The 56,262-nt window shown below is 71.8% G+C and carries 50 protein-coding genes and 2 pseudogenes (2 of these 52 only partly in view); 18 read left to right on the forward strand and 34 right to left on the reverse strand.

What is annotated here, in order from left to right; translation table 11 throughout:
- The 5 genes from folP to DQ392_RS31050 all read left to right on the forward strand — a co-directional run.
- A protein-coding gene (gene folP / locus DQ392_RS31030; RefSeq protein WP_245982180.1) for a dihydropteroate synthase crosses the window boundary here: on the forward strand, positions 1-601 show its 3' portion. Its footprint begins 335 nt before the window's first position; 601 of the gene's 936 nt are visible here — the last part of the coding sequence; its start codon lies off the left edge, out of view; the stop codon is at positions 599-601.
- On the forward strand, positions 598-1,125 hold the full coding sequence (locus DQ392_RS31035; RefSeq protein WP_114019027.1) for a nuclear transport factor 2 family protein: 528 nt from the start codon (positions 598-600) through the stop codon (positions 1,123-1,125). Before folP ends, DQ392_RS31035 begins: the two co-directional genes overlap by 4 nt.
- Before the next feature lie 192 nt (positions 1,126-1,317).
- Positions 1,318-1,677, forward strand: coding sequence for a dihydroneopterin aldolase (gene folB / locus DQ392_RS31040; protein ID WP_114019087.1), 360 nt, complete (start codon positions 1,318-1,320; stop codon positions 1,675-1,677).
- Positions 1,674-2,270 carry a 2-amino-4-hydroxy-6-hydroxymethyldihydropteridine diphosphokinase gene (gene folK, locus DQ392_RS31045; protein ID WP_114019028.1) on the forward strand — a complete coding sequence of 199 codons (597 nt, stop codon included), beginning with the start codon at positions 1,674-1,676 and terminating at the stop codon, positions 2,268-2,270. Before folB ends, folK begins: the two co-directional genes overlap by 4 nt.
- A 53-nt stretch (positions 2,271-2,323) precedes the next feature.
- The gene (locus DQ392_RS31050) at positions 2,324-2,812 is read left to right on the forward strand and encodes a DUF3180 domain-containing protein (RefSeq protein WP_114019029.1); all 489 of its coding nucleotides are present in this window, start codon (positions 2,324-2,326) and stop codon (positions 2,810-2,812) included.
- A gap of 325 nt (positions 2,813-3,137) precedes the next feature.
- Here DQ392_RS31050 and folE read toward each other — a convergent pair whose 3' ends face one another.
- From folE to dacB, 6 genes are all read right to left on the reverse strand, one after another.
- Positions 3,138-3,743 (reverse strand): GTP cyclohydrolase I FolE, encoded by a 606-nt coding sequence (gene folE, locus DQ392_RS31055; RefSeq protein ID WP_114019030.1) that lies wholly within the window; start codon positions 3,741-3,743, stop codon positions 3,138-3,140.
- A gap of 152 nt (positions 3,744-3,895) precedes the next feature.
- Positions 3,896-5,917, reverse strand: a complete 2,022-nt coding sequence (gene ftsH, locus DQ392_RS31060; protein ID WP_114019031.1) for an ATP-dependent zinc metalloprotease FtsH — start codon at positions 5,915-5,917, stop codon at positions 3,896-3,898.
- Between the two features lie 215 nt (positions 5,918-6,132).
- A complete protein-coding gene (hpt, locus tag DQ392_RS31065; protein ID WP_114019088.1) occupies positions 6,133-6,672 on the reverse strand; it encodes a hypoxanthine phosphoribosyltransferase in 540 nt (179 codons plus the stop codon).
- A 101-nt stretch (positions 6,673-6,773) separates the two neighbouring features.
- Positions 6,774-8,156, reverse strand: a complete 1,383-nt coding sequence (gene tilS / locus DQ392_RS31070) for a tRNA lysidine(34) synthetase TilS (protein ID WP_114019032.1) — start codon at positions 8,154-8,156, stop codon at positions 6,774-6,776.
- A 219-nt stretch (positions 8,157-8,375) separates the two neighbouring features.
- A complete protein-coding gene (locus tag DQ392_RS31075; RefSeq protein WP_114019033.1) occupies positions 8,376-9,518 on the reverse strand; it encodes a zinc-dependent metalloprotease in 1,143 nt (380 codons plus the stop codon).
- A 262-nt stretch (positions 9,519-9,780) separates the two neighbouring features.
- Positions 9,781-11,385: a D-alanyl-D-alanine carboxypeptidase/D-alanyl-D-alanine endopeptidase gene (gene dacB, locus DQ392_RS31080; RefSeq protein ID WP_245982194.1), complete on the reverse strand. Its 1,605-nt coding sequence runs from the start codon at positions 11,383-11,385 to the stop codon at positions 9,781-9,783.
- 133 nt (positions 11,386-11,518) lie between these two features.
- Here dacB and DQ392_RS31085 point away from each other — a divergent pair, with 133 nt between their 5' ends.
- On the forward strand, positions 11,519-12,007 hold the full coding sequence (locus DQ392_RS31085; RefSeq protein ID WP_114019035.1) for an inorganic diphosphatase: 489 nt from the start codon (positions 11,519-11,521) through the stop codon (positions 12,005-12,007).
- 496 nt (positions 12,008-12,503) lie between these two features.
- On the opposite strand, the gene DQ392_RS31090 is transcribed toward DQ392_RS31085, so the two are convergent.
- The 6 genes from DQ392_RS31090 to DQ392_RS31115 form a co-directional block, all read right to left on the reverse strand.
- Positions 12,504-14,153 carry a threonine/serine exporter family protein gene (locus tag DQ392_RS31090; RefSeq protein WP_114019036.1) on the reverse strand — a complete coding sequence of 550 codons (1,650 nt, stop codon included), beginning with the start codon at positions 14,151-14,153 and terminating at the stop codon, positions 12,504-12,506.
- A 308-nt stretch (positions 14,154-14,461) separates the two neighbouring features.
- Positions 14,462-15,220: a MerR family transcriptional regulator gene (locus DQ392_RS31095; RefSeq protein ID WP_114019037.1), complete on the reverse strand. Its 759-nt coding sequence runs from the start codon at positions 15,218-15,220 to the stop codon at positions 14,462-14,464.
- 75 nt (positions 15,221-15,295) lie between these two features.
- Positions 15,296-15,898: a PadR family transcriptional regulator gene (locus DQ392_RS31100; RefSeq protein WP_114019038.1), complete on the reverse strand. Its 603-nt coding sequence runs from the start codon at positions 15,896-15,898 to the stop codon at positions 15,296-15,298.
- A gap of 74 nt (positions 15,899-15,972) precedes the next feature.
- Positions 15,973-16,545: a DinB family protein gene (locus DQ392_RS31105; protein ID WP_114019039.1), complete on the reverse strand. Its 573-nt coding sequence runs from the start codon at positions 16,543-16,545 to the stop codon at positions 15,973-15,975.
- Positions 16,546-16,756: 211 nt separating this feature from the next.
- Positions 16,757-18,214 carry an aldehyde dehydrogenase family protein gene (locus DQ392_RS31110; protein WP_114019040.1) on the reverse strand — a complete coding sequence of 486 codons (1,458 nt, stop codon included), beginning with the start codon at positions 18,212-18,214 and terminating at the stop codon, positions 16,757-16,759.
- Between the two features lie 56 nt (positions 18,215-18,270).
- Positions 18,271-19,110: a helix-turn-helix domain-containing protein gene (locus DQ392_RS31115; RefSeq protein WP_245982184.1), complete on the reverse strand. Its 840-nt coding sequence runs from the start codon at positions 19,108-19,110 to the stop codon at positions 18,271-18,273.
- 340 nt (positions 19,111-19,450) lie between these two features.
- Between DQ392_RS31115 and DQ392_RS31120 the strand changes: the two genes are divergently transcribed.
- On the forward strand, positions 19,451-20,197 hold the full coding sequence (locus DQ392_RS31120; protein ID WP_114019042.1) for an ATP-binding protein: 747 nt from the start codon (positions 19,451-19,453) through the stop codon (positions 20,195-20,197).
- Here the strand turns inward: DQ392_RS31120 and DQ392_RS31125 are convergent.
- On the reverse strand, positions 20,160-20,399 hold the full coding sequence (locus DQ392_RS31125) for a DUF397 domain-containing protein (protein WP_114019043.1): 240 nt from the start codon (positions 20,397-20,399) through the stop codon (positions 20,160-20,162). The genes DQ392_RS31120 and DQ392_RS31125 overlap by 38 nt on opposite strands.
- Before the next feature lie 196 nt (positions 20,400-20,595).
- On the opposite strand from DQ392_RS31125, the gene DQ392_RS31130 reads away from it, so the two are divergent.
- Both DQ392_RS31130 and DQ392_RS31135 read left to right on the forward strand, forming a co-directional pair.
- Entirely contained in the window at positions 20,596-22,620 is a 2,025-nt protein-coding gene (locus DQ392_RS31130; RefSeq protein ID WP_245982186.1) for an ABC transporter ATP-binding protein, read from the forward strand.
- A 144-nt stretch (positions 22,621-22,764) separates the two neighbouring features.
- Positions 22,765-23,949 (forward strand): rod shape-determining protein, encoded by a 1,185-nt coding sequence (locus tag DQ392_RS31135; protein ID WP_114019044.1) that lies wholly within the window; start codon positions 22,765-22,767, stop codon positions 23,947-23,949.
- Positions 23,950-24,046: 97 nt separating this feature from the next.
- Here the strand turns inward: DQ392_RS31135 and DQ392_RS31140 are convergent, their stop codons facing one another.
- A complete protein-coding gene (locus DQ392_RS31140; RefSeq protein WP_114019045.1) occupies positions 24,047-24,517 on the reverse strand; it encodes a Crp/Fnr family transcriptional regulator in 471 nt (156 codons plus the stop codon).
- A gap of 116 nt (positions 24,518-24,633) precedes the next feature.
- On the opposite strand from DQ392_RS31140, the gene DQ392_RS31145 reads away from it, so the two are divergent.
- A complete protein-coding gene (locus DQ392_RS31145; protein ID WP_114019046.1) occupies positions 24,634-24,852 on the forward strand; it encodes a DUF2277 domain-containing protein in 219 nt (72 codons plus the stop codon).
- 36 nt (positions 24,853-24,888) lie between these two features.
- Here DQ392_RS31145 and DQ392_RS31150 read toward each other — a convergent pair whose 3' ends face one another.
- Together DQ392_RS31150 and DQ392_RS31155 are read right to left on the reverse strand one after the other, a co-directional pair.
- Complete coding sequence (locus tag DQ392_RS31150) at positions 24,889-25,491, reverse strand: MarR family winged helix-turn-helix transcriptional regulator (RefSeq protein ID WP_245982197.1); 603 nt, start codon at positions 25,489-25,491, stop codon at positions 24,889-24,891.
- A gap of 159 nt (positions 25,492-25,650) precedes the next feature.
- A pseudogene (locus tag DQ392_RS31155) lies at positions 25,651-26,778 on the reverse strand (LysR family transcriptional regulator).
- Between the two features lie 136 nt (positions 26,779-26,914).
- Here DQ392_RS31155 and DQ392_RS31160 point away from each other — a divergent pair.
- Positions 26,915-28,489 carry an ANTAR domain-containing protein gene (locus DQ392_RS31160; RefSeq protein ID WP_245982188.1) on the forward strand — a complete coding sequence of 525 codons (1,575 nt, stop codon included), beginning with the start codon at positions 26,915-26,917 and terminating at the stop codon, positions 28,487-28,489.
- Positions 28,490-28,590: 101 nt separating this feature from the next.
- Here the strand turns inward: DQ392_RS31160 and DQ392_RS35590 are convergent.
- A pseudogene (locus DQ392_RS35590) lies at positions 28,591-28,821 on the reverse strand (VOC family protein); the annotation flags it as partial.
- A gap of 146 nt (positions 28,822-28,967) precedes the next feature.
- Here DQ392_RS35590 and DQ392_RS31170 point away from each other — a divergent pair.
- Positions 28,968-29,954, forward strand: coding sequence for a formylglycine-generating enzyme family protein (locus DQ392_RS31170; protein WP_114019049.1), 987 nt, complete (start codon positions 28,968-28,970; stop codon positions 29,952-29,954).
- 52 nt (positions 29,955-30,006) lie between these two features.
- On the opposite strand, the gene DQ392_RS31175 is transcribed toward DQ392_RS31170, so the two are convergent.
- From DQ392_RS31175 to DQ392_RS31190, 4 genes are all read right to left on the reverse strand, one after another.
- A complete protein-coding gene (locus DQ392_RS31175; protein WP_114019050.1) occupies positions 30,007-30,261 on the reverse strand; it encodes a hypothetical protein in 255 nt (84 codons plus the stop codon).
- A gap of 145 nt (positions 30,262-30,406) precedes the next feature.
- On the reverse strand, positions 30,407-31,144 hold the full coding sequence (locus tag DQ392_RS31180) for a response regulator (protein WP_114019051.1): 738 nt from the start codon (positions 31,142-31,144) through the stop codon (positions 30,407-30,409).
- Positions 31,141-32,973 carry a sensor histidine kinase gene (locus DQ392_RS31185; RefSeq protein ID WP_114019052.1) on the reverse strand — a complete coding sequence of 611 codons (1,833 nt, stop codon included), beginning with the start codon at positions 32,971-32,973 and terminating at the stop codon, positions 31,141-31,143. Before DQ392_RS31185 ends, DQ392_RS31180 begins: the two co-directional genes overlap by 4 nt.
- Positions 32,974-33,144: 171 nt before the next feature.
- Entirely contained in the window at positions 33,145-34,659 is a 1,515-nt protein-coding gene (locus DQ392_RS31190) for a CitMHS family transporter (RefSeq protein ID WP_114019053.1), read from the reverse strand.
- 354 nt (positions 34,660-35,013) lie between these two features.
- On the opposite strand from DQ392_RS31190, the gene DQ392_RS31195 reads away from it, so the two are divergent.
- The 3 genes from DQ392_RS31195 (at position 35,014) to DQ392_RS31205 (ending at position 37,052) form a co-directional block, all read left to right on the forward strand.
- Positions 35,014-35,682, forward strand: coding sequence for a dienelactone hydrolase family protein (locus DQ392_RS31195; protein ID WP_114019054.1), 669 nt, complete (start codon positions 35,014-35,016; stop codon positions 35,680-35,682).
- 137 nt (positions 35,683-35,819) lie between these two features.
- Positions 35,820-36,470, forward strand: coding sequence for a phosphoribosyltransferase (locus tag DQ392_RS31200; RefSeq protein ID WP_114019055.1), 651 nt, complete (start codon positions 35,820-35,822; stop codon positions 36,468-36,470).
- Between the two features lie 168 nt (positions 36,471-36,638).
- On the forward strand, positions 36,639-37,052 hold the full coding sequence (locus DQ392_RS31205; RefSeq protein WP_114019056.1) for a hypothetical protein: 414 nt from the start codon (positions 36,639-36,641) through the stop codon (positions 37,050-37,052).
- Positions 37,053-37,074: 22 nt separating this feature from the next.
- Here the strand turns inward: DQ392_RS31205 and DQ392_RS31210 are convergent, their stop codons facing one another.
- The 10 genes from DQ392_RS31210 to DQ392_RS31255 all read right to left on the reverse strand — a co-directional run bounded on the left by DQ392_RS31210 (position 37,075) and on the right by DQ392_RS31255 (position 47,338).
- The gene (locus DQ392_RS31210) at positions 37,075-37,494 is read right to left on the reverse strand and encodes an ANTAR domain-containing protein (RefSeq protein WP_245982190.1); all 420 of its coding nucleotides are present in this window, start codon (positions 37,492-37,494) and stop codon (positions 37,075-37,077) included.
- A 335-nt stretch (positions 37,495-37,829) separates the two neighbouring features.
- Complete coding sequence (locus DQ392_RS31215) at positions 37,830-39,203, reverse strand: hypothetical protein (RefSeq protein ID WP_114019058.1); 1,374 nt, start codon at positions 39,201-39,203, stop codon at positions 37,830-37,832.
- A gap of 109 nt (positions 39,204-39,312) precedes the next feature.
- Entirely contained in the window at positions 39,313-40,008 is a 696-nt protein-coding gene (locus DQ392_RS31220; RefSeq protein WP_114019059.1) for a contact-dependent growth inhibition system immunity protein, read from the reverse strand.
- A 9-nt stretch (positions 40,009-40,017) separates the two neighbouring features.
- Entirely contained in the window at positions 40,018-40,317 is a 300-nt protein-coding gene (locus DQ392_RS31225) for an RNase A-like domain-containing protein (protein WP_114019060.1), read from the reverse strand.
- A 44-nt stretch (positions 40,318-40,361) separates the two neighbouring features.
- Positions 40,362-40,931 (reverse strand): hypothetical protein, encoded by a 570-nt coding sequence (locus DQ392_RS31230; protein ID WP_114019061.1) that lies wholly within the window; start codon positions 40,929-40,931, stop codon positions 40,362-40,364.
- 14 nt (positions 40,932-40,945) lie between these two features.
- A complete protein-coding gene (locus DQ392_RS31235) occupies positions 40,946-42,691 on the reverse strand; it encodes an RNase A-like domain-containing protein (RefSeq protein ID WP_114019062.1) in 1,746 nt (581 codons plus the stop codon).
- A complete protein-coding gene (locus tag DQ392_RS31240; protein WP_114019063.1) occupies positions 42,688-42,993 on the reverse strand; it encodes a WXG100 family type VII secretion target in 306 nt (101 codons plus the stop codon). Before DQ392_RS31240 ends, DQ392_RS31235 begins: the two co-directional genes overlap by 4 nt.
- Positions 42,994-43,050: 57 nt before the next feature.
- Positions 43,051-43,434, reverse strand: a complete 384-nt coding sequence (locus DQ392_RS31245) for a WXG100 family type VII secretion target (protein ID WP_181856646.1) — start codon at positions 43,432-43,434, stop codon at positions 43,051-43,053.
- A 359-nt stretch (positions 43,435-43,793) separates the two neighbouring features.
- The gene (locus tag DQ392_RS31250) at positions 43,794-45,506 is read right to left on the reverse strand and encodes an ABC transporter ATP-binding protein (RefSeq protein ID WP_114019065.1); all 1,713 of its coding nucleotides are present in this window, start codon (positions 45,504-45,506) and stop codon (positions 43,794-43,796) included.
- Positions 45,503-47,338 (reverse strand): ABC transporter ATP-binding protein, encoded by a 1,836-nt coding sequence (locus DQ392_RS31255; RefSeq protein WP_114019066.1) that lies wholly within the window; start codon positions 47,336-47,338, stop codon positions 45,503-45,505. Before DQ392_RS31255 ends, DQ392_RS31250 begins: the two co-directional genes overlap by 4 nt.
- 137 nt (positions 47,339-47,475) lie before the next feature.
- Between DQ392_RS31255 and DQ392_RS31260 the strand changes: the two genes are divergently transcribed.
- A complete protein-coding gene (locus DQ392_RS31260; RefSeq protein ID WP_114019067.1) occupies positions 47,476-48,348 on the forward strand; it encodes a helix-turn-helix domain-containing protein in 873 nt (290 codons plus the stop codon).
- Positions 48,349-48,392: 44 nt separating this feature from the next.
- Here the strand turns inward: DQ392_RS31260 and DQ392_RS31265 are convergent, their stop codons facing one another.
- Both DQ392_RS31265 and DQ392_RS31270 read right to left on the reverse strand, forming a co-directional pair.
- Positions 48,393-49,808, reverse strand: coding sequence for an FG-GAP repeat domain-containing protein (locus DQ392_RS31265; RefSeq protein ID WP_114019068.1), 1,416 nt, complete (start codon positions 49,806-49,808; stop codon positions 48,393-48,395).
- A gap of 417 nt (positions 49,809-50,225) precedes the next feature.
- Positions 50,226-50,762: a MarR family winged helix-turn-helix transcriptional regulator gene (locus tag DQ392_RS31270; protein WP_114019069.1), complete on the reverse strand. Its 537-nt coding sequence runs from the start codon at positions 50,760-50,762 to the stop codon at positions 50,226-50,228.
- 274 nt (positions 50,763-51,036) lie between these two features.
- On the opposite strand from DQ392_RS31270, the gene DQ392_RS31275 reads away from it, so the two are divergent.
- Positions 51,037-52,761: a chloride channel protein gene (locus tag DQ392_RS31275; RefSeq protein ID WP_114019090.1), complete on the forward strand. Its 1,725-nt coding sequence runs from the start codon at positions 51,037-51,039 to the stop codon at positions 52,759-52,761.
- Positions 52,762-52,980: 219 nt separating this feature from the next.
- Here DQ392_RS31275 and DQ392_RS31280 read toward each other — a convergent pair whose 3' ends face one another.
- Positions 52,981-53,604, reverse strand: a complete 624-nt coding sequence (locus DQ392_RS31280; protein ID WP_147266601.1) for a hypothetical protein — start codon at positions 53,602-53,604, stop codon at positions 52,981-52,983.
- Between the two features lie 668 nt (positions 53,605-54,272).
- Here DQ392_RS31280 and DQ392_RS31285 point away from each other — a divergent pair.
- Positions 54,273-56,262 carry the 5' portion of an AIPR family protein gene (locus DQ392_RS31285; RefSeq protein WP_114019071.1) on the forward strand. The gene runs 146 nt beyond the window's last position, so 1,990 of the gene's 2,136 nt are visible here — the first part of the coding sequence; its start codon is at positions 54,273-54,275; the stop codon falls past the right edge of the window.

Raw genomic sequence — 56,262 nt, forward strand, 5'->3', positions numbered from 1 at the left:
CGCGGTCCTCGTCAACGACGTCAGCGGCGGTCTCGCCGATCCCGCCATGGTGCCCGTCGTCGCCGAGGCGGGCGTGCCGTTCGTGGTGATGCACTGGCGCGGCCAGAGCATCGACATGAACAACCGCGCCGCCTACACCGACGTGGTCGGCGAGGTCGTCGACGAGCTCGCAGGATCGGTACGCCGCGCCGTGGACGGCGGCATCGACCCGGCCCGTATCCTGCTCGATCCGGGTCTGGGCTTCGCCAAACGCGCCGAGCACGACCTCGCCCTCGTCGCGGCGCTGGCCAGGCTGCGGGCCGAACTGGACCGGCCGCTGCTCGTCGCCGCCTCCAGAAAACGCTTCCTGGGCCGGGTGCTGGCCGACGACAAGGACACGGCGCCGCCGCCCGCCAGGGAACGCGACGCCGCCACGGCCGCCGTCTCGGCGCTGGCCGCGCGCGAGGGGGCGTGGGCGGTACGGGTCCACGAGGTGCGCGCCAGTGCCGACGCCGTGCGCGTCGCGCGCGCCGTCGAGTCGGCCGCCGACGCGCTTGCGGACACCCTGGGACGGCAGGGCAAGGCCCCGGAGGACCCAGGCCCCGCGGAGGCACCGCGGTGACCGGCACCGACGCCGACATCGAGGCGGTCGAGGCCGCCAACACCGCGCTCTACGACGCGATCGAACGAGGCGACCTCGAGGCGCTGTCGGGCATGTGGCTCGGCGAGGGCACCGACGACCCCGCGGACCCGGAAGGCGGCGAGGGCGAAGACGGGGTCCGCGTCGTCCACCCCGGCTGGCCGGTGCTCACCGGGCGCGGCGAGGTACTGCGCTCCTACGCCCTGATCATGGCGAACACCGACTACGTGCAGTTCTTCCTGACGGACACCGAGGTCTCCGTGCTCGGCGACACCGCCCTGGTGAGCTGCACGGAGAACATCCTCTCCGGAGGCCCCGCCGAACAGGACGGTTCGGCGGGCCCCCTGGTGGGCGGGCTCGTGGTGGCCACCAACGTCTTCCGCCGTACCGAGGGCGGGGAGTGGAAGCTGTGGTCCCACCACGGCTCGCCCGTCCTCGTCGAGCAGGACGAGGACGGGCCCGGCGAGGACGAGAGAGACCTCGGCCAGGGCGACATCGAGCTCTGAGCCCCCTCGGCCGGCTGCCGCCCTCGGCGGGAGCCGGCCGCTCCCGTGGGAAGACCGCCGGCCGGGAATGCGCGCGTGGGCTCCGACGCTGTGGGGTAGGCGGCGCCGCGAGCCGCCGAGCACGCGGGTAGATTCGGTCCGGTGCCGCGGTACGCCGGTACCGGACTCGTACGACCGACGGGAGTGATGCGCGTGGATCGCGTCGCACTGCGCGGCCTCACGGCGCGTGGGCATCACGGCGTGTTCAGCCAGGAGCGCGAGCGGGGGCAGACCTTCGTCGTGGACCTCGACATGGGCCTCGACACGCGCCCGGCCGCGACGGGAGACGATCTGTCCCGTACGGTCCACTACGGCGTCGTCGCCGAGGAGGTCGCCGCGGTGCTCGCGGGCGAACCCGTCGACCTGATCGAGACGCTCGCCCAGCGGATCGCCGACACCTGCCTGCGGCACGACGCCGTCCAGGAGGTCGAGGTGGTCGTCCACAAGCCGGAGGCGCCGATCACCGTCCCCTTCGAAGACGTGACCATCACTATCAAGCGGAGCCGCGCATGACGCCGAACAGTGACCCGACCGTACAGCCGGTGCCCGCCTCGGTGGTGCAGCAGGTGGATGCGGCCGACACGACCCTGCACAACCCGAACACCGCGATCCTGTCGCTGGGCAGCAACCTCGGCAACCGGCTGGAGTCCCTGCAAAGCGCAGTCGACGCACTCGCGGACACCCCGGGGCTGAAGGTCAAGGCCGTCTCCCCGGTCTACGAGACCGAACCGTGGGGCGTGGAGACCGACAGCCAGCCCAGCTACTTCAACGCGATCGTCGTCGTGAGGACCACCCTGCCGCCCTCCTCGCTGCTGGAGCGCGGACACGCCATCGAGGAGGCGCTGGAGCGCAAACGCGAGGAGCGCTGGGGGCCGCGCCCCATCGATGTGGACATCGTCGCCTACCAGGGCATCGTCTCCGACGACCCGCAGCTCACCCTGCCCCACCCGCGGGCGCACGAGCGCGCGTTCGTCCTCGTGCCCTGGCACGACATCGACCCGGCGGCGGAGGTTCCCGGTCACGGTGCGATCGAGGCCCTGCTCGCCTCCCTCGGCCGGGAGGGCATCACCGCCCGTCCCGACCTGGAACTCGTCCTGCCCTCCTGAGCGTTGGTGCCCGTGCCGCTGCCGACACCGCACCCCCGCGAGGTGGAAGACCGATGAACCAACTCCGAGTCCGCACCCTGGCGGCGCTCTTCGCCGTCGCCGGGGTGCTCTCGTGGGGCGCGGCGAGGCTCTGGGACTCGCTGGGCACGCTGCCGGGCGTCCCCGTCGCCGCCCCCATCGTGCTCGGCGCCATCGCGGCGGTCCTGCTGGCCACCGCGCTGTCGCTGCGCTCCAAGCTGAAGGCGCAGCGGGAGCGGGAGCCGGACGCCGAGGGCGTGGATCCGATGATGCCGGCGCGCGCCGCCCTCTTCGGCCAGGCGAGCGCCCTGGTCGCGGCGCTGGTCTCCGGCATGTACGGCGGTGCGGGGCTCTTCCTGATCACCGAGCGCGCCGACGTGCCGGCCCGCGCGAGCCAGTCCCTCTACGCGGGCCTCTCCGTCGTCGCGGGCATCGCGGTGATAGCGGCCGCCGTCTACCTCGAACGCGTCTGCCGCCTTCCCGACGACGACGAGGACCACCGCCCGCCGACATCCCGCGCCTAGGTCGTGTCTTCAAAGTCCCGCCTGCCTGGCGGCGCCTGGCACGCACGCTCGCGGCGTTGTCGTCGGTCGCCGCTTCCCCCAGGGCTCGGCTTCGCTCGCCCCGGGAGGTGCCCCCACGCAGGGACTCCCTCCTCCGCCTTGCGAGCGCACGCACCAGACACCGCCAGGCCCGCCCTCCGGGCGGACGCCGCTACTTTGAAGACACTCCCTAGCGCCCCGCCGGGCGCGTTCCGAGCCGAGCGCTCAGCGGTTTCCGTCGAGCCGCCGGCTCCTGGGCGGGTCGGCGGCCGCGTGGCGAGCCACCTGCTTCATGGCGGGCCGGCGGCTACTTGGCCAGGATCAGGCTCATGGCCTCGGCGCGTGTGGTGGCGTCGCGGAGCTGGCCGCGGACGGCCGAGGTCGTCGTCTTGGCGCCCGGCTTGCGCACCCCGCGCACCGACATGCACATGTGCTCGCACTCGATGACGACGATCACCCCGCGCGGCTCCAGTATCCGCATCAGCGAGTCGGCGATCTGGGTGGTCAGCCGCTCCTGCACCTGGGGTCGGCGGGCGAACACGTCGACCAGCCTGGCCAGCTTCGACAGGCCGGTGATCTTCCCGCTGGCGGCGGGGATGTAGCCCACGTGTGCCACGCCGTGGAACGGCAGCAGGTGGTGCTCGCACTGGCTGACGACCTCGATGTCCTTGACCAGGACCAGCTCGTCGTGGCCCAGGTCGAACGTCGTCGTCAGCACGTCCTCGGGGCGCTGGTGCAGCCCCGCGAACATCTCGCGGTACGCCCGCGCCACCCGCGCCGGGGTCTCCAGCAGGCCCTCGCGGTCGGGGTCCTCACCGACGGCGATGAGGATCTCGCGTACGGCGTTCTCGGCGCGCTTCTCGTCGAACTCGCCTATCGGGCGATCCCCGCCCAGGGTCACCGGGTCGGTCATGTGGTCCCTCGTTCCTTGACTCGCACAGCAGGCTCGACCTCAGCCCTTGCGTGCACACAGCGGAAAGCCGCGCCCCAGGCGTCAACGCGAGGGGCGCGGCTGACATTCCGCCGGTGGTCTCCCGGCCGCGGGGCTACCCCGCCGGCCTGGGATTACCCGTTGTCCGGGTCCACGGGCTCGACGATGGCGTCCGAGTCCCGGGGACCGATCTCCTTGCCGAGGTTGGTGCCGTTGTTACCGCCCGTCAGCGCGGCGGGCGGCGCCGAGACCGGAGGCCGGGTGGAGGGGGTGCGCCGCGAGGAGCCGGTCCACGCGGGGCGGCCGGGACGCTTGACGACGGGGGCGAAGACCTCGGCGATCTCCTCCTTGTTCAGCGTCTCCTTCTCCAGCAGGGCCAGGACGAGGTTGTCGAGGACGTCGCGGTTCTCCACCAGGATTTCCCAGGCTTCGTTGTGCGCCGTCTCGATCAGTTTCTTGACCTCCTCGTCCACCAGCCCGGCGACCTCTTCGGAGTAGTCGCGCTGGTGGCCCATCTCCTTGCCCAGGAAGGGCTCGGACTGGTCGGAGCCGAACTTGATGGCGCCCAGCCGCTCGGTCATGCCGTACTGGGTGACCATCGCCCGGGCCGTGGTCGTGGCCTTCTCGATGTCGTTGGCCGCGCCCGTGGTCGGGTCGTGGAAGACGAGCTCCTCGGCCGCGCGGCCGCCCATCATGTAGGCGAGCTGGTCGAGCATCTCGTTCCGCGTGGTGGAGTACTTGTCCTCGTCGGGGAGCACCATCGTGTAGCCCAGGGCCCGGCCTCTGGACAGAATGGTGATCTTGTGAACGGGGTCGGAGTTCGGTGAGGCCGCCGCGACCAGGGCGTGTCCGCCCTCGTGGTACGCGGTGATCTTCTTCTCCTTGTCGCTCATGATTCTGGTCCGCTTCTGCGGTCCCGCCACGACGCGGTCGATCGCCTCGTCCAGAAACTTGTTGTCGATCAGTTTCTGGTCACCACGGGCCGTGAGCAGCGCGGCCTCGTTGAGGACGTTGCTCAGGTCGGCACCGGTGAAGCCGGGGGTGCGCCGGGCGACCGCGCTCAGGTCCACGTCGGGCGCCATCGGCTTGCCCTTCTGGTGGACCTGGAGGATCTCCAGGCGGCCCTGCATATCGGGCCTGTCGACGGCGATCTGCCGGTCGAAGCGGCCCGGGCGCAGCAGCGCCGGGTCCAGGATGTCGGGCCGGTTCGTGGCGGCGATCAGGATGACGCCGCCCTTCACGTCGAAGCCGTCCATCTCGACCAGCAGCTGGTTCAGCGTCTGCTCGCGCTCGTCGTGGCCGCCGCCCATGCCGGCGCCGCGGTGGCGGCCGACGGCGTCGATCTCGTCGACGAAGACGATGGCCGGCGCGTTGGCCTTGGCCTGCTCGAACAGGTCGCGCACCCGGGAGGCGCCGACGCCGACGAACATCTCGACGAAGTCGGAGCCGGAGATCGAGTAGAAGGGCACGCCGGCCTCGCCCGCGACGGCGCGGGCCAACAGTGTCTTACCCGTACCCGGGGGGCCGTAGAGCAGCACGCCCTTGGGGATCTTGGCACCGACCGCCTGGAACTTGGCCGGCTCCTGGAGGAACTCCTTGATCTCCTGGAGCTCCTCGACGGCCTCGTCCGAACCTGCCACGTCGGTGAACGTCGTCTTCGGGGTGTCCTTGGTGATGAGCTTGGCCTTGGACTTCCCGAAGTTCATCACTCGGGAGCCGCCGCCCTGCATCTGGTTCATCAAGAACAGGAAGATGACGATGATCAGCACGAACGGCAGGAAGGAGATCAGCATCCCGACGAACGGGTTCTGCTTCTGCGGTGCGACCGTGTATCCCTTCGGGATCTCCTTCTGGTCGTACTTCTGCTGAAGCTCCTTGGCGATGTCGACGCCCTGGTCGTCGATGTAGCTCGCCTTGATCTTGTCGCTGTCCTCGACCTTGGCGCCGTCCTTGAGCTCCAGCTTGACGATCTGTTCGTCGCCCGTGGTGAGCTCGGCGGACTTCACCTTGTCCTGTCGGATCGCCTGTACGACCTGGCCGGTGTCCACCGTCTTGAAGCCGCCGGACGAGCCGACGACCTGCATCAACACGACCACGGCAAGGACGGCCAGCACGATCCACATGACCGGCCCGCGGAAGTATCGCTTCACGTCCATCCATACGGAGCGCGTGCGCCCCGTCCCTCCTGCCACAGTGAGTTGAAAAGCCTGACCTTCGGACGGTACCCCAGCATTGTCACCCGGCGCCGCCGAGGACGGTCAACCACACCGTCCTCCGAACGTCCAACGAGGGGAACCGTCCCTGTGTTCCCGGCCCGGAATCCCGTACGGAGCGCCGGGGATTCGCGAACCGGAAGCCTGTACGAAATGCGTCAGCCGCCGTAGACGTGCGGGGCGAGCGTGCCGACGAAGGGGAGGTTGCGGTACTTCTCCGCGTAGTCCAGCCCGTAGCCGACGACGAACTCGTTGGGGATGTCGAACCCCACCCACTTCACGTCGATCGCCACCTTGGCCGCGTCCGGCTTGCGCAGCAGCGTGCACACGTTGAGCGAGGCGGGCTCGCGCGAGCCGAGGTTCGACAGCAGCCACGACAGCGTCAGGCCCGAGTCGATGATGTCCTCGACGATCAGGACGTGCCTGCCCTTGATGTCGGTGTCCAGGTCCTTGAGGATGCGGACCACCCCCGAGGACTGGGTTCCGGCTCCGTAGGAGGAGACCGCCATCCAGTCCATCGTCGCCGGGGTGGACAGCGTCCGCGCCAGGTCCGCCATCACCATGACCGCGCCCTTGAGCACCCCGACCAGCAGCAGGTCCTTGCCCGCGTACTCCGCGTCGATCCGCGCGGCCAGCTCGGCCAGCTTCGCGTCGATCTCTTCCTTGCCGACCAGCACCGACTCCAGGTCCGTGCCCATGTCTTTCTCGTCCACCCGTGCCGCTCTCGCTCGTCGAGTCCGCCAAGGTCCCGACCCGCCGGGAGACCGGACGGTCGACCCGGGTGGTGCCGGGACGCCGGTCAGTTCGGTGAGCCGCGCCGAATGACCAGTCTGCCACCCTGCCGTGCGACCTCCACACGCCCGGGGAGGTTCAGCGCCCGCTGGCCGCGCCAGGCGGTCAACAGCCGGTCCATCTCCTCGATGTGCCGGGCGAAGAGGGAGCCGGGGGGCGAGCCCGCCTCGATGGCCGCCCGGCGCAGCACCCGGCGGCGCACCGCGGGCGGCAGCGCGTACAGCCGCGCGACATCCAGTTCCACGCGTACGTCCGATCCGGCGACGGGGTCGCCCGGCTGCGCGGTCACGGACCGCACCACCGCGCCCGCCGCCGCCTCGGAGCCGGGCTGCTGCCCGTATACCGCCGCCACCGGGTCCGCCTCGGCGCGGGGCCCCGGCGCCGACCCCGGCACGTCCTCGGAACGGGGGCCGGGCGCCGTCTCACACGTGTTCTCGGAGCGGCCCACGGGCGCCGCCTCGCAGGTGTCCTCGGGCGAGGCGGCCTGCTGCGGGGTGCGCAGGACCGCGCGCTCGGCGTCGTCCGTCCAGGCGTCCAGCGCGTCGGCGTCGTCACGGGAGAGCTGGGCCGTACGCGCCAGTGCCTCGATCACGCCCTTGCCGAGCGCCTTCTCCAGCGCGGGCAGCGCCTCGTGGCGCACCCGGGAGCGGGTGTAGGCGGGGTCCGCGTTGTGCGGGTCGTCCCAGACCGGGAGCGACTGGACCATGCACGCCTTGCGGGTGGTCTGGCGGTCCACGCCCAGGAACGGACGCCGGTAGCGGCCGTGCGGCCCGGAGACGGCGGCCATGCCGGACAGCGAGCGGGTGCCGGAGCCGCGTGCCAGGCCGAGCAGCACCGTCTCGGCCTGGTCGTCCCGGGTGTGGCCGAGCAGGACGGCGGCCGCGCCGTACCGTTCGGCGACCTCGTCGAGCGCGGCGTAGCGGGCCTCACGCGCGGCCGCCTCGGGCCCGGTGCTGGTACGTGCGATGTGCACGGCGACCGACTCGACGGGGGTCAGGCCGAGGTCGGTGAGGCGGCCCGCGACGTCCTCGGCACGCTCGGCGGAGCCGGCCTGGAGGCCGTGGTCGACCGTGACGCCTCCCGCGCGCACGCCGAGGCGGGGGGCCTCGAAGGCGAGCGCCGAGGCGAGCGCCATGGAGTCGGCGCCGCCGGAGCAGGCCACCAGGACGAGCGGCGGCAGCGGCTCGGCGGGGGCGGCGGCGCGGGGGGCCGCCGGGGCCGAGGCCGCGGGGACCGCTGCCGTGGGGGTCGGGGCCGCGGGCTCTGCCGCGGGGGCCGCGCTGCCGGCGGCGGCCACCTGCCCGCCCTGCGGGCCCTGCGCGCTGAGCACGTCGTGGAGTGTGCGGCGTACCGCCAGGCGTATCGCGGCGACCGCGGGGTGGGGACCCATGTCCGATTCACTTCCTCGTCAAGGATCTGCGCCTACACCGCGGGTGGGGGCTCCGCGGTACTCGGGCGCTTGGGGGGAGTTGAAGGCCGACTCTTATCACGCTGAGTATGCTGATGGTGACAGAGACGGACCCTGTTCCCCGAGCATCGCACGCGTACCCCGCCCACACGGTCCCTCGGAAGAGTGATTGGAACAGCGTCCGAAGCGCCCCCCGGCGCCTCAGTCGGCCTTGCGGTGCACCCGCGCGATCCACTCGGCAGGCTCGGCGATCTCCGCCTTCGTCGGCAGGGTGTTCGGGGAGGTCCACACCCGGTTGAACCCCTCCATGCCCACCTCGTCCACCACGGCGCGCACGAACCGCTCCCCGTCCCGGTACTGGCGCAGCTTCGCGTCCAGCCCCAGCAGCTTGCGCAGCGCCAGGTCGAGGCGGCTCGCGCCGCTCGCGCGGCGCTTTTGGAACTTCTCCCTGATCTCGGTGACCGACGGGACGACCTGCGGCCCCACCCCGTCCATCACGTAGTCGGCGTGCCCCTCCAGCAGCGACATCACGGCCGTCAGCCGGCCGAGGACCTCGCGCTGGGCGGGGGTCTGCACCAGCTCGACGAGGCTGGGCTTCTCCTCGGCCCCGGCCTCGGACCCCTGCTCGTCCTCCCCCGGCTTGCCGCCGCTCAGCGCCTGCGCGGCCTCCCTGATCCGCTCCAGCAGCGTGGAGGGGTCGATGTCGGTCTGCTCCAGGAACGCCTGGATCTCCATCCGCAGGTGGTCACGGAGCCAGGGCACGGCCGTGAACTGCGTACGGTGCGTCTCCTCGTGCAGGCACACCCACAGCCGGAAGTCGTGCGGGTCCACCTTCAGCTCCCGCTCGACGCTCACGATGTTCGGCGCCACCAGCAGCAGACGTCCACCGCCGTCGGCGCCGCCCGGCAGGTCACGGCCCGCGGGCGCGAACGTCTCGTACTGGCCCAGCACCCGCGAGGAGAGGAACGACAGCAGCATCCCGACCTCGACGCCGGTGACCTTGCCGCCGACGGCGCCCAGCACGGCGCCGCCCGGCATCCCGGCACGGCGCTCCCGCACCTTCGTCAGCAGCGGGGAGAGCAGCTCGCGGAAGCCCGCGACGTTGGCCTTCACCCAGCCGGCCCGGTCCACCACCAGGACAGGGGTGTCCGCCTGCTCGCCGGCGGGACGCAGCTTGGTGAAGCCGCGCACGTGCTCCTCGGAGGCCGAGGCGTGCCGCCGCAGCTCCGCGACGATGCCGCGCGCCTCCTCCCGGCTCACCTCAGGGCCCGGTCGCCCGAGCCGGGTCGCGGTCGAGACCGCGAGATTCCAGTCGACCATCTCCACACCACCGAGGCTCGTCATTCCTTCACCGTACGTGCCGTGCGCCCCGTCCGGGAGCCGACCGGAGGACCAGGCGTCCCCTAAGGGCGCGGGCCCGCTTCCCCGGGGTTTTCCGGCGGCGCGGGCCGGCTCTTCGCGGGGTACCCGCCGCTCGGTGGCGTTACCAGGCCGGCCGACGGCGGCCCGGGACGAGGCCGGTCGCGGCACCGGAGCGGACCGGTCGCGCTGTCGCGTGGGGCGGCTCAGCCACGGCGAGTCAGGGCGGCCGCGGTATGCGGCCGGCTCAGCCCGCGGACGGCGAGTCGCGGCAGCCGCAGTTGGCGAGTGTCGAGGCCATGCGGTCGAGCGACTTCTCCGCCGCGTCGGCGCCCGGGGCGCCGCTGGTCATGAAGGCGAAGGCCAGCATCCGCCCGTCCGCGTCCACCACCGTGCCCGCCAGCGTGTTCACCCCGGTCAGCGTGCCGGTCTTCGCCCGTACGAGGCCCGCGCCCGGCCCGCCCCGCTCGCCACCGTAGCGGTCGTCCAGCGTGCCGCTGAACCCCGCGACGGGCAGTCCCGTCAGGACGGTGCGCAGCCCTGGACGGTGCGGGTCGGCCGCCAGAGTGAGCAGCCTCGTCAGCAGCGCGGGCGAGACGCGGTCGCCGCGGTCGAGGCCGCTGCCGTCCTCGAAGCGTGCCCCCTCCACGGGCAGGCCGAGCCTCTCTAGGATCCCCTCGACGGCGCGGCCCGCCCCCGCGAAGCTCGCGTCGGCGCCCTCGGCCAGTGCCGTCTGACGGGCGAGGGCCTCGGCGATGTCGTTGTCGCTGTTGGTGAGCATCCGCTCGACCAGCGCGCTCAGCGGCTGCGACCGGTGCACGGCGAGCGGGTGCGCTTCCTGGGCCGCCGTGCGCTTCTTCGGCTCGCCCTCGACGGTGACGCCCGCGTCCCGCAGGCGGTCGGCGAACAGGGCGGCGGCCTCCCGCGCCGGGTCGGCGGCCCGGGGTGCGGGGCCGTGGTCGCTGCCGTCGCTCCTGCCCTCCTGCACCATCAGGGGAGTGACCCGGGCGATGTTCTCGTTGGGTGCGATGGGGTGCTGCTCGGACCCCTCGTAGAGCGAGGTGTCGTAGCGGACGCGCACGTCTTCGACGCCCTTCTTCTCCAGGGCGCGGGCCGCCTCCTCGGCCAGATCCTCGACCTGGCCCTCGGTCAGCGTGGGGTCGCCGCCGCCGACCAGGGTGACGCGGTCGCCGGTACCCACCGCCCTGGTGGCGATGCGGTAGGTGTCCCCCCGGGCCTTCAGCGCGGCGACGGCCGTCGCCAGCTTGACCGTGGAGGCGGGCGCGGAGACCTCAAAGGCACCCTTCGAGAACAGCTGCCGTCCGGTGACGGCGTCCACAACCGACGCGTGGCGCACCGTGCCGAGCGCCCCGTCCTCGATCAGCGGTTCGAGCGTGTCGGCGAGCGCCGAGGCCGTGGGCGGCGGCACCTGCTCGGGGCGGGTCACGCCCGAACCGCTCTGCGGCCCGCCCTCTCCCCCGTCCCGGCGCGCCGTCGGCCCGGCCGCGGCCAGCACCTGCGGCGCCGTGAGCACAGCCGGGCCCCCGCCGGGCGTGTGGTCCCCGCCACTTCCCGCCCCTTGCCGGGCCGCCCACACCCGCTCGGCCGTACGCTGACCCGAGTCCCACGGCCCCGCGGCGGCCACCGCCACCAGCGCGACCACGAGTCCCAGCGCGGCGGAGGCGGCGCTCAGCCGTACGGTCTGACGCTGCTGCGGGGCGGCGGCCCGCCAGCGACGCCCGGCCGCTCGCGCGCAGGACCGGGCGCGACCACGCACCCGTCGGGCCGTCCGGGAGGCGGAACCGTATGCCCGGTTCGCGGTGTCACGCACCTTCGCCACGGCGTCATGCACCACGACCAGCCCCTTTCGCGAGCACACATGTGCGTGGGGGACACTTAATCACCAGACTGGAGTTCTTCTGGGGGACGGCCCCCAGGGCACACGAGTGCTGATCTCATCATGATCTATACACAAGGAGCCTCCCTTGGAGTTCGACGTCACCATCGAGATCCCGAAGGGCTCGCGGAACAAGTACGAGGTCGACCACGAGACGGGCCGCATCCGCCTGGACCGCCACCTGTTCACCTCGACCGTGTACCCCGCGGACTACGGCTTCGTCGACGGCACCCTGGGCGAGGACGGCGACCCGCTCGACGCGCTCGTCCTGCTGGAGGAGCCCACCTTCCCCGGATGCATCATCAAGTGCCGCGCCATCGGGATGTTCCGCATGACCGACGAGGCCGGCGGCGACGACAAGCTGCTGTGCGTGCCCGCCTCCGACCCGCGGATGGAGCACCTGCGCGACATCCACCACGTCAGCGAGTTCGACCGGCTGGAGATCCAGCACTTCTTCGAGGTCTACAAGGACCTGGAGCCCGGCAAGTCCGTCGAGGGTGCCGACTGGGTGGGGCGGGCTGAGGCGGAGTCCGAGGTCGAGGCGTCCATCAAGCGGTTGGCTGCCGCCGGGCACTGAGCTTCCTCGTCTGTTGCCGCGCCTTCGGGGGCGGGCCCCCATGGCCTTCCCCTCTCCGTGGGGCCGCCCACCCCTGCGGGTGTTGCGCTCTGTTGGGGGGCTCCTCCCCCCAAGCCCCCCGGGGTCTCGCCGACCAGGCGTTGGGGCGGCGCTGCCCCCCGACTGCCCCCCGCTACGGGGGCTCCGCCCCCCCTAGGGAGTGTCTTCAAAGTAGCGGCGTCCGCCCGCAGGGCGGGCCTGGCGGTGTCTGGTGCGTGCGCTCGCAAGGCGGAGGAGGGAGTCCCTGCGTGGGGGCACCTCCCGGGGCGAGCGAAGCCGAGCCCTGGGGGAAGCGGCGACCGACGACAACGCCGCGAGCGTGCGTGCCAGGCGCCGCCAGGCAGGCGGGACTTTGAAGACACGACCTAGGAGCCCCCGGGGGATTTCATACCTCCCTCTTGAGTGAGAGACGGGCCGGCGACTGGATGCGGGGGCTGAGGCCCGATGCAGGTGGAGGTCAGAAGCCGCGGGTGCGTTTGGCGGCACGGCGGCCGGGGAGGGGGGTTTCCTGGCCCGGGGTCTTGATGAACAGCCTGGCGAGCTCCCCGCCGAGGTTCACCCCGATCGCGATGGCCAGGGCCAGCGCCCCCGCGGTGGCCAGGTGTTCGAACCCCTTGTTGACGTCCTCCTGCGCGATGTTCAGCAGCCCGAAGTAGGTGTTGCTACCGGGCAGCAGCGGCCCGATCGCCGCGGTGATGTACGGCAGAGAGGACGCGAACTGGTACCGGGACAGCAGCTGGCCGAAGAGGCCGACGAGTCCGGCGGCCATCACGGTGGCGGGCACGGGCTTGACCCCCGCGGTGGAGAGCGCCCCGAAGATCAGCCAGGCGACGCCTCCGTTGAGCGTGGCCAGCACGATGGTGTGCCTCTCCTGCTGGAGCAGGATGCAGAAGGCCAGTGTCAGCAGCATCGAGGCCAGCAGCTGGGTGACGGGCCGGTTGGCGTGGTAGACGACGTCCGGGGTGAGCTGGGCGTGCAGCCGGTCGCCGACGTAGAGGATCATCAGCACGCCGCAGACGATGCCGACGATCAGGTAGACGACCTCCAGCAGGCGTGCCGCGGCGGTGATGTAGAAGCCGGTCAGCCCGTCCTGGACGGCCGCCACGAGCGCCCGCCCGGGGATCAGCGCGAAGAGGCCACCGGTGATGACGGCCGAGGCCTGGATCTTGGTGTCGGTGTGCTGGGAGAGCAGCGCGACGCTGACCCCTATGCCGGCGGGCGGCATCGCGGCGGCCGCGAACTGGTAGAACTCGGGCAGTCCGCGCGCCGCGCACAGCCAGGCGAGGCGGTCGCCGAGGACGGCGCCGAGCGCGGCGAGGAAGAAGACCAGCGCGTCGCCGCCGACGAGCAGGGACGCCGCACCGGAGAGGGCGCCGCTGGCGGCGCTGAGCGCCCATTTGGTGTACGGGTGCCTGTTGCGCCGCATCTCGGCGAGGCGCCGGTATGCCTCCTCCAGGGAGACGTCGCCCTGGGTGATGTCGGCGACGAGGCCGAAGACGGAGGAGAGCCGCGTGTAGTCGGTGCCGCGCCGCCGTACGGTCCTGCTGAGCGTCACCGGGTCGTCGACCAGTGAGGGCTGGTGGGTGATGGACAGCAGCGTGAAGGTGACGGTGGGTTCGGTGCGGTCGAGCCCGTAGGCGTGGGCGACGCCGAACATGGCGGCTTCGACGTCCTCGGCGCCTTCGCCGCCGGCCAGCAGCAGTTCGCCGATACGCAGGGTGAGGTCGAGGACGCGGGGTGGGGGCGGTCCGCTCTCGGTTTCCTCGGTGCGTGCGGGCCTCTCGGGTACGGGCCGTTCGGCCAGCGGCATGCGGACCATGGAGCGCATGCGGTCCTGCCAGGGCGAGCCCGGCTTGGCGAGGGGGCCGACGACGGGGACGCCCTCGGGCGGGGTGAAGGCGCTGCCGTGTTCGAAGTGCGGGGGTGTCTTGAGCCCTTCGGGGAGGGTGAACTCGGAGGTCGGGTGTTCCTCTTCGGGGACGGGGGGAAGCGGCACGCCCATGGGGGCGGTGAAGGCGCTCCGCGACTCTTCGGAGGACGTCCTGGCGTCCTCCGACTCACCGCCCTGCTCTGCGGCGTCGCCGTTTCCCTTGGGCTGCCCCACCACGTTCTGTCCGCTCCTTACCTTCTTGCGCCTTACGCGCGGTACGCCTCATCTTTCCAGCAGTGCCACACCACGGACGCGGTGTCCAACGATGCCGGTTCCACGTGCCGGAAGCGTTTTACCTCACAGTGGAGCATGAAGCGTGATCCTCCCCCCAAAGGTCCCCCTGCTCAGGGGGATGAAAAGGCAGTCGGCGCCGCGAGGCGGTGTGACGTGCGAAACCCGGCTGCGGAAAGCAGCCGGGCGGCGCAACGGGAGAGGCGAAGCGGGGTCGTGCGGGGTGGAGCGGAGTCGTGCGAGGTGGCGCGGGATCAGGCGGCGCGCGCGGCGTTCGCCGCGATGGCGTCCCGCATGTAGACCGCGAGCCCGGGCCTGATCGCCTCGTAGGTGGCGGTGAAACGGGCGTCCGCCACGTACATCTCGCCGAGCCTGGTGTGCATCTCGTGGCCGCACTCGTAGCTGGTGCGGGAGATGAAGCGGCGGTGTTCCTCGGCGAGGTCCATCACGGCGGGCGCGTCGGGCGGGTCGCCGGCCGCCAGCCGGTCGGCGATGGCGTGGTGGATGGCGTCCATCTCGCGGGTGAACGCCTTCCAGTCGTCCTTGGTGTACGACGCCGCCTTGCGCTGCGACTGCCGCCACTCGGGCGTGCCGCCCCAGCGCTGCTCGGCCTCCTCTGCGTACCTGTCCGGGTCGAAGTCGCCGAAGACCTCGAACTTCTCTTCGGGGGTGAGGTTGATGCCCATTTTCCGTGCCTCCATGGCGCGTTCCACGGCGGCGGCCATCTCCGTCAGCCGGCCGATCCGCGCGGTCAGCAGGGTGTGCTGACGGCGCAGATGGCCGACCGGGTCGGCGTCCGGGTCGTCCAGCAAGGTGGCCACCTCTTCCAGGGGGAAGCCCAGCTCCCGGTAGAAGAGGATCTGCTGCAACCTGTCCAGATCGGTGTCGGTGTAGCGCCGGTGCCCGGCCGCCGTGCGGGTGCCGGGCACCAGCAGTCCGATCTCGTCGTAGTGGTGCAGCGTGCGCACGGTGACCCCGGTGAACCCTGCGACCTGCCCGACGGAGTGGCTCACTTCCGCCTCCTTCTCGCTTACGGCAGTCCACGGTGCCCCCTCACGCCACGTGAGGTGCAAGGGGCTTCCGCTTCCCTACGCCGGGCTGTCGGACAGGACGCTGAGGTCGCGTGCGCCTTCGCCCGCCATGACGAAGGCGCCCCTCTCCAGGCGGCCGATCAGCTCGCGGGCCCAGGCCGCTTCGCTGTCCGCGGTGCGGACCCACAGCTTCATGATCTCCCCGATGTGGCCCTCCTCCTCGGGGACGGCACTGGAGGGGCTCCAACTCGCGGTGACCTCGTCCCGCCAGCCTTCCAGTGCGGCCACGCGCTGTGCGAGCAGGTCGATGGCCTCGCCGCGCGGGAGGTCGACGAGGAAGCCGATGGCGGAGGTCAGCAGTTCCTGTTTCTCGCGGGTGGCGGTCAGCGCGTGCCGCAGCATCCGGAAGAACTCCGCCTCACCGGCCGCGGTGATCTCGTACTCGGTGCGCGGGGGGCCGCCCGCCGTGCTGGGGGCGATGTCGTGCGCGAGCAGCAGGTCCTGCTTGGCCAGCTGTTTGAGCGCGTGGTAGACCGACCCGGGCTTGGCGGTGGACCACTCGTGCGCGCCCCAGTACTCCAGGTCTCCTCGGACCTGGTAGCCGTGCGCCCGTCCGCGCAGGCGCACGTCTCCCAGCACCAGCAGCCGGATCGCCGACATCGCTTCCCCTGCGTGTTGAGTCCCTTGTCTCCGCGCCCCCTGGTCAAGTTTGACCAGTCAGCGGATCACGGAGGTTACTCCCCGGACTGCCAGGCCGACCAGTCGGGCTCGGGCATCGCCCCTGTCTCGAAGACCAGGTCGAAGGCGCCCTTGCCGTCGATCGTCTCGCGGACGAGGTCGGCGTGACCCGCGTGGCGGGCGAACTCCTCGATCAGGTGCAGCAGCCCCCAGCGCCAGGAGAACTCCCCGCCCTTGTCCCAGGGCGCCGGCGGGACGACGAACGTCTCGTCCAGCGAGTCGAGGGCCCGCACGGCCGCCTCGGTCTCGGCGCCGACCCGCTCGGAGAACGCGATCAGTTCCGCCGCCGTCTCCGTCTCGGTGGGCGTGAAGCTGTTCTCCCACTCCTCCTGCTTCTCCGCCTCGGCGGCCTCGACCCCCCGAAAGGTGCGCAACCAGCCCCGCTCGACCACGGTGACGTGCTTGAGGAGCCCGGCCACCGACAGTGCGCTGGCCGCGGGCGTGCTGCGCGCCTGCTCCTCGGTCAGCCCGTGGAGGGCTCGGCGGAGGCCGCCGCGCTGGGCCTCCAGATAGGCCAGAAGGGCTCCACGCTCGTCACCTGCGGACTCGGCTCGGACGACTACGGGCATGCTGCTCGCCACCTCACTGATCGGCCTTCCCGGTGTTCTTCCGGGCTGATGAGGCCACGGTAGAAAGCCTCGCGGTCAGCTCCCGTCCGCCGTGAGCGCCCGGCCCGTCCGCCGGACCCGCGGACCGGCGGATCCGCGGACCGGCGGACCGGGAGGAGAAACCGGCCGGGCCCGGCGCCAGTGGCGGGGTCCGGCCGGTGTGGAAACGGCGTCAGAACGGGAAGGTGCTCCGTTCCCGCTGGATGGACAGCCAGCGGGTGGTGGTGAAGGCCTCCACCACCTGGGGGCCGTTCAGGCGCCCGAGCCCGGAGAGCTTCTCGCCGCCGTAGGGCACGGTGGGCTCGTCGGCGACCGTGGAGTCGTTGACGTGGACCATGCCCGCGTCGATCCGCCGGGCCACCGCGATCCCCCGCTCGATGTCGGAGCTGTGCACGGCGCCGGCGAGCCCGTAGGGGGTGTCGTTGGCGACGTGGACGGCCTCCTCGTCCCCGTCGACGGCCACGACCAGGGCGACGGGGCCGAAGATCTCCTCGTGCAGCAGCGGCGAGGCCACCGGCAGGTCGGTGAGCACGCTGGGCGAGACGAGGTTGCCGTCGACGGCACCGTGCAGCAGCGCGGTGGCGCCTTCGGCGAGGGCCTGCTCGACGATGGCGGTCACACGCTCGGCCTGGCGGGAGTTGATGAGGGGGCCGATGTGGGTGGCGGGGTCGGCGGGGTCGCCCACCACGAGCCGCCGGACGCGCTCGACGAACTTGGGCGTGAACTCCGGCTCCAGGCGCCGGTCGACGATGATCCGGTTGGCCGCCATGCACAGCTGGCCCTGGTTGACGAAGCGGCTGTAGACGGCGGCGTCGACGGCGTAGTCCACATCGGCGTCGTCCAGCACCACCAGGCCGCTGTTGGAGCCCAGTTGCAGGATGACGCGTTTGAAGGTGCGGCCCGCGACGGTCGAGACGTGGCGGCCCACCCGGTCCGACCCGGTGAAGGAGATGACCTTGGGCACCGGGTGCTCGATGAGAGTGTCACCGATCTCCGCGCTGTCGGTGATGACGACGTTCACCAGCCCCGGCGGCAGTCCGGCGTCCTGGAGGACCTTGGCGACCAGGGTGCCGCCGCAGACGGGCGTGGACTGGTGCGGCTTGAGGACGACGGCGTTGCCCAGCGCGAGCGCGGGCGCGGCCGACTTGACCGCCAGCAGGAAGGGGTAGTTGAACGGCGAGATGATGCCGACGACCCCCACCGGGTCGCGGTGGACGCGGTTCTCCTTGCCCTGCACGGAGGACGGCAGGATCTGAGCGCTCGGAACCAGCGCGAGCTGGAGCGCCTCGCGGAAGAACTCCTTGACCATGTGGATCTCGAAGGCCGCCTTGAGCCGGGTACCGCCCAGCTCGGCGACGATGGCCTCCGTGATCGCGCTCTCCTGCTCCTCGATCACCCGGATCGCCCGCTCGAAGACGCGTCTGCGCGTGTAGGGGTTGGTGGCCGCCCACTCACGCTGGGCCCGTTCCGCGGCGCGGTACGCCTCGTCCACCTCGTCGCGGGTGGCGACGGTGATGGAGGCGAGCTTCTCCCCGTTGTAGGGGTTGAAGTCGATGATGTCCCAGGAACCCGTGCCGGGACGCCACTGGCCGTCTATGCACTGGAGGGCCAGATCCGTGAAGTAGGACATGCCATTCCTTCGTGGGGTTGAAGGAGATGCTGCTGGCTGGTCATCGTACCGGCCGATCACAGCAGTTGGCGGATTCGGTGAAGGTGATCCCGGGTGTGTTCGGGAGAAAGGCCGATTTCCACCAGTCGTCGCAGCACCTGGTCGTACTGCGCCACCTCGTCACGCTTGTCCAGATACAGCGCACTGGTCAGCTGTTCGAGGTAGACGATGTCGTTGAGGTCCGACTCGGGGAAGCGCAGCAGCGTGAACGCGCCGCTCTCCGCGGCGTGGCCGCCCAGCTCGAACGGGACGACGTACAGGGAGATGTTGGGCGCCTCGGAGACCTCGGCGAGGTGGAGCAGCTGGGCGTCCATGACGGCCGCGCTGCCGAAGGGGCGGCGCAGCGCGGCCTCGTCGAGGACGCAGAGCAGGTGCGGCGCGTGCTCCCCCAGCAGCAGCTTCTGGCGCTCCAGGCGGAGCGCCACGCGGCGGGCGACCTCGTCCTCGGCCAGCGGCGTGCGGTGTCCTGCGCTGACGACGGCGTGCGCGTACTCGTCGGTCTGCAGGAGGCCGTGGACGAACTGGACCTCGTAGGTGCTGATGCGGGAGGCGGCTCCCTCCAGGCCCACGTAGGTCTGGAACCAGGCGGGCAGCACGTCGCTGTAGTTGTGCCACCAGCCCGCGATGCTGGAGTCACGGGCGAGGGAGAGCAGGGGCTCGCGCTCGGTGTCGTCGGTGACGCCGTAGAGCGTGAGGAGGTCCTCCACGTCGCGGGCCTTGAAGCTGACGCGCCCCAGCTCCATGCGGCTGATCTTCGACTCGGACGCCCGGATCGAGTAGCCGGCGGCCTCGCGGGTGATGCCGCGCGCCTCCCGCAACCTTCTCAGCTGGGATCCGAGCAGGATGCGCCGCACCATGGAACCGCTGGCTCCGCCCGCCCCTTTCGGTACTGCGGTGCTGCTCTGTGCCGGTTGTGTTGCCATTCCGATCAGCCCTCCACCCCTGCTCGAGGGGAAGTGTGCCATCTCCGCGCTTCGTTGAGTGCCCACCCGATTACACACGAAGGAAAGTAGCGCGTGCACGTGCATCTGCCCTTGCATCTGCTGTGAGCATTGGGAACCATGGGGGAGGCACAAGTGGACCCGTCGGCCGGGGAGTTGGCCTTCGGGTGCGCCGTAACGCCCGCACCAGCGGGGAAGCACGTCCGACAGGGATCCACACAGGATCGCCGCTGCCGCTGACAGCCAGGAGTGGCCGTTGCACGGGACCGAAGGATCGACGGTGCTGGAGCCCTTATGGGACGGGCTCCCCACACCGGATGCCGCCTCGGTTTCCGGTTCGGTCTCCTGCGCGCTCCCCGCGCACCACCGATCCGTCTCCGGCGCGCGGGACTTCACCCGCAGGACGTTGCAGCGCTGGGGCCTGACCGAAGAGTTCGATGACGTGGCGCTGGTGGTCACCGAATTGGTGACCAATGCCATGCGGCACGGCCTGACCCCCGGCGCCGATCACGGGGCGGCGTCGGGGGACGAGGGCGGCCGGCAGGTGAGGCTCCACCTGACCTGCTGGTCCGCCCGACTGGTCTGTGCCGTACGCGATCCCAGCGACCAACCGCCCGACGTGTCGGCTGTGCGGGCCGCGCGGGCGGCGGCCCACGGGGGCTTCGGGGCTTCGGGCGGACCGTCCGGCCACGGGGGCCGAGGGCACGGGGGAAACGGGGGTAACGGGGGACACGGGGGCGTCGTGGATGCCGATGACGCGTGGGACGCGTCGAGCGCCTTGGCTCCTTACGGGGAGGCCGAGGCGCTCGGCATCACGGCGGAGTCGGGCCGGGGTCTGTGCCTGGTCGACTCCTTCAGCGACACCTGGGGATGGCATCCGCTGCCGGGCCCACTGGCCGGGAAGGTCGTGTGGGCCCTCTTCCGGGTGGCCGAGGGCGCCGGCGATCCCGCGGGCACCCGGGATGTCATGGACGCAACAGATCGTCGAACTCCCCGGCTTTGACGCCGAGGATCATCGCCTCGACCTCCGCCGGCGTGTAGACGAGCGCCGGGCCTTCGGGGAAGCGCGAGTTGCGCACGGCGATGTCGCCGTCGGGCAGCTTCGCAAGTTCCACACACGTTCCCTGCGAATTGCTGAACCGGCTCTTCCGCCACACGACCCCCTGGAGGTCCTTGGCGGCCATGCCGTTGTACGCGTGAGGCACTGGGGTCTCCTGGACTCGTCCGGTGGGCCGTGCAGGTTGAACAGCAGGTCAGTGCCGACTGCCAACTCCCCGGGATCATAACTGCGTTCACGTACCGATGCATGTGCCGATGCACGTGCACGACCCGCGGTCGCAACCTCATCACAGCGGGTCAGACCCTTGACTTGAACTTGACTTCAAGTTCTAGCTTCGCCCCATGAGCATGGAGATGACCGCGTGGAACGCGCTCTACAACTCGCGCCACGCCCACCAGGACCAGCACCCGTTCTCCGCCGCGACGGTCCGCCGCATCGTCCGCTTCGCACACCGCCACCACCGTAAACTGGTAGCTTTCCTGCTGCTCAGCAGCGTGCTCGCGGTCGTCACCGTGGCCACACCGCTGCTCGCCGGCCGGGTGATGAACGCCATCGACCGGCACGAGAGCACCTCCACCGTGCTCGTTTTCGCCGGGCTGATCGCGGCCATCGCACTGGCGGAGGCGGGGGTCGGCATTCTGACCCGCTGGCTGTCCGCGCGGATCGGTGAGGGGCTCATCCTCGATCTGCGTACCGCCGTCTACGACCACGTGCAGCGCATGCCCGTGGCCTTCTTCACCCGCACTCGTACAGGTGCCCTCGTCAGCCGACTCAACAATGACGTCATCGGAGCGCAGCGCGCCTTCTCCTCCACCCTCTCCGAGGTCTTCAGCAACCTCGTCACCCTGCTGCTGACCCTCGTGGTGATGCTCAACCTCTCCTGGCAGATCACCCTCCTCACCCTCGCCCTGCTGCCGGTCTTCGTCCTGCCCGCCCGGCGGATGGGGGCCCGGCTCGCCCGGCTGGAGCGGGAGCGGGCCAACCACAACGCGGTGATGAGCACCCAGATGACAGAGCGCTTCTCCGCGCCGGGCGCCACCCTCGTCAAACTGTTCGGGCGGCCGGGGGAGGAGTCGGCCGCGTTCGCCCGGCGGGCAGGGCGCGTACGGGACATCGGCGTGCGCACCGCCATGGTGCAGGAGGTCTTCTTCACCGCGCTGACCCTCGTGGCGGCCCTCGCGCTCGCCCTCGTCTACGGGCTCGGCGGCACCTACGCACTGCGCGGCAGCCTCGACCCCGGCGCCGTCGTCTCCCTCGCCCTGCTGCTGACCCGCCTGTACGCCCCGCTGACCGCGCTGGCCAGCGCCCGCGTGGAGGTGATGAGCGCGCTCGTCAGCTTCCAGCGGGTGTTCGAGGTGCTCGACCTCAAGCCGCTGATCGAGGAGAAGGAAGGCGCCGAGGACCTGCCGGGGGAGCCGGCCTCCGTCGAGTTCGACGACGTCCACTTCAGCTACCCCTCCGCCGACAAGGTCTCCCTCGCCTCCCTGGAGGAGGTCGCCACCCTCGACACCAGGGGCGGCGAGGAGGTGCTGCACGGCATCTCCTTCCGGGCCGAACCCGGACAGATGATCGCCCTGGTGGGCTCCTCCGGAGCGGGCAAGTCCACGCTCGCCTCGCTGGCCCCCCGCCTCTACGACGTGGACAGCGGCGCCGTCCGTATCGGAGGCAAGGACGTGCGCGACCTGAGCGCCGCGTCCCTGCGGGCCACGCTCGGCATGGTCACCCAGGACGGCCACCTCTTCCACGACACCATCCGCGCCAACCTGCTGCTCCCCCGCCCCGACGCCACCGACGAGGAACTGTGGTCCGCGCTGCGCCGCGCCCGCCTGGACGAGCTGGTCGGCTCCCTGCCCGACGGTCTGGACACCCTGGTCGGTGAGCGCGGCTACCGGCTCTCCGGCGGGGAACGTCAGCGCCTGACGATCGCCCGGCTGCTGCTGGCCAGGCCCCAGGTCGTCGTACTCGACGAGGCGACGGCGCACCTGGACTCCACCTCGGAGGCGGCCGTACAAGAAGCGCTCGGCGAGGCGCTGGCCTCCCGCACCTCCCTGGTCATCGCCCACCGACTGTCCACCGTGCGGGCCGCCCACCGAATCCTCGTCCTGGAGGCGGGCCGAGTGGTCGAACAGGGCACCCACGAGGAGCTGCTGGCCGCGGGCGGCCGCTACGAACAGCTCTACCGCACCCAGTTCAGCGAGACCGGCACCAACGGCGGTACGGGTACCGAGAGCGGCACCGGCACCGGCTCCGACAGCCGGACCGGTACCGGCGGCGCGGAGGGTGCGGCAGGCGTGGGCGGCGGGGCGGCCGGGAGCTCCTCCGGTGGCCGGAGCGGCGGCGGGGCCGAGGTGGGCGCACTCGCGTGAGCGGCCCTCACCCGGGCGGGCGCGCTCGGCGGGCGGCGGACGAGGGGGCGGCACAGGGTGGGAGAGAGGCCCGCCCCCGCGGGGCGGCCCTCCTCGACGCCGGCCGGCCGACCGCCGCACGAATCCCGGAAGGACACGAGCGCCATGAGCTGCTCCAGCCTGGAGGCCCTGACCCGCTGCTCCGTCGCCGTCGACCTGGGCGCCGCCAGGACCCGCGTCTACGCCAAGGGGACGGGGCTGATCGTCGACCAGCCCTCGGTCGTCGCCGTGAACACCTCCTCGGGCGCGCTGATCGCGGTCGGCGATGCGGCCGAGCGGATGGACGGGCGCACCCCCCAGCACATCCGGGTCGTCAGACCCGTGGCCGGCGGGACCGTACGCGACATCGACATGGCGCGCCGGATGGTGCGCTCCCTCATCGGCGAGAGGCTGCGCCGGGTCAGACGGCGCAGGGTGATGGCCCACGCGGCGGCCACCGTTCCGCACGACGCCGACCCGCTGGCCTGCCGCGCCGCCGTGGAGACCCTGACGGGGGTGGGCGCACGCCGCGTCGAGCTGGTGGAGGCGCCCATCGCGGCGGCGATCGGCGCGGGTCTGCCGGTCGCCCAGCCCGAGGCGGCCATGGTGCTGGTGTGCGGTACGACCACGACGCAGGTGGCCGTCGTCTCCGTGGGGGCGATCGTGGCGGCGGGCACGGTGGGCCTGGGCGGCGACACCATCCACCACGCCGTCGTGCAGTACCTGCGCAACCGGCACGAGCTGCTGCTGCCCAGCCAGGAGGTCCGCCCGCTGCACCTGGCGCTGCTCGGCAGCGGCGGCGTCGGCAACGGCGTCTACACGGGCCTGATCGACGTCCAGGGCCGCGACGTGGTGTCGGGTCTTGCCCGCACCGTCACCATCGACCCCGAAGAGGTGCGCAGCGCCATCCAGACCCCGCTCACCGGCCTGCTGGACACCATCCGCACCGTCCTGCTCCGCTGCCCGCCCGACCTGGTGGCCGACCTGGCCGACCGCGGCATGGTCCTGACCGGCGGCAGCGCCGTCCTGCCGGGCCTCGCCGACCAGCTGAGGGAGCACACGGGCATGGGCGTGCGACTCGCCCAGGAGCCCGAGCTGGCCTCGGTGAACGGGCTCGCCGCCCTGATGGCCGGGCGTCTCGCGCCGAACCCCGCAGCCGAGGAGGAGGCGCAGGGCCCAGCCACGGCGGGCGCCGCCCGCGACGCGCTGTCGGGCCCCCACCCCCTGTCCGGGGACCGGGAGGTCATCGGCGCGCCCGAGAGCGGCGCGGCGGCCGACGCGGTGCCGGTACCGGGCCAGGAGGCCGGGTGACCCCGGGCCCGCGAGCCCACGCCCACGGGGCCTCCGGTACCCACGGGGTTCGGCCCTGGCCGGACCGGCCCCGCCTCCGGCCGCACCGGGCCGGGGCTCAGATGGCCCCGGCGGCCCGGTCTTGGGGGGCGTAGGGCCCGAAGAGATCGACCAGGCGGGAGCGGGAGCGTTGGAGGCGGTCGCCCATGACCGCCGCGATGGAGCGCGTCATCGCCAGGCCCAGTTCCTTGTCCTCCTCGCACAGCAACCGCACCGACTGCGCGTCGAATTCGAGCGCTCGTACGGGGCTGTCCGCCTGGGCGCCCAGCGACCACACGTACGGCTGGAACATCCAGGACCAGCCGAGCAGCTCCCCGTGGCGGACATGGTCGATGGCCACGTCCCTGTGCCCTGGTATGTGCATGGCGAGTGTCGCGGAGCCTGTGTGCAGGATCCAGAAGCGGTCGGCCCTCGTGCCCTCTTCGAAGATTTGTTCTCCGGCGTCGAAGTGCACTTCGTGTCCAAGGGAGCGCACCCGCTCGCGCTGGTCGGATGTCAGCTCGGCGAGCAGTCCCGTCGTGGTCTGCATGGCCCGCCCTCCCTTCCGGGAACAGAGCGACGTATTCCCACGTCACGGCTTTTTCAGCGTAACGCGCATCACCCGAACAGGCGAGTAACAGCCGGACGGAACGTACCGTCGGCGGTATGTGCAGGAACATCAGGACACTACGTCCCCCCTACGCCGATACCGTCACCGACGAGGACGTCCGGGCGGCCGCGCTCCAGTACGTGCGCAAGGTGTCCGGCTTCCGGGCGCCCGCCGCGCACAACCAGGCGGCCTTCGACCTGGCCGTCGAGCAGATCGCCGAGGCAACCGGCAGGCTGCTGGAAGACCTCCGGGTGAGGGGCGCGGCCCCCCGCTGAGCCACGCTCCCGCGTCTTTGCGCTCCGGACGCGGCCTCAGCTCCCCTCGCGAGCCCCCTGGACATTCCGCGCCTCCCGGGCATCCCGCGCCTCCCGAGCCCCCTCGCGGCCCTCCAGCAGGTGCAGCAGCTCGCCCAGCACCTCGGCGAGCTGCTCGCGCCGCTCGCCCCCGAGCCCCGCGAGCAGCGACCGCTCGTAGGCCACCTGCTCGGGCATGATCCGGTCCACCAGCTGCCGGCCGCCGTCGGTGAGCGACAGGTGTGCCACGCGCCGGTCGCGGGCGTCCGGACGCCGTACGACCAGCCCTTTCTCCTCCAGCGTGCGCACCCGCTTGGTGACAGCCGTGCCCGAGGCGTACGTCTCCCTGGCGAGCTGCCCGAAGCTCAGCTCGCGGTCTTCACGGCGCAGGGCGCTGAGGATGTCGAATTCGGGGCGTGAGAACCCCTCGTGCGCCAGCGGCGCGTCGGACGCCTGCCGCAGCAGCGCCGCGCACCTGGTCAGACGCCCGATGACCCCGATCGGCCCGGTGTCGAGATCCGGGAGCACCCGCTGCCACTGGCCTAGGACCCTGGCGACGACGTCCCCCTCCGAGCCCTCGACGCCCTCTGAGCCCCGTGAGCCCTGCGAGCCCTCGGTCACCGCGCCGTCACGCTCAGGCCCCGCGAGCCCCGGGACCCCTCCCGTCCGGCGGCCTCGCTCGGCCGCCCTCCCTCCGTTCGCGTCCGCTCTCTCGCCGGGTGCGGCGTCCTCCGGCACGCGCTGCCCCTCTCGCCCGAGCTGTCGTCTCCCGTTCACCGCTCAATTCTGCCGCCGGGGGGCGCGGCGACGGTGGAGCGGGGTCCCGCCGCGGGCGTCAGCGCGCCGGTGGCGGCGCACCGCGCCCGGACCGGGAGGAGCAGGCCCCGGACCGGGCGCGGCTGAGGGAGCAGACGGCTGCGGGAGGAGGCGGCCGAGGCAGGAGACGGCCGAGGCTCCGCCGCGGTGGCGCCCGCCTCTCTGATGCGCTCGCGCTCCTCCGCGTCGGTCGTGGCGACGGTCAGCCGCGCGGCGGTCTTCCCGCCGACGTGCGCACCGGCGTAGCTGTCGCCCGAGCAGGTGCCGCCACAGCAGCGGTGCTCCCGCCAGCGGGCGGGTCACCAGGCCCGGCGCCGGCGGGAACGTCGCCCTGCACAGGCCCACCGCCCGCCCCACCCGCACCAGGTGCACACAGGAGGCAGTGTCCGTCTCGTACACGGCCTGCGGCGTGAACCCGGCGCGCGCGCAGGCCGCCGCAAAGCACTCCGCGAAGCAGCCGTCGCCGGGCACGTTCGTCCAGCGCGCCCCGCCAGCTCGGCGAGCGGCACCTCGTCGCGGACCGCCAGCGGATCCGCCTCGGGAAGCATGACGAACACCGGGTCGACGGCCACCTCGCGCCAGACCACCTCCGCGCCCGCCGCGGTGAACGGTGGCGGGCTCCGGCCGCACGCCCCCGTGAGCGCGTAGTCGATCCGCCCCTCGGTCAGCAGGCCCGCCAGCTCGACGGCCGACCACGACGTGTACGTCGTCACCGACGCGCTCGGATAGGCGTCGGGCCAGCCGGTCCACCAGCCCGCCGAGCAGGGGCCCATGGGTGCCGCCGAGCCGGAAGCGGGCGGGACCGCCATGGCCGTCGGCCCGCTCGCGGCTGAACCTGCGCGCACTGGCCTGGAGCTCGGTCACCGCGGGCACCAGCACCCGGGCCCGCTCCAGCACCAGCTCCCCCAGTTCGGTGGGCCGCACCCCGTGCGGGCCCCGGACGAAGAGAGCGCCGCCGAGCGAGCGCTCCATCCGTTTGAGCTGCGCGCTCAGCGCGGGCTGGGCGAGCCCTGACCCGGTGGCCGCCCGCGTCAGGCTGCCCGCCTCGGCGATGGCCGAGACGACCTTGAGGTGTCTCAGTTCCAGATCCATGTCCTTACGGTGGGGCGGCCCACCGGCACCGACAAGAGGCGTGCCCCACCCGGCGCCGGGCCGAAGTGGGTGGCCGGCCCGCGCGACGAGTATGTTGTCATACAGCAAATGTTGCGGGGAGGAAGAAGGGTGGGACATGACCAGCACGGGTGACGCCTGTGCCGCCGCGCACCCGGACCAGGCGCGGACGGAAGTGATACGGCTACCCGGCGGGGCCAGCCTATGGGTGGTACGCGTCGAAGGCGGCATCCGAGACGCCCACCACCCCGCGCTGAGCGCCGCCAGGCCGCCCTCCCCCGGCACCGTGGCCGTGGTCGTCGACCTGGCCCTGGCGCCCCTCGTCTCCGCCGCCGGGGCCCGCGCCCTGACCTCCCTCGCCCACGACCTGGCCGACGACGGGACCGACCTGCTGGTGGCCACCGCGGACGAGGCGGTCGGCCGCGCGCTGGCCGGGGACGACGTGCTGACCGTCGTCCCCAAAGTGGCCGAGGCCACCGCGCCCTACGCCGGGGGGCCGAGCCCGGCCCCGGCCCACGAGGCCGCCCAGGACCGCGCCACCGCCCCGGACGGCAAGGCCGGCACGGGCGACCTGCCCAGCACGGACAGCGGGGCCCGCGTGAGCGCCATGGCCCACGCGGGCGGAGCGGCCCCTGCGGGCGCCGCGGCCCGTGCGGGCCGAGCCGGGATGGACGGCAGCGCCGGGGCGGACGGCAGCGCCGACACGGGCCGCAAGGTCACCATCAGGAGCAGGACAGGTACGGGCCCCGGGGGCGGCGCCGGCGACAGGGCGGTGGGGCCGGGCGTCGGCGTGGCCGGAGGCGTGGACGGCCGGGCCGGGGTGGACGACAGGGCCGGGGTGGACGACAGGGCCGGACAGGAGGGGGAGCGGTTGCGCGCGGAGGTGCGCAACCTCAAGGCGGAGGTGCGCAACCTGCGCGCGAAGGCGCGCACGCACCCGCTCGTCTCCCGCGCCCAGGGAATACTCGAAGAGCGCTACCACCTGCCGGACGACCGTGCGGCCTTCCAGCTCATGGAGGCCAGCTCGCAGCGGTTCAACGTGCGGCTGCGCACCCTCGCCACCGCCGTGGTGACGGTGCCGCGCCCCCGCTCCCCGCACTCCGACTGGTTTCCGGGACGCGAACGGCGGGTGCCGCCCGCCCTGGCGTTCCAGCCAGGGCTGCGCGCCGCGTCGGCGAACTCCTCCGAGGTGCTGGGCGCGGTGCTGCGCCGCAGCATGGAGATCACCGAGGCGACGATGGGCGACGTGCGGCTGGTGGACCCGGTCACGGGCAGCCTGCGGCTGGAGAAGCACCAGGGACTCGACGAGGACTTCGCGGAGTTCTTCGACCGCGTCGACTACAGCCGCACGGACGGGGCGGAGACCGCCTGCGCGGTGGCCGCCCGTCAGGGCACCCGCGTCACCGTCACGGACGTGGCGGCGGACACGGTCTTCGCCGAGTCCGCCAAGCGGGCTCTGCTGGCCGCGGGCAGCCGCGGCTGCCACAGCACACCGCTGACCGCCGCCCCGGGGCAGCTCCTGGGCGTCGTCTCCACCCACCACGCCCATCCGGTACAGGCGCTCACCGCGACGCAGGCGCGCACTCTGGACGAGATGGGGGCCCAAGCGGGCCGCTGGCTCGACTGGTACCAGCGCACCGTCGTCCTCGACGCCCTGGAGGACCTGCACCACAGGGGAGGCACCTGGGCCTAGCCTCGACCCCGCGTGAGGGCTTCTTCCTCCGGGAAGCGCCTCCGGCGGTGGCCGGACAGCCCGCCCCGCGAAAGCGCGGGGTTCGTCGGTCCGATCGGCCGTACCCCGCGCAGCGGATGGCACCCGTGCTGCGCGGCCGTCGCGAGGGCTGCGTCGATGTCGTCGACCGAGAAGGCGACCCGGTGCATGCCGATCTCGCGGGGGCGAGTGGGCTCCGACTCGCTCGCTTCGGGGCGGAGGTACTCGAAGAGTTCGAGACGACCGTGGCCGTCCGGCGTCTGGAGCATCGCGATGTCGGCGTGATTGCCGTCAAGGCCGACGGCGGTGTCCGTCCGCCTCCGACGGTGGCGGAAACCGCGAGGCCGGGCGCCTTCGCGGCGTTGACGGAGATCACCCGCCCGGACGACGATGCGGACATGAGCGCACCCGCAGCCGCCCGTCCTTCGCCGCCCCGCCGGCCCTACCCCGGAGGGGAGAAATGAGCGCCTGCTGCGGTCCCGGCCGCGCCGCGGGGCCGACGGCGGCCCCCGTGGCAGAGGAGGCCGACTTCGCGGTCCCCGCCCGCACCCGTGCCGACGTCCTGCGCGGCATGGTCCGCATCCCGGGCGGCCCGTTCCTGATGGGCGGGGACGACGCGGACGCCGTCCCGGTGGACGGTGAGGGGCCGGTGCGCGAGGTCACCGTCTCGGCCTTCCGCATCGACGAGGCGTGCGTGACGAACGCGCGGTTCGCCCGCTTCGTCAAGGCGACGGGGTACCGGACGGAGGCCGAACGCTTCGGCTGGAGCTACGTCTTCGGCCCGTTCGTCCCGTCCACGGCCCAGGCTTCCGTACTGTCGGGGACCGTGCCGGGCGCCCCCTGGTGGCGGGCGGTGGAGGGCGCGTACTGGCGGGCGCCCGAGGGGCCAGGATCCTCCGTCGGGGAGCGCGACCACCACCCCGCCGTCCACGTCTCGTGGCACGACGCGAGCGCCTACGCGCGGTGGGCGGGCAAACGGCTGCCCACCGAGGCCGAGTGGGAGAAGGCCGCGCGCGGCGGCCTCGTCCAGGCCAGGTTCCCCTGGGGCGACGAGCTGTCCCCCCGCGGCCGGCACCGCTGCAACATCTGGCGGGGCCGCTTCCCCACGCACAACACCGGAGAGGACGGCCACGTGGGCACGGCCCCGGTCAACGCGTTCGGGGCGAACGGGTACGGCCTCTACAACATGGCGGGCAACGTGTGGGAGTGGTGCGCGGACCGCTTCTCCGCCGACTGGCACGCCGCGGACCGCCCCGAGACGCGGAGCGACCCCGCGGGGCCCTCGGAGGGCGCCAACCGGGTCCTGCGCGGCGGCTCACACCTGTGCCACCACACGTACTGCAACCGGTACCGCGTCGCCGCCCGCACCGCGAACGCGCCCGACAGTTCGACGGGACACGGCGGTTTCCGCTGCGCGGTGTCCGAGTCGGCGCTGCCGGATCACTGATCACCCGTGGACCGGGCCCACGCGCTCCGGTGCACGTCCCGCAGCGCCTCGGTCAGCCGGGCCGTGACCCGAGCGAGTCGATCCGGAGTGTCCACGTGCCGTCGGCGTTGAGGCCGAGGCAGGAGAACTCGTCGACGCCCCACCACGTGTTGCCGTCCTTTTCGCAGGCGGCCCTGGTCGGCTCCGTGTACGTGTCGCCCACCATGTAGGCGTACGGGTCGGGCAGCGCCTGTGCTGCTCCGGCGGCGACGCCGGAGCAGGCGATGAGGCCGGCGCCGAGAACGGCGGCGCGCTTGAGTCCGCGCATGTGATGCTTCTTCTGTGTATGCGGGGTGCGGCGGGAGGCGTCCCCGTCCCCTGAGAGCGCCTCCCGACACGACTGAGAGCGCCTCCCGACACGACGGGACCGATCTTCGGTACCGAAGGGTCCGGGTGAAGGCCGTCCTGTGGGCTCAGGCCGCAGGGCCGCTCCAGCGGTAGAGGTGGACCGGGCGGCCCGTCTCGCCGTGCTTGAGGCGGCGGCGGACCAGGCCCGCACCCTCCAACAGCTTCAGGTAGCGCTGCGCCGTCTGCCGGCTCAGGCCCGCGCGCTCGGCGACCTCCTGCGCCGATAGGGGCCCGCGGGCGGCGTGCACGACGCCGCGCACCAGGTCGGCGGTGAGCACCGAATGCCCCTTGGGGAGGGTTTCGGCGCCGTCGCCGGGGACGGCCGCCGCGCCGAAGATCCGGTCCACCGTCTCCTGCGTGGCCTCGGCCACCGGAGCGGTGGCCAGCTCCTGGCGCAGCGCCGCGTAGCTGTCGAGCTTGCCGCGCAGGTGGGCGAAGGTGAACGGCTTCACGACGTACTGGAGCGCCCCCTGGCGCTGGGCCGCGCGGACGGTCGCCGTGTCCCGGGCCGCCGTCACCATGATGACCTCGGGATCCACACCGGTCCCGTGCAGCCGGTGCAGCAGCGCCAGTCCCGACTCGTCCGGCAGGTAGTGGTCCAGCAGGACCAGGTCGACGGGGTGACCGCGCAGGAAGAGCAGCGCCTCGGCGGCGCTGTGCGCGGTGCCGCTGACGCGGAATCCTGAGATCTTCTCGACGTAAGCGGCGTTGATGCGGGCGACGTTCGGGTCGTCGTCCACGACCAGGACGTCGATGACCTCGCCCGCGGCGGTGTCGGCGGTCTCGTCTGCTGCACCCGTCATGTCCGCGCCCCTCCCGGCCCCGCGGCCGCCCGGCGGCCGCCGCGGTCGCCGTCGCGGGGATCGCCGTCGCCGGGATCGCGAAAGCCGTCGCCGTCGCGCTCGCCACCTCCGTCACGCGCAGGCTCGTGGCCGGTCTCGTCCGCGTCGTCCGGGAGGGCTTGCGCCAGTGCCTCCGGCAGGACGACGCGGAACTCGGCGCCACCGCCGGGTGCGGCGCCGACCCGTACGCTGCCGCCGGCCCGCACGGCGAACCGGCGTACCAGGGCCAGGCCGAGGCCCCGGTGCGCTCCGGAGTCGTCGGGGTGCGCGCCCGCACCCGTGGACTTCGTCGACCAGCCCTCCTCGAACACCAGGTGCCGCCGTGCGGCGGGCACGCCGGGGCCCGAGTCCCGTACGGCCAGCAGGACCGTACGGTCCTCCGCGCACAACTCCACCTCGACCGCCGGTTGGGCCCCGCCGGACGCCGCGTCGAGCGCGTTGTCCACCAGGTTGCCGACGACGGTCACCAGGCCGCCCGGATCGACCAGGCGGTCGGGGAGGTGGGAGGCGGGGGCGAGGCGCAGGGCGACGCCGCGCTCGGCGGCGACCGCCGCCTTGCCGACCAGCAGCGCGGACAGCAGCGGATCGTGGACCCGCTCGGTGACCTGCTCCGCGGTGGCGCGGTGCACGCCGAGCGCGTCGGTGACGAACCGCGCGGCCTCCTCGTACAACTCCAGCTCCAGCAGGCCGAGGAGGGTGTGCAGGCGGTTGGCGTGCTCGTGGTCCTGGGCGCGGAGCGCGTCGAGGAGCCCGCGGGTGCCCTCCAGTTCGCGGCCGAGGCGCAGCAGTTCGGTGCGGTCACGGAGAGTGGCGACGGCGCCGCCGTCCGCCGTGGGCATCCGGTTGGCGACCAGGACGCGGTTGCCGCAGACGGTCACCAGGTCGCGCCCCGTCACCCGCCCGGCCAGCACGTCCGCCGTACGGCCCCCGCGCTCCGGCGGCTGGCCGCCCGCCCGGTCCGGTGCGGCACCGAGCGCTTCGGCGACCGGGCGGCCGAGCGCTTCGGGGCCGAGGCCGAGCAGCCGCTGGGCCTCGTCGTTGACGAGCCGGAGACGCCCGTCCGCGTCGAGCGCGACGACGCCTTCCGCGAGGCCGTGCAGCATCGCTTCCCGCTCCGCCAGCAGCGCCGAGATGTCGGAGAAGGCGAGCGCGTGGGTGCGGCGGCGCAGCCTGCGGGCGAGGAGGTAGGCGGCGAGCGCCCCGACGGCCAGCGCACCGCCCGCGTACGTCAGCAGCCCGGGCACGGCCGCCAGCAGCCCCTCGCGGACGTTGGCGTAGTCGATGCCGACGGAGACGGCGCCGACGACGCGCCCGTCCGCGTCCCGCAGCGGGGCCTTGCCGCGCGCGGAGCGGCCGAGAGTGCCCTCGTCGATCTGCGTCACCTCCCGGCCTTCGAGCGCCTGCCCCGGGTCGGTGGAGACGCGGCGGCCGACCGCCGAGGGCGAGGGGTGGGACCAGCGGATGCCGCGCCGGTCCAGCACGACGACGTACTCGGCGCCGGTGGACCGGCGGATGCGCTCCGCCTCCCTCTGGAGCGGCCCGTCGGCGGAGGGCGCGCGCCCGGCTTCCCGGTGGGCGGCCAGCTCGGCCGCGAGCTGCGGCCTGGCGGCCGTGGTCTGGGCGATGGCGAGGGCGCGGCGCATCGCCTGCCGGTCGAGCTGGTCGCCGAGCGGCGCCAGGAACAGCCCGCTGACCAGCGCGGTCACCCCGACGACGAGGGCGAGCTGCGCGGTCAGCACGTGGGAGAAGACGCGGCGCGGCGGCCTGATACGCGGCGGCCTGATACGCATGGTGCGTCGCCTCCTCTCCGTCCCGCTGTGGGTCGTCCCGCTGCCCGTCGTGCGTGCAGGTGTGCGCGGGTGCGCGGGTGTGCCGGTCTGTACCGCGGCCGACCGGAACCATGGGCTCCGTTTCTCTCCTGTCCGGAAGAGTAGGGGAACCCACTCTCCCCGCGAGAGGCCCTACAGGATGCCGAACAAGAACCCGGCCGCCAGTACGGACAGCGACGTGAGCACGGCCCACTTGATCGTGAACCTGGTGTGCTCGCCGAACTCGACCTTCGCCATCCCGACCAGCACGTACACGGCCGGCACCAGTGGGCTGGACATGTGCAGCGGCTGGCCGACGAGCGAGGCGCGGGCGATCTCCAGCGAGCTCACCCCGTGGGCGGCCCCCGCCTCGGAGAGGATCGGGACGATGCCGAAGTAGAAGCCGTCGTTCGACATCAGATACGTGAACGGGATGCTGAGAACCCCCGTGACCAGCGCCATGTGCGGCCCGAGCGCGTCGGGGACGGCGCCGACGACGGAGCGGGCCATCTCCTCCACCATGCCCGTACCTGTCAGGACGCCGGTGAAGACGGCCGCGGCGAAGACCATGCCGGAGACGTTGAGCACGTTCTCCGCGTGGGCGGCGATCCGGGCCTTCTGGTCGGCCATCTCGCGGAAGTTCACCGTCAGCGCGACCGCCGCACCCAGCAGGAACAGCACCGGGATCGGCAGCAGCTGAGCGATCAGCAGGGCGAGCAGCACCACGGTGAGGGCCGCGTTGAACCAGTACAGCCGCGGGCGCAGGCACGCGCGGTCCGGGTCCAGGACGGCCGACTCCGCGCCGGAGGACTCCGGGGCCGCCCCGCCGCCGGGCACCGCGCTCCCACCGGCCGCGGGGCCGCCACCGCCCGTGGCACCGCGCTTGCGGAGCGAGACGCGCGCCCGGAGACCACCGCCGCCGCGGCTGCCGCTGCCACTGCCCGGACCGGCAGCCGCGCCCGCGCCCACCAGCGCGGTCTCCGGCTCCCCCGCGTCCTCGTGCGCGGCACCGCGCTCGCCAGGCCCGCGCTCGCCCGGCCCGTCGAGGGAGAGGGCACCCAGGCGGCGCCGTTCCCGTACGCCGAGGACGTAGGCGAGAGCGAGGACGCAGACCATGCCGACGGCGAGCGCGGGCACCATCGGGACGAAGATGTCGCCGGCGTCGAGGTGGAGCGCGGTCGCGGCCCGCGCGGTGGGGCCGCCCCACGGCAGGGTGTTCATGACGCCGTTGGCGGTGGCGGCTACCCCCGTCATCACGACCACACTCATGCCCAGCCGCCGGTAGAGCGGCAGCATCGCCGAGACGGTGATCATGAACGTCGTCGAGCCGTCGCCGTCGAGCGAGACGATCGCGGCGAGCACCGCCGTGCCGACGACGATCCGCATGGGGTCGGCCTTGCAGAACCGCAGGATGCCGCGCACGATCGGGTCGAAGAGACCCACGTCGATCATCACGCCGAAGTAGATGATCGCGAACATCAGCATCGCGGCCGTGGGCGCGAGGTCACCGATCCCGTCGAGCACGTAACCGCCCAGATCGGCCCCCTGGCCGACCAGGACGCAGAACAGCGCGGGAACGAGCACCAGCGCGGCGATGGGGGACATCTTCTTCGTCATGATGAGCCCCAGGAAGACGGCGATCATGACGAATCCGAGGATCGTCAGCATGGAAACCCAATCTCTCGCCCGCCGTGAGAGCGGCGGGGCCCGCCCGGGGCCGGAAGACGGTCTCCGGTGCCCGGCAACGAAAGGCGGCGGGGCATCGGGGCCCGGCCGACAGCCCTCCGGCCGGGCCCCGATGCCCTGCGGTCGCCCGACCGTAAGCAGCGCGACATCCCCGTCACAAGAGCGTCATCCGCGAGCAATATGCGCGAAACCCCAGCTCATAGGGGTGCGCGGACCACGCAGGCCCCGGGGAGCGGCCCCGGGGCCCTCAGCGGCGCCGGGTGATTGGGCCCGCGCGCGCGGGGGCACCCGGGAAGCGGCCTGACAAGGAATGCCGAGCCACGGAAGTGATCAGGCATGGCTGCCGAGACCACTCAGACCGTCACGATCGAGGGCGGCGACGGCGCCCTCCTCACCGGCGACCTCGCGGTGCCCGACGGGGCGAACGCGACCGTGCTGTTCGCGCACGGCAGCGGCAGCTCGCGCTTCAGTCCCCGCAACCGTGCGGTGGCCGCCGCGCTGCGCGAGGAGGGCCTGGCCACGCTGCTGCTGGACCTGCTGACCGGGGACGAGGAGCACACGGACGTGGCGACCGCCGAACACCGCTTCGACATCCCGCTGCTCGGGCGACGCTTGGTGGCGGCGGTCGACGCGCTGGAGGCGCACGAGCTGACCGGCGGACTGCCGGTCGGCCTGTTCGGGGCGAGCACCGGCGCCGCGGCCGCGCTGACCGCCGCCGCCGACCGGACGCGCACGGTCTACGCGGTGGTCTCCCGGGGAGGCCGTCCCGACCTGGCCGGTGACGCGCTGCCGGAGGTGCTGGCTCCCGTCCTGCTGATCGTCGGCGGGAACGACCAGGAGGTGCTGCGGCTCAACGAGGCGGCGGCAGCCCGGCTGCGGGCCCCGCACCGTATCCACGTCGTCCCCTCGGCCACGCACCTGTTCGAGGAACCCGGGGCGTTGGAGGAGGTCGCCCGGGAGGCGAGCCGCTGGTTCGCGCTCCCGCCCACCACGGACGGCGAGTAGCCGCACGGCGAACAACCGCACGGCGACAACCCGCACAGGGTGCCGACAGCCGCCGAGGGCGCGCCCAGTCACCGATGGTGCGCCCAGCCACAGCCCGACTCTCGGAAACCCGACTCTCGGAAATGGGAGGAACCCCGATGCGTTTCGCAGACCGCACCCAGGCGGGCCGCGAACTCGCCGCCTCGCTCGATGACCTGCGGCGGCAGGAGGAACTGGCCGACCCGCTGGTCCTGGCGCTGCCCCGCGGGGGCGTGCCCGTCGCCGTGGAGGTGGCGCGCGCCCTGCACGCGCCGCTCGACGTGCTCGTCGCCCGCAAGATCGGGCTTCCGGGCCGGCCCGAGTACGGGGTCGGCGCGATCGCCGGCGAGGACCCGCCCGTCTACGACCGCACAGCGCTGGAGATGCTGGGACTGACCGAGGACCGGCTGGCCTCCCAGGTCGCGCACGAGCGGACGGAACTCCACCGCCGCGAGGCCCTCTACCGGGGCGACCGCCCGGCCCCACGCGTCGCGGACCGCGCCGTGATCGTCGTCGACGACGGCCTCGCCACAGGAGTCACCGCACGCGCCGCGCTCCGCCGCGTACGCGGGCAGGGGCCCGCCCGCCTGGTGCTCGCCGCCCCTGTCGGCGCGCCCCAGTCCGTGACGGCGCTCAGCTCCGAGGCCGACACGGTGGTCTGCCTGCACCAGCCGGCCGCCTTCGAGGCCGTCGGCCTCTGGTACGACGACTTCCCGCAGACCACGGACGAGGAGGTCCTCGCCACTCTGCACGCCACACCGGCCGGTTGAGGCACCCCGGCAGCACCGTACAGAACCGGCCAACTGCGAGGTATGCCACAAGAGGCGCCCAGAGACCCAGTTGCCCTGTTCCAGGGGCGTATCGTCGGCGTCTGGCCGCCCGCGTGGACCGACGCGGGTGGCCGGTTCTGTGTCCACAGTCCGAGAGGAGAGCCGTCCATGCCGGCCGACAGCAGCCCCGCCTCGCCGATCTACAACAGCCTGATCGAGGAGCACGGTGACGTGCTCGCGGAGGTACGCGAAACCGCGCAGGCGCTCCAGCAGGAGGCCGAGCAGGCGCTCGACTTCTCCCCGGTGCACAGCCGCCACCCCGATACCGGCAGACCCCAGGAGCCCACCCCCGCCTCTCCCCCGCCTGCCTCTGGCTCTGCCCCCGGTCCCGCACCTGCTCCGTCCGCCGCTCCCGCGGTGGCTCCCGCCTCCGCCGAACCCGGCGCTTCCACCGGTGCTCCCGCCGCCACTCCCGCGGGCCCACGGGAACGGCCTCGGCGTCCGCGCCCGTTGGGACAGCGCGCACAGCCGGAGCAGCAGCCGCACACCACGCCGCCCGCACAGGACAGCCACCAGGGCTGAGCCCGCCCGCCCGGCGGGCCTCTCACCGGGACGCGGTACGCACCCGGTGCAGGGCCGCGGCCAACGCCTTGCGTACGGGCTCGGGTACGGGCGTGCCCTCCGCGCCGGCGACCAGCGCCCCGGCCACCCGGCGCAACTTCACGTTGGAGTGCTGGGAGACCCGCACCAGCACCCACCACGCCGTCTGCGCGTCGCAGGGCGCCAGAGCCATCACCATGCCGCGCGCCTGGTCGATGACCGGCCGGGACGCGGAGGCCTGCCGCAACTGCTCCACCTCGGTGCGCAGCGCCTCGACCTGCTCACGCAACTGCTCCCGCTGCCGCTCCGCCGGGGCCTCACCGTGTTCGCCGCGCTCACCGTGGCGCGTGCCGGGCGGGTGCCGTGCCGCCGACTCGGCGCGCGAGGGCGCGGCGGCGGTGGCTCTGCGGCGAGCGCGGTCCACGGACGTCCTCACCGAGCCGGTTGCCGCACCCATCGGTCCCCCAGGGGTGGTCGTCCTCAACGTGGCGTTCTGGCGCGTGATCGGCCTCATCGGGCCTCGTTCGGCCTCCTTCGAGGGTGGCCCCGCGACCCCGGGCGCAGCAACCCCCGAACCGGCCCCGCGTTCCCGGATAAATCCCCACCGAAGGTGCTGCGGCACCGGGGGCTGTTTCCCCAACCCACCGGTGCCTGCACGAGGCGAGCTCGGCCCCGCGCACTGGTGCAGGTAACCGAGCGCGCCTCCGGCCAAACGGCACCCCGCCTCTCCGTTGGCAGGTCGTTACCGGCCGCCACCGGTCAGAAGCCGCCGCCTCCGCCGAAGTCACCGCCGCCGAAGCCGCCGCCGTCCCCGAAGCCGCCGCCGAAGTCGCGCGAGTCGAAGTCGCCGCCGGAGAGGTCACCGCCGGTGAAGTCCCCGCCGTCGCCGTAGCCGCCGTCGCCGTAGGCGTACGGCCCGAACAGGCTGCTGCCCAGCAGGGTGCCCGTGAGCATCCCGGGGAGCAGGCCGCCGCCGAAGTAACCGGCGGCCCAGGGCGCGTACACGGGACCCGCCTCCCAGTAAGGGCGCGGGCCGTCCGGCGTGGAGACCTGGCGGGCCGACGGCTCCAGCCCGTCCGCCAGCCGGGTCGCGTCCGCGGCGCAGACCGGGATCGTCCGTTCGGCGCCTCCGTCCGGCGGCGTCCAGGCCACGTCCTCGACCGAGGGCCCGTGCCGGGGGTCGAAGAAACACGGCGGCCTGCGCTGAGGCAGCTCCTCCCCCTTGAGCCGCGCGTCCAGCGTCGCGAGGGCGAACCGGCCGCGCTCCAGCGCCTCGCTCACCCGCCGCACGTCGTCGGCGCGGCGCGCCTTGGCCATGGCCGACTTGGCCTCCTCGTACGCGTCGAGGGCCGCGGTGTAGTCCTCCCGCGCCTCCGGACCCGCGTGCGGGCCCGTCGGGTCGAACCCGATGCGGCCCAGTTCCTCACCGAACGCGGTGATGTCCTCGTCCACGACAGGGCGCAGCGCCTCGAGACCGGCCCGCTCCTGCCGCTCCCGCCGCTTGCGGCCCCGCCTGCTCACGAGCACGGCACCGCCCGCCGCCAACAGGACGAGGACACCGAGGGTGACGACCGCACCCACACCCCCGCCGCGGCCGTCCGATGCCGCGCCGCCGCCGTCCCAGGAGGCGGGCGCCGTACCGTCGGCCTGCTCGATCGCCTGGTCGACGAAGTCCGTCACCGCCGCACGGGGGTCACCGGAGTGCGCGCGCTCCACCGCGCCTGACACGTTCCGCACCGCATCCCTGGACATCACCTGACTGTCCGCGCCCGCGTCGAACCGGTCACCGAGCGCGACGGCGTACACACCGGTGATACCGGTCCTGGTCCGCAGGTCCTGGAGCAGCGTGTCCCGGTCGAACTCCCCGGAGGCCGGCAACACCACGACGAAGACGGGCTTGTCGGCGCGCTCGATCCTGTCCGCCAGCGCGTCGGCGTCCGACGGCGGCAGCGCCTTCCGCGCCCGCGGGTCCACGTACACGGGCCCGTCCCGCAGCGCCTGCGCGGCCTCGTCCACCCCACCCGCCGCACCCACCGCGCGCGGCCCGGCAGCGGCTGCCACGGTCAGCAGCAGCGCGGCCACCACCGCGCCGAGCAGAGGCATGCGACCCAAGACCAGCCGTACGGTCTTCATACGATCACGGTAGCGCAAAAGGGGCATACCTCGCGCTGCTCGCCGGCCCACTCCGCCTCGAACGGACGGCTTACCGTTTCGGCCGGAAGGCTACGTCAGTAGCGACCGGTCACTCGCGACCGGCCGGCGCACGCCCCTGCTGGGCAGCGGGGCCGGCTACCCGCTCAGCGACCCGTGCCAGCCAGGCCGCTGCCGTGTAGGGAGCGGGGGGATCAACCTCCATCCCCAGCTCGGTGACCAAGTGCGCGTACTCCTCTTCCGCCAGGCCGAGAGCGAGGACTTCGTGGAGCTCACCGCCGAGCCGGGCGACGAGGTCAGGGTCCGCCGAGCCGAGATAGTCGTCCAGGGCCGCCAGGTGGTCAGCGAATTCGTCCGGCATGTCCTGCGAGAACCAGCCGCCCAGCAGCTGCCCCAGTTCGGGGAAGCGGGCGTGCCACTCCCAGTGCGTCTGTGGAGGGCAGGGACGCGGGGCGGCGCCGGACTCGGCGCCCTGGCGCACCGCGTCCGCGAGACCGAGAAGCCAGTCCTGGATCTCGGTCTCGTCCAACCCGACGTCAGGAATCCGGTAGTACTCACCGAGTCTCAGCCGAAGCCGGCCAGGTGGGTTCCGGGCGTACTCGCGAAGTTGCTGCTCGGCCACGGCCAGCAGCCATGGCTGCCGGTGCCGGGTATGCCTGATGTACGCCTGGACGGCGTCGGACGCTTCCGCTCGTTCACCGGCGCCGACGGCCCGCCCCAGGTGGGCGTTGACGACGCGCTGCATCTCCCCGTAGCGACGGTCGAACTCGAAGGGTTCCATTGCCATGTCGGGTCCCTACAGATGGATCGGAAACGAGGCGTGCACGACGAAACCGTGCGGGCTCTCCCGCTCCCGGCGCAACACGACCCGTGCGGCCCGGACTTCGACGGAGCCCCTTCCGGCCAGCATCATTCCCTGCAACAGCACTCTGCCGACGGGCTCCGTGCGGGAGGGCCACGCGGCCTCGATGGCGAGCCGTTGACGGACATCCTGGCTGAGCCACCTGCGGATGACCTGTTCATTGAGCGTCACGGTCTGCTGCGTCGCCCACTGCGCTGTCTCGCGGTCGGGATAAGTGGAAACGCGCGTGCGCATACCGCTCCTTTCACAGTTTCTGGAAATACGAAGACGCGGGGAATTCAGTCGTCCGCACCGAACCAGAAGACGCCGACCTCGTCGTCCGAGACCGCCACAACTCCGAAATCCCGGGTGAGATCCGTCAGACCATACCACTCGTTGACATAGAAGTCGTCCGGGGTGCATTCCCCTTCGTAATCCTCGACGCACGTCCAATAGGTGGCGTCGTCACCGAACCGTGCCAGCAGAGTTCCGGTCATCTCGAAGAGCGCATGTCTGTGGACGCTGCCTCCGGGAAGCTCTCCGACGTTTCGGAACTGCGCGGCCAGCGACAGGAGGAGCAGTCGCCCCGTGGCCCTGTCGGTCGGCTCAAGACAGCCGCGCAGCACGTCGTCCTCGTAGGGGTGGAAGGGGGAACGGTCGCCCGGCCCCCGGGGCGTGGTCTCGCTGCCGATCCGGTCCACCGCGGGCCAGCCTCGTGGATCCTCCACCGAGCGGTTCAAGACCGCGTTGACGTCGTGCGCCCAGTCCTCGCCCGTGCGTGGTCCGGCCGCCACGAGGACTCGGCTGCGCTCGTACAGGGAAGCTAGGGCGCCGGCCCAGTCGTCCCGACTCGGCGTCAACGCGATCACCGCCTTCGTTCTCCTCATTTTGTCGGGTACGAGGTCAGCACGACGAAAGGCGGATCTATACCCTTCTTGTACCTCAGCACCACTTTCACTTCTTTGCAGTCACTTGCCTGGGCCCTGTCCCCGTGCCTGCTGTACTCGTCACGCGAGATGGTCCTCCCGGTTGGATCCTTGAAATCGAGTGAGATGTCCTTCGTCGACGCTTCCGGGTTCCTGGGCGACCCGGCACGCTCGCGCGCCTCGACCTTCTCCACCCACTTCTCGATCTTTTCCGCGTTGTCGACGTCGTCGAGTACCGCCTGCGTGTAACGTTGCGCGGCCGCAGGGGTGCGGAATGTGGAAGCGGAGTCCGCTCCCGAATCGTCCCGGAGCCGCTGCACCAGTTGATCCTCTGTCTTACCGACATGCTTGTCGAGAGCGTGTGCGCCGTGGATCCCCTCCTGAGCGGCGAGGTCTATCGGGTAGAAATGGTTGTCGTAGTCTTCGCCGGGGACAGCGTACGTGTGCTCGGTCTTGAACTCGTTGAGTGAACGAGCCGCGAACGCTTGGGCGCGCGCCTCCTCCGCGTGGAAATCCGGGGCGCTGCGGTGGGCCTCGTCCAGGGCTTCCATGAGACCTTCGAGCTTGCTCACCTCCACGTTGACGCTGCGCTCATAACGCCGCTTCGCTGATTCGAGTGCGCCGGTGTCGATGTTCAGCACGATCCCGGAGGAGAGGTTCGCGGCTCCTTTGAACAGGGTCTTCCCGATCTTTTTGACGTCGTCCAGCCCGATGCCATCAGTAACGTCAGGAAGAGCGTCCAGCACGGCCCGGTAGTAAATGCGGCGCATGTCGTCACGTACCGTCTTGGCAGCCTGCGCGTATCCCTCCACTGCCGCGCTGATGTCGGAGGCCGTGTCGTTGAGGACCGCGAAGACGGGCTGATGGGCGCCGCCCTTGGGCGAGGGGGTGTCGTGGCCCCAGTCGTAACCGTGCCGGCTTTGACCCCATGCCGAACTTCCCCACAGGCTGCTGCAGAACGTGCGCATGGCCGCGTACCACTCGCTGTTGGACTGGTCGGTTATGGAACCCACCGAACCCATCACCGTGCCCCCGACGGTTCCGACCGTGGTCTGGGGCATGAGCCATGCCGTCGAGATGTCGCTGAGCGACTGGTAATCAGGCAACGGCATGACGTCGGCCGCGTCACCGAAATTCACCGCGTGCTCGAGCACCGTCCGGAAGGCCGCCCAGAACCCGGTGTCGATGCCGTCGAGGATGCTGTCGATGAGACCGTCTCCCCCGCTGGTGTTCCAGCCGAGCGGTTTGACGCTGCGGTACCTCGGCGCATCTCTTTTGACCTGGGGCTCGGGTTGTGTGGCCGAGGCGTTTCCCCCTCGCGGATTCGACGCCGCGTTGGCCCGGCCGTAGTTGTTGGCCGTGACGGTGAATCCGATGGCAGCTCCGCCGACGCTCACGACGCTCTTGCCGCACACGTCGAGAAACCGTGCGGCGACACGGGCGTAGGCGGAAGCGAAGGAAGAGGGGGCGGCTCCCGCGCCACCCGCCTCGCCGTGCTTGTCCAACTCGTCGAGGAACGCGTTGATCCCGCTGTGGAAGACGCCCTGCTGCGCCGCGACCGCCTGGGAGACCCGGTAGAGGTCCGAGCGCTTCACATCGAAGCCGCCACTGTGCGGAGCGGCGCCCGGGCCGCTACCGGGCGAGCGCTGGGACCGGCTCCCACCGGCCGGGCCGTGGGAGGCGAGGACGAGGAGCCCTGTCACTGCCCGCTCCAGCCGCGCACCACGGCGCGATGGGCGGCACCGTAGTTGATGTGCCCGTCGACGACGACGCTGTGCAGCCAGCGCTCGGCGCCCTCCAAGTCCTGCAAGGAGCGGTCCCACTCGTCCAGTGTGTCGACGAACATCTCGCGGGCCTGCCCCCGCCAGGAGAGAACGACGCGCTCAGAGCGGCGGTAGAGAGTGTCCAGCTTCTCCGTCAGGTCCTTGAGGATGTCCTCCATCTCGCCTGCCAGGCGCTGGAGAGTGGCAAAGTCGACTGTGATGTGGTCGTCGTCGTCCGTCATGAGAACCCCCCTTGTGTCACTGCGGCTACGTCGTGTCGAGCGCCGTGGCGGTACGAGTCACAGCTCCGACAGCCTGCTCTTCGGCGCGTTCGCCTGCGGGTTGGCGTCCGCCATGTCCAGGAGCCGGTCGCTGCCCGCGACACTCGATTGCAGACTGCGGAACTTCTGCAACGTCTCCAGTTCCTGGGCGGTGAAGCCGTCGCGGCTCATCTTCACCGCCTCCTCGATGAGGATGAGCGATTCGCGAACGGTCCGCGCATCCTCGGTGACACCGCGCTGCAATTCCTTGAAAGCCTTGGCCGTGCTGCCGCGCCAGTTGTTGCCCACAAGATCGAGCAGGCCGTCCATCCTCTCGATCTTCCGCTTGAAGTACTGCTCCATCGCATCGAGATCGGAGATGAGCTGAGCCAAGTCCTCGTCCGTGACGTCCAGGTCGGACACCCGCGTCGCCCCCCTTACGGTTCCCCCTCGCTCCTCAAAAGCGTAAGGGAAGCCGCCAGGTCCGTACCGCCTCGACCATACCGACGGCTCTCGGGGCATATGGCGGCCCCGAGTTCGAGGCCGCGGGCACGACACTGAAGAGGCAGGGCTGCTCCTTCAGTCGGAGCGACCGACTGGTACGGGCCGGTGGGTGGAACACCCTTCGCCGGCCCGAGCAGCACCGGGCTCTGGCCCGGGCCGCAGTGGACGGGGCCACCGAAGTCCCCGCGCCATCGCGGCACGCGCTGACGACGACTACGGCGGCAGCGCGTACGGTCGCCGAGAACTCGCCCCATGCTGGTGATTGGAAGTGACCGGTCTCACCCTCCCCCCGCCACCACCGTGAGGTCCCAGTATGCGGCGTACCGCCCGCACCGCCGCAGCAACTCGTCGTGGCTGCCCTGCTCGACGACGCGGCCGTCCTCGAGGAAGACGACCCGGTCGGCGCGGCGGACGGTGCGCATCCGGTGCGCGACCATCACCACCGTCCGGCCCTTCATCAGCCGCTCGATCCCGGTGTGCACGGCGGCCTCGCTGACCGGATCCAGGGCCGAGGTCACCTCGTCCAGCAGCACGACGGGCGCGTCTTTGAGCAGCGCCCGTGCGATAGCGACGCGCTGCCGCTCGCCGCCGGACAGCAGCGCGCCGCCCTCACCCACGTGCGCCGACCAGCCGCCGGGCAGCCGCTCGACCACCTCGTCCAGCAGCGCCGCGGCGCCGGCGGCACGTACCTCGGCGTCGGTGGCGTCCGGACGGCCGAGGCGCACGTTGGCCTCGATGGTGCCGTCGAACAGGTAGACGTCCTGGAAGACGATGGCGACCCGCGCCATCAGCTCGGCCGTCGCCATCTCCCGCACGTCCACACCCCCCACCCGCACCGCGCCGGCGTCCACGTCGTAGAAGCGGGCGAGGAGCTGGAGCAGCGTGCTCTTGCCCGCGCCGGACGGGCCGACGACGGCCAGCCGCTGTCCCTCGGGTACGGCCAGCGACACCGCGTCGGTCACGGTGCGGTCGCCGTGGCGGAAGGTGACGGAGTCGAACTCCACGTCGTGGCCGCTCGGCCGGAGCGGTTCGGCGGGCTCCGGCAGCGGCTCGGTGCGCAACACCTCGTCGAGGCGCGCCAGCTCGGCGCGGGCGGCGCGCAGACTGCCGCCGATCTCGGCGAGCGAGAGCAGCGGGTCCGCGCAGCGGGCGGCGAGCACCAGGACGGCCAGGACCTCGGCCGCGCCGATGTCCTGGCCGAGGGCGAGGTAGGCGCCCAGGGCGAGCAGCCCGGTGAACACCGCCTGCACGGTGGCCGCCAGCCCCAGCACGCCGGGCAGCGCCGACAGCGTGGCCCGGCGGGAGGCGAGCTGCTGGTCGGCGAGGGCGTCGTCGAGCAGCCCGAAGCGCTCGGCGGTGCGGCCGCCGGCCCGCAGCACCGGCTGCGCCCTGAGGTATTCGATGACGCGTCCTGTGGCCTCGCGCTCGCGGCCGACGCGTTCGGTGTCCGTTGCGGTGGTGGCGCGTGCCGTACGGAGCTGGATCGCGACGACGACAGGCGCGGCGGCCAACGCGGCGAGGCCCAGCTGCCAGTTGAAGGCGAGCATCACGCCGACGATCGTCAACGGTGTCACGCACGCGGAGAGGAACGGCGCCAGCAGGTGCGCGATCACGCTCATCGCCCGCAGCACGCCCTGGCTCGCCAGGACGGACACCTCGCCGACGCGGCCCGGCCCGTACCAGCCCAGCGGGAGCCGGGCGAGGTGATCGCCGAGCCTGTCGTACATACCGTGCAGCATCGTGGTCCCGGCGCGGAAGCCGGACCGGTCGCTGACGTAGCGCAGCACCGCGTAGCCGGCGACCGCGGCGCCGAAGGCGAGCAGCCAGGGCCGTGCCTCGCCGGGCGAGCCGCCGAACAGCGCCCGCAGCACGGGCACCAGCAGGGCGTACGACGCGCCTTCGACGAGGGCGGTCGCGGTCATGAGGGCGACGGTGCGGCGCACCCGTCCGGCGTACTCGCGGCCGAGCACGCGCAGCAGCATGGTGATCATCGGGTCTCCCGCACTTCTGCCGCATACGTCTGCGCCGCATACGTCTCTGTCACGTCCGTGTCTGTCACATCCGTCTCTGCCGCATCCATCTCTGCCGCACCGGCGTGAAGCTGCCAGAACGCGGCGAACTCTCCGCCGCTCGCCCTCAGTTCCGCGGGGGTGCCGCGTTCGACGATCTCCCCGTCGCGCAGCATGACGACGGTGTCGGCGTCGGCGATCGTCTCCATCCGGTGGGCGATGACCAGCGTCGTGCGCTCGCCCCGGGTCCGCGCCAGAGCCTCGCGTACCGTCGCCTCGGTGCGCGGGTCGGCGAAGGCGGTCGCCTCGTCGAGCACCAGCACGGGTGCCTCGGCGAGCAGGGCGCGGGCGATCGAGAGGCGCTGCGCCTCACCGCCCGAGAGCCGGGCGTCCTCACCGATGACCGCGTCGTAGCCGCGCGGCAGTTCGAGGATCCGGTCGTGGATGTGCGCCAGCCGGGCGGCGCGGACGACGTCCTCGTGGTCGGCGTGCGGCACGGCCAGGGCGATGTTGTCGGCGACCGAGGCGCGCAGCAGCCGTACGTCCTGGAAGACGAACGACACCCACCGGTACAGCTCGCGGCTGCCCACCTCGCGCAGGTCGACGCCGCCGAGCAGCACCGCGCCGTGGTCCGGGTCGAAGAACCGCGGCAGCAGCTGCACCAGCGTGGACTTCCCGCTCCCCGACGGGCCGACGACCGCGGTCACCGTACCGGGCTCCAGCACGAGGTCGACGCCGCGCAGCACCTCACGCTCGGCCTCGTAGCCGAAGCGGACGCCGCGCAGCTCCAGCCGGTGCCCCCGCGGCGCGACCGGCCGCGCCGGCTCGGGCAGCGCCGGCTCGGCGAGTACCTCCCCGATCCGGCCCAGTGCGCGCCGCGCGGCCTGTAGGTCGTCGAAACCGTGCCCGAGCGCGGCCACCGGAGCCGTCAGCCCCAGGCCGAGCAGCAGGAAGGGCAGCAGATCGGCCGGCGCGAGCCCACCGCCGGTGATCCGGAACGCGCCGCCGGCCAGCACAGCCAGCAGCACGAACGGCGGCGACAGCGCCACCTGCATCCCCGCGGCGACCCCGGACAGGCCGCGCACCATCGCGGAGAAGCTGCGCGTGAAGTCGTCCACGGCGGTACGGAACTCGCGATGCGCGCGGTCGGCGCCGCCGAACGCCTTGACCACCGCGATGCCCTGCACGAACTCGACGACCGAACCCGAGATCCGCCCCATGGCCGCGTCGTACTCACGCTGCTCCCGCAGCCTGTCCCGCGTCATCATCAGCGGCACCAGTGCCACGGCCAGCACCACGGGGACCAGCGTGATCAGCGTCAACCGCCAGTCCACGGTGACGAGGTAGGCCAGCGAGACCAGCGGCACCACGAACGCCGACACCAACTCGCCGGGCGTGTGCGCGATCACCGGATGCACCGCGCTGACGTCCTCACCGACCAGCTTCGCCAGCTCACCGCCGCGCCGCCGCGACAGCCGGCCGATCGGCACCCGCCCCAGGGTCGCGGCCAGCTGCCGGCGCAACGACAGCTGCACATGCCCGTCGAGCAGGTGCCCGACGCCGGACGCCGCGGCCGTGAACAGCAGCCGTACGAGGAGCCCGGCCGCGCCCGCCACGACGACGTCGCGGACGTGCCCGTGCGAAGCGGGGCCGGGCGCCAGCAGCGTCCGGCCCAGCTCGACGACCGCGAGCAGCGGTACGAGACCGGCGACGGCGCCGATGATCTGCAGAAGAACGACAGCGGCGAAGCCGCCCGCGTAAGGACGCACCAGAGGTCTCACGCCCGGCGGCCGGGCAGCTGGGGAAACAGACATGCGCCCACCATCGGTGCCGGTGCGCACCGAAGGATTGGAGGAATGTTCCCGTCGGCGGGCTCACGTACGGGTCCTGCGTACGAGGTCCGCACACTCGGGCCGCGTACGCGACCCCGGCACACCGGGGTCCCCGTACCATGGCGAGCGTGCCAACTGCCGCGCAGGCGCGCGAGAATGACGCCGTCTGGGACCTCGCCCGCCCCGTCAGGCCCAGCCGCGTGCCCGGCGTCGTCCTGTCCGGGTTCAGCGACCGCGGCCCGGCGCCTGTCGACCACAGGATCGACCCGCACCCGGTCATGACACTGGCGCTGGCCTGCGGCGACGGTGCGCTCGTCATCCACGACCACACCGGGCGGCGGCAGTCGGGAAGCCTGGTCACCGGGCTCGGATTCGGCTCAGGTGGCGCGGCGCGGATACAGGCCGCGCACGTCGAGTGGATGCAGGTCCGCCTGTCCCCCGTGATCGCGCGCACGGTGCTGGGCGTCGACCCGGCGGACCTGGAAGGCTCCGTGGTGCCCCTCGCCGACCTGTGGGGCCACCGGCGGGCAGCGCGCCTCGCCGAGCAGCTGGGCCTGGCCGCTACCTGGCAGGAACGCTTCGCCCTGGTGGAGGCGGTCCTGGCCCGCATGTCCGCCCGGCAGCCGACCGTCGACCCGGAGCTGGCCTGGGCCTGGGACCGCATCCTCGCCGACCACCACCACGTACGGATCGGCGGGCTGGCCGCCGAACTCGGCTGGAGCCGCAAGCGGCTGTGGTCCCGCTTCCACACGCAGATCGGGCTCCCGCCCAAGCGTGCGGTGCGCCTCGTCCGCTTCGACCGGGCCGCCACCCTGCTGGCCAGGGGACGGGAAGCGGCCCGGGTCGCGGCCGACTGCGGCTACACCGACCAGTCCCACCTGCACCGCGACGTGGTGGCGTTCTCCGGCGTGACCCCCTCCAGCCTCGCCGGCCTCACCCTGGTACCACCCGACGACCTGGCGTGGGCCGACCACGTACCGCGGCTCGTCTGAGCCGTGGCGGCGGTTGCGCCGGGCGTCCGCCCGGCGCAACCGGTTCAGCGAATCGAGCTTCCGAGCTGTGCCCCGTCCACGGGCGCGCCGAGATCGCTCGGCCCGAAGGAGGCGGCGTCGTCCGTCGTGAGGCCCGTGCCGGTGCCACGGAGCGACCACACGGCGCCGGAGGAGTCGTTCTCCTGCGTCGAGGAGACGTTGAGGTCGCGGTGTCCGTCACCGTCGACGTCGACGAGGGCGCAGGCCGCGCCGAACTCGTCCTTCTCCTCGGCGACCCCGGGCACGCCGGGGCTGTCCTGGTCGAGCAGCTGGCTGCCCTGGCCCGTGACCCCCGCATCGGAGCCGTGCAGCAGGGCGACCGCGCCCGCATCGCTCTTGTCCCCGCTGTTCTTCCACCGGATGCCGAGGGCGACCTCGGCGCGGCCGTCGCCGGTCACGTCCGCGACCGAGACGCAGGAGCCGAGCATCTCACCGTCCGAGGGCGCCTCGCCGGGGAAGCCCTCGAGGCTCTGGTCGAACTTTTGCCGGCGGTCGGCGGACAGGCCGTCCTTCGCCCCGAAGACGACCGTGACCTCGTCGAACAGGTCACTGCCGCCACTCACCACGAGGTCGTCGTAACCGTCGCCGTCCACGTCTCCCGCGTCCAGGTCCCCGCCCCCGTCGTCCGGGCCCTGGGACACCGTGAAGCCGGAGGGGCTGCCGAGGAGGGCGTCGCTGCTGTACACGCCGTCGCCCTCGTAGCGCCGGAAGGTGAGGTCCTGTCGGCCGTCGCCGTTGACGTCGGCCACGCCACGGACGGTCGAGGGGCCACTTATGGAGGTGGCGCTGTTGTTCTCGTCGTCCCACTCGGACCTGTCCAGGAAGTCGAGCTTCTTGGCAGGAGTCCCGGACCGGGTGACAGGCCCCTTCCACAGGGCCGCAGGCTGCTTGACCGGGTCGTCACCGCTCGACCCCGGGTCTCCCAGCAGGGCGAGGTCCGCCTGCTTGTCACCGTCGAAGTCGCCGATCTGCGGCGTCGTCCCGAACCCGGGTATGGCCGTACCGCCGGTGAGCCCCTTGGCCGAACCCCACAGGATGACGCTGCCGGACGAGGCATCAGCGGAGCCGATGACCAGGTCGGCGTAACCGTCGCCGTCCAGGTCTCCCTTGCTGAAGGACTTCCCGAACTCCTGCTCGGCGGTGGCCGACCCCGGCACTCCGCTCGTCGAACGGCTCACCAGCTGCTTGTTCGCGGTGTCGAGGCCCTTGGCCGAACCGTAGGTGACAGCCACATAACCGGCCTTCGCCTTGCCGCTGACGGTTCCTCCGGGGGCGCCGCTGACCAGGTCCGCGAAACCGTCCCCGTTGAGGTCCTCCGCCACATCCGCCTTCTTCGCGGACTGCTGTTCTCCGTGCTCCGTGGCACTCGCCTGCTGCGGGTGGGCGAACACCCCGGTGGTCAGCCCCCCGACGGTCGCCATCACGAGGGCGGCCCCGATGGTCGTCAGGCGGGCCGCCGATGTTCCGCGGGGCCGAACCCCACCACGCTCGGCCAGGCGTCTTCCATGACTCATGCGCTGCTTCCTCCACATACCGGGTCGGTTCTCGATACCGGGTCGGTTCTAGGGCACGTACGGTCGCGAGCCTCAACGGTCGTCCCCCCGAGCCGAATTGTTCCTCTTCGCCGAGGGAAGCGCCGATCGAGTCCGCTGATCCGCTACACCAGATGAGATGAAGCCCGACCGCAAGAGGTTCACAGAATCCGGCCACTTGTGCGACGCGATCACGAGGTGCGGTGTGCCGTGCCCCGGACCTCACGCAAGACCGGCTCAGCCGCAGAGGAACCGGACGGCCCCGCCGCCTGGTGCGGGCTGTGTTCGGCCGGTGGCCCGTGCGGGCTACGTCTCCACGGAGGGCGTCGCCTCGGACCAGCCGAGCGGGTACAGGTCACGGCCGTGGGGGTGGGTGGGGGTGTCCTCGCTTGCCTCGGAGAAGGCGGTGAGTGCCTCGACGAGAGCGCTGCGCTGCTCTGGTTCCATCCGGGAGACGATCGCGCCGATCTCAGCGCGGCGGCGTGCGGTGACCTCGCTGACGATCCGGTGGCCGGCTTCGGTGAGTGCCAACAGGTTCTCGCGCCGGTTGTCGGGATTGGCCTGCCGGTCGACGAGGCCGCTCGCGTAGAGGCGATCGATCATGCGGGTGGCGGTGGAGGGGTTGACGCCCAGCTGTTGGGCCAGTCCCACGAGTTTGCCCGGTCCGTGCTGCTCCAGCATGACGAGCAGCCGGAACTGCGGCAGCGTCACCTGGTCCTGTACGGCCGCCAGCGAGCGTGCGGATACCGCCACCAGCAGCCGAGACGCGGTCATGACGGCTTTCGTCACCGCGTCGGCATCGCGCGCGCCCGGCTCGGGCCCCGCCCTGTCACCTGTCGCCATGCCCTCTTTCTATCCCGGATCGCGGACAGCCCGCGCCTCCGGGTGTGGCCTTTGCCCTGTGCACACTTTGCCCTATGCAAATATAAGATAAGCGAAAGACCTGATCCGGAGGGGAGACGCGAAGACCGTGGAACAGGTGACGGAGGACCGCACCGCGCACTGCACGACGAAGACAGCAGCCACCGACAGTGACAGTGCCGCCGGGCCAGAACCCGTCGACGTGGCCAGGAGCCGGCCGCCGATGGCTCGGCTCCGAGCGGCCCCCTGGGCCGTCATGGTGATGGCCGTGGCCGTCGGAGCCGGAGCAGGGCTGGGCTCGATCGTCTTCCGGTGGCTGATCCAGTTCTTCACCGGAGTCTTCTCCGGGCACGCCGACTACTCCGCCACGGCCCACCACAACAACCCGCACATACCCTGGCTCGGCGCCTTCTTCGTCGTCCTCGCGCCCGTCGTCGGCGGACTGCTGTACGGGCCGCTCGTGGACCGTTTCGCGAAGGAGGCCCGCGGCCACGGCGTTCCCGAGGTGATGTTGGCCGTCGCGCAGCGCGGCGGCCGAATCAACGCCCGCGTCGCGGTCGTCAAGTCCCTGGCCTCCGCACTGACCATCGGCTCCGGCGGTTCCGTCGGGCGCGAGGGGCCTATCGTCCAGGTGGGCTCAGCGCTCGGTTCCACGGTCGCCCGTATCGTCAGGCTCACCGAGGAGCGGCACGTACTGCTGGTCGCCTGCGGCGCGGCGGGCGGCATCGCCGCGACCTTCAACGCGCCGCTGGCCGGGGTCTTCTTCGCCATGGAGTTGATTCTGGGCGTCTTCAGCGTCGAGGCGTTCGGCGCGACCGTCCTGGCAAGCGTCACCGCCAGCGTGATCGGCCGCGCCGCCTTCGGTGACACCGCCTTCCTCACCCTGCCGCCCTTCCACCTCGACCACCTCGCCCAGTACGGCCTCTTCGCCTTCCTCGGTGTCGTCGCCGGCGCGGTCGGCATGGGTTTCACCCGGATCCTCTACCTCGTCGAGGACGCCTGCGACTGGGTCTGGGGCAAGCTCCGCGGCCCCGAATGGCTGCGCCCGGCCGCGGGCGGACTGCTGCTGGGCGGACTCCTGCTGGCCCTCCCGCAGATGTACGGGGTGGGCTACCCCGTCCTGGAGCGGGCGACCGAGGGCACGTACGCCATCGGCTTCCTGCTGCTCCTCCTCGCCGGCAAGATCCTGGCCACCAGCCTCACCATCGGGATCGGCGGCTCCGGCGGTGTCTTCGCCCCGAGCCTCTTCATCGGCGCGATGCTGGGCGCCGCGTACGGAATCGCGACGCACGACGCGCTGCCGGGCCTCGCGGGCGCCGTCGGTGCATACGCCCTGGTCGGCATGGGTGCCACCTTCGCGGGCGCGGCCCGCGCGCCCATCACGGCAGTGGTCATCCTCTTCGAGCTGACCGGCGAGTACTCGATCATCCTGCCGCTGATGCTCGCCATCGTGCTGGCCACACTGACCTCGCGGCTCCTCAGCCGTGACACCATCTACACACTCAAGCTGACCCGCCGCGGCGTCGACCTGCACGCCCCCGGGACGGCTCCGGGCGCGAAGCTGGGCAACCAGCTCGTCTCCTCGGTGATGGAACCGGTGCCGACCCCGCTCAAGGGGTCGACGGAACTGGCGGAGGCGGCCGACCAGCTCAGACTCTCCGAGCACGGCGTGCTGCCCGTACTCGACACCGAGGACCGCTACCTGGGCGTCCTCACCGCCCGTACCGTCACCGAGGCCCTCTCCGAGCCCGTCGACGAGGCAGCACACCCCGCGGTCACCGTGCGGGACCTGGCCGAGTCCCCCCGCCCCGTCACCGCCGACACGCGGCTGGGCAGCGCCCTGCACGCCCTGGTCAACTCTCCGGGCACCGGCCTGCCCGTCCTCGGAGCCGACCGTACCCGCCTCGTCGGCTGGCTCACCCACCAAAGCGCACTACGGGCACTCCACGCGCCCACCCCGGCGCAGCCGGCCCACGAATGACGGTCGCCCTCCCCAACGGGGCAGCCCACGCATGTGAACGGTGCAGGCTGTGTCGCCCGGCAGGAAGAGCCAACGGGGCTCGGTGCGCAACGCAGAGCGCACTGACCGGTCGAGGGACTACGGAGAACCCTCGGGTGCTGGGGACGCCCCGGCGCCAACGGCCAACCCCTCAAAGCCGTACCGGCGCCGGCCAGGCCCGATCACGGTCCGCGAAACACCTCAGGCCCAGAACCCGCCTCCCGTACCCCTCCCGATCAGCCACAGCAGCAAGGACACCACCGTGCCGAAGCCCAGCCCGGCACCGAGCCGGGATCGCGCCGGTCCCGGCACCATCATCATCCGCCCCGCGAAACCGCCCAGCATCACGCCGAGGAGCGTCAGCCCCAGTGCGCCGATGCCCCGCATCGCCAAGTTGCTCTCGCCTTGGTCATCGGTGCGGAACACCTCGGTAGGGCCCGCGGCCGGCCGTATGGCGCGTGCCGGGAAGTCCTCGCCGGCCTCCGTCCCCTCGGCGTCGTGACTCTCCTTCAACGGTGCATCCGTCAGCTTCAACTCCCCGTCGTCGGAGCGGAAGTCGCCGTAGCAGGAGGTACTGGGACCCTGGTTGGTGCCTCCGCCGTGCTCGCACCGGTCCAGGGTGAATACGCCCGGTTTCGCCTTCTCGACGACGCTCTTCGGATCCAGGTAGTCCGTCTTGAGCAGCCCGACGCCGGACACCAACGCCAGTGCGGCGAAGAACGCGGCAATCCCCGCCTTCTTCCGCTGGGCAGCGGAAAGAGGCCGCCCTGCCGCACGCGGTTGCACCTGCCCCTGTGCACCAGGCAACTCTGTTCCGGACGTCATGCGCTCCCCCGTTCGCCCCGCACGTAACGGTGCTGCCGCCCCGAGCCCAACTTCCCCGGCCGCGGTGAACCCAGTGTGCACACGGCGTCCCCCTACAGTCCCTCGTGCCAACCACCCTAGTTGGAGGCCGTGGCGGTGGCAGCCGCGGTGCCGTGGCGGCGGCAGCCGCGGTGGTGGGCCCCGAGCTGCTCGGCAGCGCGTGCCGGCCCCGTTCACCACATCGGTGATCCGGTGTCATCCACGCTCGGCAGTTCCACGTTCGCGGCATACACCCACCACTGACGGCCCGCACGAGCCCATCTCATGCAAAAGCCCAGGTCACATCGTGTGTGACCTGGGCTTCAGACGAGCCGCCTCAGGGAATCGAACCCTTGACCTACGCATTACGAGGGCCTGCAAGATCGTGACGCGTGGTGCTGGACGAAACCGCAGAATCCCGTTTCCCCAGGTCAAAGACGTCCGACCGTGATCACTATGACGCTGTGTCCACCCTAGTGCCGCCCAGTCCGCTCACGCATCCACCTCGCCATCTGCGATAACCCGGCAGGATGACCCTATGCCATACAACCGGAGGTCAGGGACCGCCGTAGCGACGATCAGCACCTTACCCTCGCGCTCTGTCCCTAGACTGTGTCAGGGCAACGCAGGGCACGGCACTGGGGGCAGACTTGGACGAGACAGAGCGCAGGGCTGCAACGGCACCCATCCGTATCCACCAGATCCGCACAGCGCTTCTGCAGCAGTACCAGGGACTCATCTACGACGACGACCTCAAGGGGTACGACCAGGAGGGCTACGAACAGCGCTTCCTCTCCCGCGCGTTGACAGCGGCCGCCGTACGCGAAGTAACGGGCTGCAACCACAAGATTGCTGGCGCCTCTGTCATCGACGGTGAAGACGACCAAGGCATCGACGGTGTGGCCGTCACCGAAGGCACACAAGAGGTTTGGCTCGTCCAGGCCAAGTGGAGCGACGAAGGCAAAGGCAAACTGGACACCAATGCGGCGCACAAGCTCATCGCTGGTCTCCGCCTCATCGAACAGCGAAGTTTCGACCGCTTCAATGACCGCCTGGAGCCAATCGCTGCTCGTGTCAACGCCGCGATGCACGATGCACGACTCAAGGTGACTCTGGTGATCGCCGTCATGGGCGTGGGAACGCTCAACAGGGAAACCATCAGCGTTCTCGAAGACGCCCGGAATGAGTTCAATGGCCTTGGCCCGGCCCTCGGGTACCGCGTGGTCCACGCTGCGGACATCCTCCGGCAGATCCGCGAGGACCTCGCTCCCGAGCCTGTACGCGTAACCGTTCGAATGACGAACTGGCTCCGGCGGAACACTCCACTCACCGCTTACCAGGGCACCGTTCCGGCAAGCAATATCGCCGAGTGGTATCAGGAGCACGAAAGCCGACTGTACGAGCAGAACCTGCGCCAGTCCCTCGGTACGACCCGAGTCAACTCAGGCATGCTGAGCACTCTTGTGGATCAACCTGAGAACTTCTGGCTCTTCAACAACGGCGTGACCGTGTTGTGCAATGAGCTGGAGGAGGATTGGCCGGGGCGCCGCCGCCCGGACGAACCAGTACACCTGCGCCTCTCAGGAGTCAGCGTCGTGAACGGCGCACAGACCGTCGCGGCCGCGCACCGCGCCACGCAGGGATCCTCCGAGGCCGTCGAGGACGCCGAGGTCACCGTCAAAGTGATCGTCGTGGATAAGAGCATGCCGGATCTCGCGCAGCGCATCACCGAGACAACCAATACGCAGAACCACGTAGAGCAGCGCGACTTCATCGCCTTGGACGAGGTCCAGGCGCTGACCCGAGAAGACTTCATGCTGTCCCTCCAAAAGTCCTACGTGTTCAAGCGCGGTGAGCCCGACCCAGCACCGGATGAAGGTTGCTCTGTGGTGCACGCCGCCATTGCCCTGGCTTGTGCGCACCGCAGCACCGAACTCGCCGTGCGCGCAAAGCGGGACACAGACTTTCTCTGGGAACGTGGCAGCGGAGGCGCCTACCCTCGTCTCTTCGGGGAACGCCCGGGAGCCTTTCAGATCTGGCGCTCGGTGCTCGTACACCGTGCCGTGGGGACCGCCCTCAACGAAGAACGTAAGCGTTTTCAAAAGCGCGCCGCTGACGTGAGTCAGCGAGGTGACCTACTCGTCGCCCATCTGGTCTTTCAGCTTCTCGATCAAGACCGCATCGACGATCCCGAGTACGACTGGGACGTGGCGCTGCAGGAGGTTCCTGCACTCACGAATCGCGTCCTGTCTTGGCTGATCCACCACATCGACACGGAGTATGGCCAGAGTTCCTTCCTCAGCGGAACACTCACTGACGCTGGGCGTTGCAAGAGGCTCGCGGAACTGGTGCTGCGAGACGCCCAACGCGAAGGTGTCATCCCGGACTTGCCAGCTGCTTACAAAGCCGGCAAGGGGGGCAAGCGTAAGCCGCGCCGCCCCAACGCTGTGCCAACCCTCGTGGACCACGGAAGAATCGCCGACGGAACGCCTGTCCTTCTGCGGCTGTGGAATAAGCCGGAGATCGACGCGCTCACCCCTTGGCTCGCCGAAGACCCTCGACGCGGTGAGGCGACTTGGGTAAACGACCGGACACGGTGCCTCGTGTGGGCGGGTGACGGTAATTCTTACTCGCCGACGC

Origin of the sequence: Streptomyces reniochalinae, from assembly GCF_003323735.1 — a bacterium.
GTDB lineage: Bacteria > Actinomycetota > Actinomycetes > Streptomycetales > Streptomycetaceae > Streptomyces > Streptomyces reniochalinae.

What these genes read in the sequence shown, in the direction of transcription:
- folK (WP_114019028.1), top strand. Translation starts at nt 1,674, where the DNA reads ATGACGCCGAACAGTGACCCGACCGTACAGCCGGTGCCCGCCTCGGTG.
- DQ392_RS31050 (WP_114019029.1), top strand. Translation starts at nt 2,324, where the DNA reads ATGAACCAACTCCGAGTCCGCACCCTGGCGGCGCTCTTCGCCGTCGCC.
- folE (WP_114019030.1), bottom strand. Translation starts at nt 3,743, where the DNA reads ATGACCGACCCGGTGACCCTGGGCGGGGATCGCCCGATAGGCGAGTTC.
- ftsH (WP_114019031.1), bottom strand. Translation starts at nt 5,917, where the DNA reads ATGGACGTGAAGCGATACTTCCGCGGGCCGGTCATGTGGATCGTGCTG.
- hpt (WP_114019088.1), bottom strand. Translation starts at nt 6,672, where the DNA reads ATGGGCACGGACCTGGAGTCGGTGCTGGTCGGCAAGGAAGAGATCGAC.
- tilS (WP_114019032.1), bottom strand. Translation starts at nt 8,156, where the DNA reads ATGGGTCCCCACCCCGCGGTCGCCGCGATACGCCTGGCGGTACGCCGC.
- DQ392_RS31075 (WP_114019033.1), bottom strand. Translation starts at nt 9,518, where the DNA reads ATGACGAGCCTCGGTGGTGTGGAGATGGTCGACTGGAATCTCGCGGTC.
- DQ392_RS31100 (WP_114019038.1), bottom strand. Translation starts at nt 15,898, where the DNA reads ATGTCGGCGATCCGGCTGCTGGTGCTGGGAGACGTGCGCCTGCGCGGA.
- DQ392_RS31105 (WP_114019039.1), bottom strand. Translation starts at nt 16,545, where the DNA reads ATGCCCGTAGTCGTCCGAGCCGAGTCCGCAGGTGACGAGCGTGGAGCC.
- DQ392_RS31110 (WP_114019040.1), bottom strand. Translation starts at nt 18,214, where the DNA reads ATGTCCTACTTCACGGATCTGGCCCTCCAGTGCATAGACGGCCAGTGG.
- DQ392_RS31115 (WP_245982184.1), bottom strand. Translation starts at nt 19,110, where the DNA reads ATGGTGCGGCGCATCCTGCTCGGATCCCAGCTGAGAAGGTTGCGGGAG.
- DQ392_RS31130 (WP_245982186.1), top strand. Translation starts at nt 20,596, where the DNA reads ATGAGCATGGAGATGACCGCGTGGAACGCGCTCTACAACTCGCGCCAC.
- DQ392_RS31135 (WP_114019044.1), top strand. Translation starts at nt 22,765, where the DNA reads ATGAGCTGCTCCAGCCTGGAGGCCCTGACCCGCTGCTCCGTCGCCGTC.
- DQ392_RS31140 (WP_114019045.1), bottom strand. Translation starts at nt 24,517, where the DNA reads ATGCAGACCACGACGGGACTGCTCGCCGAGCTGACATCCGACCAGCGC.
- DQ392_RS31145 (WP_114019046.1), top strand. Translation starts at nt 24,634, where the DNA reads ATGTGCAGGAACATCAGGACACTACGTCCCCCCTACGCCGATACCGTC.
- DQ392_RS31160 (WP_245982188.1), top strand. Translation starts at nt 26,915, where the DNA reads ATGACCAGCACGGGTGACGCCTGTGCCGCCGCGCACCCGGACCAGGCG.
- DQ392_RS31170 (WP_114019049.1), top strand. Translation starts at nt 28,968, where the DNA reads ATGAGCGCCTGCTGCGGTCCCGGCCGCGCCGCGGGGCCGACGGCGGCC.
- DQ392_RS31175 (WP_114019050.1), bottom strand. Translation starts at nt 30,261, where the DNA reads ATGCGCGGACTCAAGCGCGCCGCCGTTCTCGGCGCCGGCCTCATCGCC.
- DQ392_RS31180 (WP_114019051.1), bottom strand. Translation starts at nt 31,144, where the DNA reads ATGACGGGTGCAGCAGACGAGACCGCCGACACCGCCGCGGGCGAGGTC.
- DQ392_RS31185 (WP_114019052.1), bottom strand. Translation starts at nt 32,973, where the DNA reads ATGCGTATCAGGCCGCCGCGTATCAGGCCGCCGCGCCGCGTCTTCTCC.
- DQ392_RS31190 (WP_114019053.1), bottom strand. Translation starts at nt 34,659, where the DNA reads ATGCTGACGATCCTCGGATTCGTCATGATCGCCGTCTTCCTGGGGCTC.
- DQ392_RS31195 (WP_114019054.1), top strand. Translation starts at nt 35,014, where the DNA reads ATGGCTGCCGAGACCACTCAGACCGTCACGATCGAGGGCGGCGACGGC.
- DQ392_RS31200 (WP_114019055.1), top strand. Translation starts at nt 35,820, where the DNA reads ATGCGTTTCGCAGACCGCACCCAGGCGGGCCGCGAACTCGCCGCCTCG.
- DQ392_RS31205 (WP_114019056.1), top strand. Translation starts at nt 36,639, where the DNA reads ATGCCGGCCGACAGCAGCCCCGCCTCGCCGATCTACAACAGCCTGATC.
- DQ392_RS31215 (WP_114019058.1), bottom strand. Translation starts at nt 39,203, where the DNA reads ATGAAGACCGTACGGCTGGTCTTGGGTCGCATGCCTCTGCTCGGCGCG.
- DQ392_RS31220 (WP_114019059.1), bottom strand. Translation starts at nt 40,008, where the DNA reads ATGGCAATGGAACCCTTCGAGTTCGACCGTCGCTACGGGGAGATGCAG.
- DQ392_RS31225 (WP_114019060.1), bottom strand. Translation starts at nt 40,317, where the DNA reads ATGCGCACGCGCGTTTCCACTTATCCCGACCGCGAGACAGCGCAGTGG.
- DQ392_RS31240 (WP_114019063.1), bottom strand. Translation starts at nt 42,993, where the DNA reads ATGACGGACGACGACGACCACATCACAGTCGACTTTGCCACTCTCCAG.
- DQ392_RS31250 (WP_114019065.1), bottom strand. Translation starts at nt 45,506, where the DNA reads ATGATCACCATGCTGCTGCGCGTGCTCGGCCGCGAGTACGCCGGACGG.
- DQ392_RS31255 (WP_114019066.1), bottom strand. Translation starts at nt 47,338, where the DNA reads ATGTCTGTTTCCCCAGCTGCCCGGCCGCCGGGCGTGAGACCTCTGGTG.
- DQ392_RS31260 (WP_114019067.1), top strand. Translation starts at nt 47,476, where the DNA reads ATGGCGAGCGTGCCAACTGCCGCGCAGGCGCGCGAGAATGACGCCGTC.
- DQ392_RS31265 (WP_114019068.1), bottom strand. Translation starts at nt 49,808, where the DNA reads ATGGCGACCGTCGGGGGGCTGACCACCGGGGTGTTCGCCCACCCGCAG.
- DQ392_RS31270 (WP_114019069.1), bottom strand. Translation starts at nt 50,762, where the DNA reads ATGGCGACAGGTGACAGGGCGGGGCCCGAGCCGGGCGCGCGCGATGCC.
- DQ392_RS31275 (WP_114019090.1), top strand. Translation starts at nt 51,037, where the DNA reads ATGGTGATGGCCGTGGCCGTCGGAGCCGGAGCAGGGCTGGGCTCGATC.
- DQ392_RS31280 (WP_147266601.1), bottom strand. Translation starts at nt 53,604, where the DNA reads ATGACGTCCGGAACAGAGTTGCCTGGTGCACAGGGGCAGGTGCAACCG.